This is a genomic window from Salinispora vitiensis (assembly GCF_000378825.1).
GTDB lineage: Bacteria > Actinomycetota > Actinomycetes > Mycobacteriales > Micromonosporaceae > Micromonospora > Micromonospora vitiensis.
Genome location: NZ_KB900388.1, coordinates 1893694 through 1951364, shown reverse-complemented (window position 1 = coordinate 1951364; position 57671 = coordinate 1893694). Strand labels below are relative to the sequence as shown.

Genomic DNA, 57671 nt, shown 5'->3' with positions numbered 1-57671 from the left:
CACTGCCGGGGATTCGTGTACGCGACCGCGATCATGGGGGTCACCGGGGCCCGTGCGCGGGCTTCGGCGGCGGCCCCGGTGCTGGTGTCCCGGGTTCGGGCGGTCACCGACCTGCCGGTCGGGGTCGGCCTCGGGATCGGCACCGGGGAGCAGGCCGGTATGGCGGCCGGGTTCGCCGACGGGGTCATCGTCGGCAGTGCCCTGATCCGCTGCCTGCTCGATGCCGCGAGCCTGCCGGCGGGGCTGACCGCCCTGCGTGAGCTGAGCACCGAACTCGCCGCGGGCGTCCGGACCCCGACCGCCTGACGCCCGTCCCGGGTCACCGGCCGGCCCTTCGGAGACGCCCGCCCCGGGAACGCCGGCCCGGCCCTTCGGAGATGAGCGCCACGGGTCGCGCGGGCCGGGGTGCCACGGCGGGGCCGAACGGCGGTAGCCTGTGCACTCGTGACCCTCGCCTCGCAGACCCCTTTGGCGGCCCTGCCCAGTCCGACCACCACGGTGTGGCAGCTGGGCCCGGTGCCGATCCGTGCGTACGCGCTTTGCATCCTCCTCGGCATCGTGGTGGCCTGTTGGCTCACCGAGCGGCGGCTGCGTCAGCGCGGGGTGGCGCCGGGGGCAGTGCTCGACATCGCCGTCTGGGCGGTGCCGGCCGGCATCATCGGCGCCCGGATCTACCACGTGATCTCCTCACCGGAGAAGTACTTCGGCACCGGTGGCGATCCGCTCAAGGTCTTCGCCATCTGGGAGGGAGGTCTCGGCATTTGGGGTGCCGTGGCCGGTGGCGCGCTCGGTGCGTGGTATGCCGCCCGTCAGCTCGGTATTCCGCTCGCGGTGGTGGCCGATGCCCTCGCCCCGGGGCTGCCGCTGGCCCAGGCGATCGGGCGGCTCGGCAACTGGTTCAACAACGAGCTCTACGGTGGGCCCACCACGCTGCCCTGGGGCCTGGAGATCCACCGGATGGACCCGGAGACGGGCCAGGCCCTGCGCGACGACGCCGGGACACCCATCCTCGAGGCGGGGCTCTACCATCCGACCTTCGCCTATGAGGCGCTGTGGAACCTGGGTGTGGTCGCCCTCGTCCTCTTCCTCGACCGGCGACTGAAGCTGGGCCGCGGCCGGGCCTTCGCGCTCTACGTGCTGGGCTACACGGCTGGCCGGTTCTGGATCGAGATGATCCGCACCGACGAGGCGAACACGATCCTCGGCGTACGGCTGAACGTCTGGACCGCGGCGGTGGTCTTCCTCGGTGCGTTGATCTATTTCCTGCGGGTGCGCGGACCGCGCGAGTACCTGATTCCGGTCCGCGAGGTGCCGGCGTCCGCCCCCGAGTCGGACGTGTCGCAGGTCGACCTCTCCGCTCGCGAGGCGAGTGCTCGGCCGGCGGCCCCGGAGGGTTACCAGGTGGTTGACGAGGAGCAGTTCCGGCACTGGCAGGAGACGGGGGAGACGCCGTCGGGGCCGGAGGCCGGGGGCTCCGGTGACGATCCGCCCACCGACCAGCCGGCGGATGCCGCCCGGCCCGCCGACCAGCGCGACAGCTGAGCGAGGAGGGCCGCATGCGTAGCGCGGTCGTGGTCGGCGCCGGTGTCGGTGGCCTTGCTGTCGCGGGCGCGTTGGCGCGCTCCGGCTGGCAGGTCACGCTGGTCGAGCGAGCCGACCGGATCCGTCCGGAACCCACCGCGGTGATGCTCTGGCCCAACGGGGTACGCGCACTGCGTGCCCTCGGTCTCGGGGCCGGGCTCGACGCGATCGCCACCCCGCTGTCGAGCGGTGGGGTGCGCCGACCGGACGGCCACCAGTTGGTGCGGCCCCGTCCGGTCCCGGCGGACCGAAGCCCGGTGGTGGTGCACCAGGAGGACCTGCACGACGCGCTCATCGCCGGTCTGGGTGACGGTGTGGAGCTGCGGACCGGCGTGACCCTCCGTTCGGTTCGCGCGGAGTCGGGCGCCCGTCCGTCGGTCGGTGACGGCCGGCACACCTACGAGGCGGACCTGGTGGTCGCCGCCGACGGCCTCGACAGCGTGGCACGGGCGCAGCTCGCACCGGAGGCGGCGGTGGTCAGTTGTGGCTCGGCCGCATGGCGAGCGGTGATCCCGTGGTACCGGGCGCCCCAACTCCCCGCCGACCTGCCGCCGACCGGGGAGATCCTCGGTGCGGGGTACCGCTTCATCTACGTGTCGCTGGGCGAACGGGGCGCGTCCGGGGCCTCCAGCCGCGGCGGGATCTACTGGGTGGCCACCGCCGCCGGTGCGCCCCGGCCGGAGTCGCCGGAGACCCAGCTCGCCCTGCTGCGTCGCTGGTACGCCGGCTGGCCCGCTCCCATCGCCGAGCTGCTCGATGCCACCGACCCGGCCGACCTGGTCCAGCGGGAGATCCGCGAGCTGCGCCCGCTGCCCCGCACGTACGGCTTCCCCACCGGTCCGGGTGGGGCGGTGCTGCTCGGTGACGCCGCGCACGGCATGCCCCCGCACCTGGGGCAGGGGGCCTGCCTCGCCTTCGAGGACGCCGCCACCCTGGCCGCGTTGCTCCGGGAGTCGCGGTTGCCGGACGCGGTCGTCGCCTACGACCGGACCCGCCGGCCCCGGGTGGCGGCGACGGTCCGGCAGACCCGACGGATGTCGGCGGTGCTCCAGGCCCGGGGCCGGCTTGCGCTTCGGGCCCGCGACGCGGTCCTCGGCGCCCTCACCCCCCGGCTGCTGGGCAGCGCCGGCACGACCGCCGACCAGTGGCAACCTCCGTCCTGACCAGCTCCGGAACGGCGGGAGGACGGCCGAGGGGTGGTGTAGTGATGGGAGTATTTTTCTCACACTCTGGAAGGTGTGATCAATCTGCACTGGCCTTGTGTGGCCCCCCCTAACGTAGACTCAAATGACCCTTGAGGGCCGACGTCGTCCCGACCAAGATTCAGCCTGAGTGACGACAGGAGGCCCGGGTGGCCGCTCCGTACCCGCACCGCATCCCGCAGCAGGTCCCGCACTCCGGCCCGAACGGGTCCACCGCCGGGCTCTACGACCCCGCGTACGAACGCGACGCGTGCGGAGTGGCGTTCGTGGCGGACCTGCGCGGCCGGCGGTCGCACGAGGTGGTCGCGAATGGGCTCGCCGCGCTGCGCCGGCTGGACCATCGGGGAGCCCGGGGTGCGGAGCCGAACACCGGCGACGGCGCGGGCATCCTGATCCAGGTGCCGGATGCGCTGCTGCGCGCGGTGGTGGGCTTCCCGCTGCCCCCGCTCGGTGAGTACGCGACCGGCCTGGTCTTCCTGCCCGACGACGACGAGGCCGAGCTGCGGGCCCGCCGGGTGGTGGAGAAGTACGCGTTGGTCGAGGGCGCCGACCTGCTTGGGTGGCGGGACGTGCCGGTGGATCCGGCGGGCCTGGGCGCGACGGCGCTCGCGGCGATGCCCCGGGTCCGGCAGCTCTTCGTCACCGCACACCGGCTCACCGACTCGGCGATGGGCCCGGCTGGGTCCCGGTTGACCGGCCTCGAGCTGGAGCGGGTGGCGTACTGCGTCCGCAGGCAGGCCGAGCGGGAGTCGGCGGAGCGCGGCGTACCGGCGTACTTTCCGTCGCTCTCCGGCCGCACGATGGTCTGGAAGGGCATGCTCACCCCGGACCAGCTGCCGGAGTTCTACCCGGAGCTGACCGATGAGCGGATGTGCAGCGCCATCGCGCTGGTGCACTCCCGCTTCTCCACCAATACCTTCCCGTCCTGGCCCCTGGCGCACCCGTTCCGGTTCATCGCCCACAACGGCGAGATCAACACCATCCGGGGCAACCGGAACTGGATGCAGGCGAGAGAGTCGATGCTCGCCGGCGGAGCCGGCGCGGCGCTACCCGGCAACATTCGTCGGATCTTCCCGGTCTGCACGTCGGGGGCGTCCGACTCGGCCAACTTTGACGAGGTCCTGGAGCTGCTGCACCTGGCGGGACGAAGCCTGCCGCACGCGGTGTTGATGATGATTCCGGAGGCCTGGGAGAACGACCCGGACATGCCCGCTGACCAGCGGGCCTTCTACCGGTTCCACGCCAGCCTGATGGAGCCCTGGGACGGGCCGGCGTCGGTGGCGTTCACCGACGGCGAGATCGTCGGGGCGGTGCTGGACCGCAACGGCCTCCGTCCCGGCCGGTGGTGGCAGACCTCCGACGGGCTGGTCGTGCTCGGCAGCGAGGCGGGCGTGCTGGACCTGGATCCGGCCACCGTGGTCGCCAAGGGCCGCCTGCAGCCCGGTCGGATGTTCCTGGTGGACACCGTGGGTGGCCGGATCGTGCACGACGACGAGATCAAGGCCGAGCTGGCGGCGGCCCAGCCGTACGAGGAGTGGCTCCACGCCGGTCTGATCGAGCTGACCGACCTGCCGGCCCGGGAACACATCGTCTACACCCACGACTCGGTCCGTCGCCGGCAACAGGCGTTCGGCTACACCGACGAGGAGCTGAAGATTCTCCTCGCGCCGATGGCGCGGGTCGGTGCCGAGCCGATCGGCTCGATGGGAACGGATACTCCGATCTCGCCGCTGTCCACCCGACCCCGGCTGCTCTACGACTACTTCCACCAGCTCTTCGCCCAGGTTACGAACCCGCCGCTGGACGCCATCCGGGAGGAGTTGGTGACCAGCCTTCAGTCCACGATCGGGCCGGAGGGTAACCTGCTCGATCCGGGGCCGGCGAGCTGCCGGCAGCTCGTGCTCCCCTATCCGGTGATCGACAACGACGAGCTGGCCAAGATTCTCTCCATCGACGAGGACGGGGACCTCCCCGGATTCAAGGCGGTCCGGGTCTCCGGCCTGTACCGGATCCGGGAGGGCGGCGCGGGCATCCGGGCGCGGCTGACCGAGATCTGTCGGCACGTCTCCGAGGCCATCGAGGACGGCGTGCGCATCCTCGTCCTCTCCGACCGGGACTCCAACGCCAACCTCGCCCCGATCCCGTCGTTGCTGCTCACCGCGGCGGTGCATCAGCATCTGGTTCGGGAGCAGACCCGGACCCAGGTGGAGCTGATCGTGGAGTCCGGCGACTGCCGGGAGGTGCACCACGCGGCCGTGCTGGTCGGGTACGGCGCGGCGGCGGTCAACCCGTACCTGGCGTTCGAGTCGGTGGAAGACATGATCTCGACCGGGGCGCTGGTCGGCGTCGAGCCGGGCACCGCGGTTCGCAACTACGTCAAGGCGCTCGGCAAGGGCGTTCTGAAGATCATGTCCAAGATGGGCATCTCGACCGTGTCGTCGTACTGCGGCGCCCAGGTCTTCGAGGCGGTTGGGCTGGACAGCCAGCTGATCGAGCGGTACTTCCGGGGCACTCCCAGCAAGATCGGCGGGGTTGACCTGGACGGGATCCACGTTGAGGTCGCCGCTCGACACGCCCATGCCTGGCCGGAGCCGGGGGCGGCGACGACCGACCGGCTGGATGTCGGCGGCGAGTACCAGTGGCGGCGTGCGGGCGAGCTGCACCTGTTCAACCCGGAGACCGTCTTCCTGCTCCAGCACGCCACCCGCAGCCGGCAGTACGACGTGTTCCGGGAATACACCTCGAAGGTTGACGCGCTGGCCGCGCAGGGAGGTGCGCTGCGGGGCCGGTTCACGCTCCGTACCGGAGTGCGCCCGCCGGTGCCGATCGAGGAGGTCGAGCCGGCCAGCGAGATTGTCCGGCGCTTCGCCACCGGCGCCATGTCCTACGGGTCGATCTCGGTGGAGGCGCACGAAACCCTCGCGATCGCGATGAACCGGCTCGGCGGCAAGTCCAACACCGGCGAGGGCGGTGAAGATGTCGAGCGACTACACGATCCGACCCGCCGCTCCGCGGTCAAGCAGATCGCCAGCGGTCGGTTCGGGGTCACCACCGAGTACCTGGTAAACGCCGATGACCTGCAGATCAAGATGGCGCAGGGCGCCAAGCCCGGCGAGGGTGGCCAACTTCCCGGCAACAAGGTCTGGCCGTGGATCGCCCGGACCCGCCACGCCACGCCGGGAGTCGGCCTGATCTCTCCGCCACCACACCACGACATCTACTCCATCGAGGACCTGGCCCAGCTCGTGCACGACCTCAAGTGCGTCAACCCGGCGGCGCGGGTGCACGTCAAGCTGGTCAGTGAGGTCGGGGTGGGTACGGTGGCGGCGGGTGTGGCGAAGCTGAAGGCCGATGTCATCCTCATCTCCGGGCACGACGGCGGCACCGGTGCGTCCCCGCTGAACTCGCTCAAGCACGCGGGTACGCCGTGGGAGCTGGGCCTGGCCGAGGCGCAGCAGACCCTGCTGCTCAACAAGCTCCGCGACCGGGTCACCGTGCAGGTCGACGGCCAGCTCAAGACCGGTCGGGACGTGCTGGTAGCCGCCCTGCTCGGGGCGGAGGAGTTCGGCTTCGCCACCGCCCCGCTGATCGTCGAGGGCTGCGTGATGATGCGCGTGTGTCATCTGGACACCTGCCCGGTCGGCATCGCTACCCAGAACCCGGTGCTGCGCGAGCGGTTCACCGGTCAGCCGGAGTTCGTGGAGAACTTCTTCCTCTTCCTCGCCGAGGAGGTCCGTGGGTACCTCGCCGAGCTGGGTCTGCGCTCGATCGACGAGGCGATCGGCCGGACCGAACTGCTCGATGTCGCCCCCGCAGTTGATCATTGGAAGGCGGCCGGTATCGACCTGAGCCCCGTCCTGCGCCTGCCGGAGCTACCCGAGGAGACCGCTCGACGGGGTGTCCGTGCCCAGGACCACGGTCTCGGGCTGGCGTTGGACAACGAGCTGATCGCGCTCGCCGAGCCGGCGCTGCATACCGGCACCCGGGTGCGGACGCGGGTGCCGGTACGTAACGAGCACCGCAGCGTCGGCGCGATGCTCGGTGGCGAGGTGGTCCGCCGCCACGGCGGGGCCGGCCTGCCCACCGACACGATCGAGTTCGACCTGCACGGCACCGTCGGGCAGTCGTTCGGTGCGTTCCTACCGTCCGGGGTCACCCTGCGCCTGCACGGCGATGCCAACGACTACGTCGGCAAGGGCCTCTCCGGTGGGCGGCTGGTACTCCGTCCGGACCGAGCCGCGCCCTTCGTCAGCGCGGAGGCCATTGCGGGCCGGCGGGCGGAGGATCAGATCATCGCCGGCAACACCATCCTCTACGGCGCCACCGCAGGTGAGGTCTTCCTCCGCGGTCGGGCGGGGGAGCGGTTCGCGGTACGCAACTCCGGGGCGGCTGCTGTCGTCGAGGGCGTCGGTGACCACGGCTGCGAGTACATGACCGGCGGCACCGTCGTGGTGTTGGGGCCGACGGGGCGGAACTTCGCGGCCGGGATGTCCGGTGGGACCGCGTTCGTTTGGCGGCTGGATCGTCGGCGGGTCAACACGGAGCTGGTGGACCTGACGCCGCTGAGCGAGCAGGAGCAGGCAACCCTCTACGACTTGGTCCAGCGGCATTACACCGAGACCGACTCCGCGGTCGCCGAGGACTTGCTCAAGCGCTGGTCGGAGGCGGTGGAGGAGTTCACCGCCGTGGTGCCCCGGGACTATCGCCGGGTGCGGGAGATCATGCGGGCCGCCGAAGCCGCCGGCTACGACGTGGACGACGCGGTGATGAGCGCCCTGGCGGCGCCGGCAGCGCAGCCCACGTCCTCCGCACCGTCCACGCCGGTGTCGCCCGTCGCGCGGGTGGCCGTCCAGGAGGTAGCTCGTGCCTGATTCGTCTGGTTTCCTGCGGTACGACCGGCAGCTTCCCGCCCGACGGCCCGTTCCGGTGCGGATCACCGACTGGCGGGAGGTTTACCCACCGGCAGGTGAAGAGCTGATCCGGGAGCAGGCCACCCGCTGCATGGACTGCGGCATTCCGTTCTGCCACGACGGCTGTCCGCTGGGCAATCGCATCCCGGACTGGAATGACCTGGTCCGCACCGGTGGCTGGGATGCCGCGGTGGAGACGCTGCACGCCACCAACAACTTTCCGGAGTTCACCGGCCGGCTCTGCCCGGCCCCCTGCGAGGCGGCCTGCGTACTCGGCCTCGGCGGCCAGCAGCCGGTCACGATCAAACAGGTCGAGGTGGAGATCGCCGACGCCGCCGTGGCCCGCGGCGGGCTACGGCCCTGGTCGGTGCCGCCGGCCAGTGGCCGTTCGGTGGCGGTGGTCGGCTCCGGGCCCGCCGGGCTCGCCGCCGCGCAGCAGCTGGCCCGGGCCGGGCACGCGGTCACCGTGTACGAGCGGGACGACGCCCTCGGCGGCCTGCTGCGGTACGGCATCCCGGACTTCAAGCTGGAGAAGCGCCACATCGACCGGCGACTGGCGCAGCTCGCCGCCGAGGGGGTGCGCTTCCGGACCGGGGTGGAGGTCGGTGTCGACGTGACCGCCGAGCAGCTGCGGGCCGAGCACGACGCGGTGCTGCTGGCGTGCGGTGCCCTGGCCAGCCGGGATACCCCGGCGACCCCGGGGCGTTCGCTGCGCGGGGTGCACCAGGCGATGGGGCACCTCGTCGCGGCCAACCGGGTGGTGGCCGCCGCGGGGGCCAACCCGCCGGCTACCGCGGTGCTACCGGATGGCACGCCGATCGATGCGGCTGGCCGGAACGTCGTCATCATCGGTGGTGGAGACACCGGCGCGGACTGTCTCGGCGTCGCCCACCGTCAGGGCGCCGCCGCGGTGTACCAGCTCGACCTCTACCCGCAGCCGTCCCGGGAGCGGGACGAGGCACGGGATCCGTGGCCGACCTGGCCGTGGATCCTGCGCGAGTACCCGGCGCACGAGGAGGGCGGGGAGCGGGTCTTCGCCGTCGCCGTGCAGGAGTTCGTGGACGACGGCAGTGGAGCGGTGCGGGCGGTCCGGATCGCCGAGGTGACGGTGGAGAAGAGTGCTGGCCGGCGGACCGTCACCCCGGTGCCGGGCACCGAGCGGGAGCTGCCGGCCGACCTGGTACTGCTGGCGATCGGTTTCGATGGCACCGAGCCGCAGCCGCTGCTTGAGCAGCTCGGGGTGTCCCGCAACGAACGGGGCGCGGTAGCGGCCGGTTCGGACTGGCAGACCGACGTGGACGGCGTCTTCGTCGCCGGGGACATGCACCGGGGCGCGTCGCTGATCGTGTGGGCGATCGCCGAGGGCCGGGCCGCCGCTGCCGCCATCCATTCGTACCTGGACGGGCGGGGTTCGCTGCCGGCGCCGGTGGGATCGGACGCTCGGCCGCTGGCCGGCTGAGGGGCGGGCGGCCGGGGTTGCGGTTGGCCAGGGGTCGCAACATATTCACTTTGGTGAATCGTTTCGGTAGCATTACCAGCTAGTAACAAGCTCTACCCTGGCCACGCGCGCGGTCTTTGGGCTCCCCACCCCCGGCCCTGTGGAGGTCCACATGCCACCCCGTGCACCCGCCCGCGCCCTGGCGGCGCTGGTCGCCCTCTGCGTCGCCGTCGTCGGCGCAGTGCTGGTTCCCAGCCCCGCGCAGGCCGCGACCATCAACTACGTCGCGCTCGGCGACTCGTACTCCTCCGGCGTCGGCGCCGGCCCGTACGACGGGACCACCTGCCTGCGCAGTCAGAAGTCCTACGCCCCGCGCTGGGCCGCGGCGAACGCGGTGACCAGCTTCCAGTTCCCGGCCTGTGGTGGCGCGGTCACCGCCGACGTCATCAACAGCCAGGTCGACTCGCTCAGTGCCAGCACCACGATGGTGACGGTCACCATCGGTGGTAATGACGCCGGCTTCGCCAGCGTGATGCTCACCTGCCGGTTCGGCAGCACCTCGGCCTGCACGGAGGCCATCGGCGAGGCCCGGGACTTCGCCCAGACCACCCTGCCCGGCCGGCTGGACGCCACCTACGCGGCGATCCGGGACCGGGCGCCGGGCGCCCAGCTGATCGTGCTCGGCTACCCGCGCCTCTTCGAGACCGGCTGGTGTGGCCTGTTCGGGATGAGCACCACCAAGCGGCAGCAGCTCAACGACGCCGCTGACCTCCTCAACAGCATCACCGCCGGCCGCGCCGCCGCGGCCGGTGCCACCTTCGCCGACCCCCGTTCCTACTTCGCCGGCCATGGTGTCTGCGGCGACGAGCCCTGGATCAACGACGTCACCGGGATCATCGAGGCGTACCACCCCAACGACGAGGGCTACCGCGACGGCTACCTGCCGGCGCTGAACGCCGTCACCGGCTGAACCGGCTCGCCGGTCGGCAGTTGCTGGTGCACTGCCGGCCGGCAGTGCCGGCAGGTACGGACGCCGGCGGCGCTGGCGGCTGCCCCTGGTTCACGCTGAACGGCGGTTTTCGACAGCGGCACCGCCGATGCGGGGAAACGGTTCGATCGAGAAGACCACCTCGACCGGCACCTCGAAGTAGGCGGCGATCCGCAGCGCCAGGTGCAGGCTGGGTCGAAACTCCCCCCGCTCCAGGTAGCCGATGGTCTGGTAGTGCACTCCGAGCGCGTCGGCGAGCTGCCGCCGGGAGATGCCCCGTTCGGCGCGCAGCACCGCGATTCGGTTGTGCACGGTCTCGCTCATCAATGCCCTCTCATCCGACCCGCTGCATGGCCTGCTCCCGTCGGGCCGCGACCCGCGAGCCGGACTCCCGGCGGGCCATCCGTCGCAGCAGCACCGGCGCCAGCACGAATCCGAGCACCGCCCACGCCCCGAGGACGGCGACCATCTCCAGATGGCGCCAGGACGCGCCGATCTCGACCGCCGCCAGGTCGGCCGGAAGCAGCGCGGAACGCATGCCCAAGCCTAGCCAGTAGAGCGGGAAGACCTGGGCGGTGCCCTGGAGCCAGCCGGGCAGGCCGTCGATCGGGTAGAAGATGCCGGAGACGCCGATGAGACCCATCATCGGTAGCACCACCAGCCCCGTGTTGCGCGGGTTCTCGATCAGGGAGCCGATCATCGCGCCCAGCGGGAGCGTCGCCGCCAGCCCGAGCGGCACCAGCCAGGCCAGGGTGAGCCAGGCACTGGCGTCGCCCAGCCGGAGTCCGTCCAGGAAGAACACCCCGGGGGCCAGTTGGATGATCAGACCGATCATCGCGACCGACGAGACCAGCACCAGCTTGCCGACCAGGTAGCCGAGCATCCCGTTCGGAATGGCCTTGGCCCGCAGCAGGGTGCCGTCCTCCCGGTCCACGACGAGATGCTGGGCCAGCCCGAGCAGCCCGAGGAAGAGCAGGCCCATGCCGAGCGCGCTGGGCAGCGTGCGCGCGCCGAGGGAGAAGTCGGTGCCGGGCACGGTCGCCCCGCGCATGAAGAAGACGGCGACCAGCAGCACCAGCGTGGGGAAGAAGTAGCTCCACAGATCCTGGGCGTTGGTGAAGGTGCTGCGCAACTCGATGGCCCCGCGCCGCAGGCCGACCCGGAGTGCGGTGGTCTTCGGGTTCATCGGGTCTCCTCCTGCTGCTGCCACACCCGTTCGGCCCAGCCGGTACGGATCCCGGTCTCCTCCTCGTGCACCAGGGCCAGGTACGCGTCCTCCAGGTTGGCTCGGCGTACCTCCAGTTCCTGTACCCGGTCGCCGTGCTCGCGGAGCAGGTCCCGCAGGAAGCCGGTGGCGTCCATGGTGGCGTGTACGTGGCGTTGACCGTCGCAGGTCCAGCGGATCTCCGCATCGGTGGTCAGTCGGCGGGAGAGCTGGTCCGGCGAGCCTTGGGCGATGATCCGCCCGTTGGCCAGGATGACGATCAGGTCGGCGAGCTTCTCCGCCTCGGCCAGGTCGTGGGTGGTCAGCAGGATGGTGGTGTGGTCCAGGTCGGCGAGGCGGTGCACGAGCTCGTGGAACTCGCGTCGCGCCGCTGGGTCGAGGCCGACCGTCGGCTCGTCCAGGAAGAGCAGCTCTGGCCGGCCCACGATGCCGACCGCCACGTCGAGCCGCCGCCGTTGCCCGCCGGAGAGCCGGGACACCCGAGCGTTGGCGTGTGCGGTCAGCCCGACGGCCGCCAGCAGGTCGTCCACCGGCCACGGGCGTTGGATCTGGTCGGTCGCGTACGGCGTGTAGTAGTCGCCGAGGTGGGAGAGGAGGTCCCGGACCCGCCACCGGCCGTGGTCCCGCCAGGACTGGAGCACCACGCCGATCTGGGCGCGCCACCGCTCGTCGCCGTGGGCGGGGTCAACGCCGAGCACCCGGACCGAGCCGGCTGAGGGGAGCCGGAACCCCTCCAGGATCTCGATGGTGGTGGTCTTGCCGGCGCCGTTCGGCCCGAGCAGCGCGATTACCTCCCCTCGCTGGGCGGTGAGGTCGATCCCGTTCAGTACGTCCACGGTGCCGTAGCGCATGCGCAGGTCTCGAACGTCGAGGACCAGCTGGTCGTCGGGGTTTCGGGGGGCCGCGACAGCCTCCGGCCGTTCGACTGTAGTCATGCTCTTGAAGATAGCACCTGTACTACAGGTCTAGGTATAAAAACTCTCCCCTGGAAGGGCTGTGTCCTCGCCGTGGCGCGGGTGGCTCCGTGGGTTGTCTCCCTTATGGGGCCTATGCCTAAGTGGCCGGAGTGTGCCGTTGATGGAACAACAGGTTACCGGGAGGTAGCTAGCCATTGACGAATGAGAATTTCTGCCCGCATCATCGTTCGCACCGGTCGATCGGACTCGTACCGCACCCACCACCCTCATGGAGGTGCAGCCATGTTGCTTCGAAAGACCGCTGTCGTGCTCGCGTTCGCGCTCGGTGCCACGCTCACCGTCCCTGGTGTCGCCGCCAGCGCGGCACCCGCCGTCCCGAACGGCGCCGCCAGTGCGGCACCCGCCGGTGCTGCGGCGGAGCAAACGTCCACCCACACCGCACCGGAGAGCAGTTCCGGTGCCGCCGCAGCTGACCCGACCACGGCGACCGGCAACCCGGTGATCATCGTCGGTGGGTTGAGCGGTTTCGCCTTCGCGTACGAGCCGCTCGCCGCGCGTCTGGGCGCCGACGGGTTCCGACCGTTTATCTATGAACTGCCGGGGCTGGGCTTCGGCGACATCCCGACCTCGGCCCGTGCCTTTGCCGACTACGTCGATCAGGTTCGCGCCACCACCGGTGCCAGCCGGGTGGATCTGGTGGGGCACTCCGAGGGGGGCATTGTGGCCCGCTACTACCTGAAGCGGCTCGGTGGCACCGGAGCCGTCGACCGGTACGTCAGTCTCGGCAGCCCCCACTACGGGACGTACCTGGCCAACATCGCCGCCTTCCTCGGGCTTGGCGACTGCGCCGGAGTGGTGGCCTGTCAGCAGATGACGATCGGTTCGGACTTCCTCGCCGACCTCAACGCCGGCGACGACACCCCCGGCTCGGTCAGCTACACCACGATCCGTACGTGGCAGGACGAGTTGGTGCGGCCGGTGGGCAACGCCGCGCTGGCTGACGGGGCGAACAACGTACTGATCCAGTCCTGGTGTCCGCTGCGGCTGGTCGGGCACCTCGGGCTGGCGCTGGACGGGACCACCTACACGGTGATTCGGCAGGCGCTGCGCGACCAGTCGACTCGCCCCAACTGCTGGGCTGTCTAGGAACAACTCCCGGTGGGGCGGTCGGTTCGCCGACCGCCCCGCCGGGCTGTGCCGGCTGGCCCGGTTGTCTCCCCGGCGCGTGTTGCCTCCCGGCCCCGCACCAAGCTGCTTCGGCCCTCCCGAGGCGTGCGTTTCCCCGGTCGCAGTGGGGTGGAGAACGGAAAAACCAGCGATCGAGGTCGAATGTCTCCGCGCTGTTCACCCATGCCTTTCGGTCGGGCTTACCGCGGGCGGTACGATCTCGGGGCGCGCGGTCGCCGACGCCCGCCCCCCCACGACGTTCCCGGCGGTTATCCACTGCCGGCCGTGCAGCCGCGCAACGTCGGAGAACGTGTTCGCATTGCGAAAGGGGTCGGCCCGCGGACCGGCCCGGAGGAGAGATTAGCCTGATGGGCGTGACACGCCGCGCAAAGATTGTTTGCACACTTGGCCCTGCCGTCTCCTCGCCGGAGCGCATTCGTGGCCTGGTTGAGGCCGGAATGGATGTGGCGAGGCTCAACTTTAGCCACGGCAGCCATGCCGATCACGAGGCGGTTTGCCGGCTGGTTCGGGAGGCGGCCGAGGCAGCGGGGAGGCCGGTCGCGGTTCTCGCCGATCTCCAGGGTCCCAAGATCCGGCTCGGCCGGTTCGCCGACGGACCGCACGAGTGGCGCACCGGTGACTCGGTGGTCATCACCAGCGATGACATCCTCGGCACCCGGGACCGGGTCGCCTGCACCTACCGGAAACTGCCCGAGGAGGTGAAGCCCGGCGACCGGCTGCTGATCGACGACGGCCGGGTCGCGGTCGAGGTCACCGACGTCTCCGGCAGCGACATCCGTTGCCTGGTCACCGAGGGCGGGCCGGTCTCCAACAACAAGGGCGTGTCGCTGCCGAACGTGGCGGTCAGCGTCCCGGCGCTCTCGGAGAAAGACACCGCGGACCTGCGGTTCGCCCTCGGCCTCGGTGTCGACCTGGTGGCGCTCTCCTTCGTCCGCTCCGCCGACGACATCAAGCTGGTCCACGCCATCATGGCCGAGGAGGGCGTGCACCGGCCGGTGCTGGCCAAGGTGGAGAAGCCGGAGGCTGTGGAGCAGCTCGGGGCGATCGTCCTGGCCTTCGACGGGATCATGGTGGCCCGGGGTGACCTCGGCGTGGAGATGCCGCTGGACCAGGTGCCCCTGGTCCAGAAGCGCGCGGTGCAGCTCTGCCGGGAGAACGCCAAGCCGGTGATCGTCGCCACCCAGATGCTTGACTCCATGATTGAGAACTCCCGGCCCACCCGTGCCGAGGCCTCCGATGTGGCCAATGCCGTGCTGGATGGTGCGGACGCGGTGATGCTCTCCGGTGAGACCAGCGTAGGAAAGTACCCGGTGCTCACCGTGAGCACCATGGCAAAGATCGTGGCGACGACGGAAGCGGGCTCGATCTCGGTGCCCCGGCTCCAGCACGACCCGCGTACCCATGGGGGCGCGCTCACCGTCGCCGCGTCGTCGATCGCCCGGGCGATCGACGCCAAGGCCCTGGTGGCGTTCTCGCAGACCGGCGACACCGTCCGGCGGCTCTCCCGGCTGCACTGCGACCTGCCGTTGCTCGCCTTCACCCCGGTGTCAGAGGTACGCAACCAGCTCGCTCTCTCCTGGGGTGTACAGACGTTCCTGATGCCCTTCGTTGAGCACACCGACGCCATGTTCCGGCAGGTTGACGAGGCGCTGCTCGGCCTCGGCCTAGCCAACCCCGGCGAATACGTCGTGATCGTCGCCGGTAGCCCGCCCGGAACCCCCGGCTCGACCAACACCCTGCGTGTGCACCAGCTCGGGTCGCTGGTTGATCTCGCTGCGGCCCGGGCGCTCCAGTGAGCCTCCGGAGCGAGCCGGGCTCGCGATCCCCGCGGTCGCGACGGGAGGTCCGGTGAGCGAGTCCGGTGCGGTGGTCGGTCAGGCCGCGGTCGATCAGCTGCTGGAGGTGCTGGACCTCAGCCCGACCGGCGAGCGAAGCTTCCGGGGGATGAGCCCGCAGGTCGGCCCGCAGCGGGTGTACGGGGGGCAGGTCGCCGGTCAGGCGTTGGTCGCCGCCGGGCGGACGGTCGATTCGGAGCGCTCCGTGCACTCCCTGCACGGCTACTTCGTGCGACCCGGGGATCCGAGTGAGCCCATCGACTATCAGGTCGAGTGCGTCCGTGACGGTCGTTCCTTCTCCGTCCGCCGGTCAGTGGCGCTGCAGCACGACAAACCGATCTTCTTCATGTCGGCGTCCTTCCAGCGTCAGGAGGAGGGGCTGGACCACCACGCGCCCGCCCCGCCGGACGTGCCCGGCCCGGACGAGGTACCGACGATGAGCGACCGGCTCGCCCGCTACCCGGAACGGCTGGGCATCTGGGCGCTGATCCCCCGGCCGATCGATGTCCGCTATGTCGGCGAGCCCGGCTGGGTGCGCCCTGGTGACCGTCCGGCCGAGCCGAACCAGCGGGTGTGGATGCGGATCGACGGCAAACTCCCGGATGATCCGCTGCTGCACGCCTGTGCGCTGACGTATGCCTCTGACCTCACCCTGCTGGACTCGGTGCTTTCGGTGCACGGAGAGGTGTGGGGGCCCGGCGGGGTGGTGGGCGCAAGTCTCGATCACGCCCTCTGGTTCCATCGGTCGTTCCGCGCCGACGAGTGGTTCCTCTACGACTGCTGGAGCCCGTCGGCGTCCGGAGCGCGCGGGTTGGCGACCGGTCGGATGTTCACCCGGGACGGCCGGCAGATCGCCAGCTCGGTGCAGGAGGGCCTGCTGCGTAAGGTCGGGGCCTGACGCGTTTGCTTCCCGGGGGAGGGCCGGCCCTTTCCACCGATCGATCGGTGGAAAGGGCCGGCCCGACCGTTCACCACGATGACGCCGACTCGGTGGGTTTATGCCGGTTTGGGGTGTGGTCGGGAGCGCGATGGTGGCGGAATCTCGGCGGGCGTGGGGGCGTTACATCTTGCGTACGGCCGTGGAGGTGGCCCGCTCGGGCGGGTGACACCGGGTGCGGGTCGCCGGGAATGTTGGTGGCCGGGCGGTCGTTACATCTGGACCCGGCGCCGTGTGTGCCCCCTGTGAGGCCCTGCGGTCGCCGACCCCCTCTTCTTTCTTTTCTTTGAGCGCCGGACGGTGCTTGCACCCCTCTTTTGCCGCCTGATCCCCCCTTTTTCGGGCGTGTGGGGTGTCGACCCCCGAATGGAGCAACCCCCATGAACACGATTCTGCGTCGTAGTGTCCTTGGTATCGCTGGTCTGGCCCTGTCCACCGGTGTCGTCGCCGGCCCCCTGGCCACCCTGACCGACACCACCCCCGCAGCGGCTGCCGCTGCGGTGCGGGCCGACAAGCCCGACATGGACACGCTGATCCCGCACGGCACCCAGGGTGAGCAGTCGCGCATCGACCTGGGCGACGAGCAGACCGGCAACGTGAAGGCCATCATCGAGGCCACGAAGAAGGCCGGCATGGACGAGCGNGCCGCCGTCGTGGCCATCGGTACCAGCTTGCAGGAGTCGAAGCTGGAGAACCTGGGACACCTGGGTGACCGTAACGACCACGACTCGCAGGGCCTGTTCCAGCAGCGCCCCTCCTCCGGTTGGGGCAGCGTGGAGCAGATCACCGACCCCGAGTACTCCACCACCGCCTTCCTCAAGGGTTTGAAGCAGGTCGAGGGCTGGCAGGAACTGCCCCTGACCGAAGCCGCCCAGAAGGTCCAGGTGTCGGCGTACCCGTTCCACTACGCCCAGTGGGAAACCCAGGCCGCCGACCTCGTCGCCGAGCACTGGACCAGCTGACCCCACCGCACACCACAAACCCCCACCCGCAGACCTGACCCACACAAGGGGGAAAGAAACTGTTCGCCGGCACCCGAAACCGGGTGCCGGCCAACAGCCATGTCCGGGCCTCACGGCGCCGGCTTTCGGCTCGGTGGGGCCCGAGGATGGTCGGTTGTTCGTGGCAGAGCCGGCTAGCCTGTCAGCCATGCGTCTCTCCGCCCGGGTCGACTACGCCCTTCGCGCGGTCGCCGAGCTCGCCTCCGCGACCGGCGGTGCCTCGACCGACCGAGGGCGGTTCGTGACCGCCGAACAGATCGCCCGAGCCCAGGAGATCCCGCCGAAGTTCCTGGAGAGCATCCTGTTGCAGCTGCGTCGGGGCGGTGTGGTGCAGGCCCAGCGGGGCCCGGAGGGAGGCTACTGGCTGGCGCGGCCGGCGGGCGAGATCTCCCTCGCCGAGGTGATTCGGGTGATCGATGGTCCGCTGGCCCACGTCCGTGGGCAGCGCCCGGAGCAACTCGGTTACCACGGTGCCGCGCGCGCCTTGCAGGATGTCTGGATCGCCCTGCGGGCAAGCGAACGCCAGATCCTTGAGCTGGTCACCGTAGCCGACGTGGCCGACGGTGCCCTTCCCGAGCGGGTTACCGACCTGGTCGCCGATCCGCGCGCCTGGACCTGACCCCGTGCCGGACCTGACCCGCACCTGAACCTGACCCGCGCCTGGAGCTGAGTCCTGATTCGCCGTTGAACAATGTTGACCCAGGCCCCACTCATCCCGCATTGTCGACCAAGTCGATAGGAGATATCAGAAAACTAGGGAGGCGTGGTGCGTAAGCTGCTGGTCCTCGCGTTCGTAGGGTTGGCCGCGCAGCTCGTGGACGGTGCCCTTGGCATGGCATATGGGCTGACCTCCTCGACGCTGCTGTTACTCGCCGGAATCGCACCGGCGGCCGCCTCCGCATCGGTGCACCTCGCCGAGGTGGGTACCACGTTCGCGGCGGGCGTGGCGCACTGGCGGTTCGGCAACGTCGACTGGCGCGTCGTTGGGCGTATCGCCGTGCCCGGTGCCCTCGGCGCGTTTGCCGGGGCTACTTTTCTGTCTGCTCTCTCCACCGCTGCCGCCGCGCCCTGGATGGCGGCAATCTTGTTCACCCTCGGCGCATACCTGCTGGTGCGGTTCGCCCGACCGCTGCGCACCGAGCGACGGGCGGGCCGGCTGCGCAGCCGCTTCCTCAGCCCCCTAGGGCTGGTCGCCGGCTTCGTTGATGCCACCGGCGGCGGGGGATGGGGTCCGGTGGCAACCCCCGCGCTGCTGGTCAGCGGGCGACTGGAACCTCGCAGGGTGATCGGATCGGTGGACACCGCCGAGTTTCTCGTCGCCGGTGCGGCCAGCGTCGGCTTCCTGATCGGGCTCGGTTCGGAGGGCTTTCTGCTACCGATGGTGCTCGCCCTACTGGCCGGTGGTCTGATCGCAGCACCGGTGGCCGCCTGGCTGGTGCGCCTCGTCCCGGCCCAACTGCTCGGTGCGGCGGTCGGAGGTGTGATTGTGCTAACCAACGCTCGTACCCTGATGCGCGCCCTCGATCTCAGTGCGGGGGTGCGACCTGTGGGGTACGCCCTGCTGGCGCTCGCCTGGGGGGTCGCGTTCGCGTTCGCGCTCCGGGCCTTGCTACGCGCCCGTCGGGCCCGGACCGTCGTCGCTGTTGCCCGCAGCGCCACGCCGTCCGGGGGTGCGGACACCGCTGAGCCGCCCGGCGGTGACGTCGCCACCGAAGCGTCCCGCGAGGGGACGGTGGCCGGCTCTGAGCCGGTCCGGTAGCGCTCGTGGGGCGTGGGAGGGAGTGAGGCACCGGACCAGCTTCGCGGAATCCGTCGACGCCGGCCCGGTGCACCACAACTTGGCAGCTCCCGACCCGTCCCGACCGGGAGTGCCAACCACCACCGGAACTAAAACTAGGCGGGGTCCGCGTCCCCGGCGTGACAGGGAGGTGAAGATCCTGTTTCGGCGTGTAGCCAGGGCTGTGATCCGTCTTACCCCAGGCCCCGCGCCTGTTCGAAGATCAGGCTGGTCTGGGTGTGCTGCACCGCCGGATCGACTGCCAGGTGGTCGAGCACGAAGTCCCGCAGCGCTTCCGCCGATGCCGCCCGGACATGCAGCACGTAGTCGTCCGCGCCCGCCACGTGGAACACCGCCACCATCCCCGGTAGGCGTACTGATCGGGCTCGGAAGGCGTCTACCACGGCCCGGTCGTGGGCGGCGAGCCGTACCGAGATCAGCGCCTGTACCGGCAGGCCAATCGCCGCCGGATCCACCTCGGCGTGGAAGCCGCGGATCGCCCCGCATCCGTGTAGCGCCCGGGTCCGCGCGAGGCAGGTCGACGGCGCCACCCCTACCCGCTCGGCGAGGGCGTTGTTGGGGAGGCGGCCGTCCGCGGCCAACTCCGCCAGGATCGCGCGGTCGGTGTCATCAAGGCTCGCGTAGGGCGGTGTCGGATTCGGGGAAGAGGACATAGCGCCATCCTTCCGGGAATCTATGCGAGTTTCAACGTACCGTTGCCGAATTTTGTTCGAGCGTAATACTTCTGCATGGCCAAATATTCGAGGGTCGCGGTGCTGGGTGAGCGAGCGCACCCGGCGGTGGACTGGTGCGGCTGTCGGTTGTCCGGGATGCGGTGGCTGTGCCGACGACGGCTCTGGCCCGCAGGTGGCCTTCGCGCTGAGCCGGAGCGGGCGTGCCGCCTGGCTGCATCGCCCTGCCGCGGCTGCGGGTACCACTGCCGGGGTTACGGGCCACAGCTTGACACCGCTCGCGATTCGCCAACCGTCACCCACGCGACGGTTGGTGGTGTCCCCGGTGGGATTCGAACCCACACTGTCGGAGGTTTGAGCTCCGTTTCTCTACCGGTTGGAATACGGGGACAGCGGCGCCGACAGCCTCGGTGTCGGGTCATAGAGTACCCACTACGCTAAGGGGCGCGGCACCCGGTCGGGTGTCGGTACGGACTGGTGGGAGTTGCTCGTGGCCGAGACGCAGACGGACGCCGAGCGTCGGCGGGTACTGATCGCCGAGGACGAGGCGCTCATCCGGCTGGATCTCGCCGAGATGCTCGTCGAGGAAGGCTACGAGGTCGTCGGCGAGGCCGGTGACGGTGAGACGGCCGTCCGGCTCGCCCAGGAGCTCAAGCCGGACCTGGTCATCCTCGACATCAAGATGCCCATTATGGATGGGCTCGCCGCTGCCGAGCGGATCGCCGGCGAGCGGATTGCTCCGGTCATCATCCTGACCGCCTTCAGCCAGCGGGATCTGGTGGAGCGGGCACGGGCGGCCGGTGCGATGGCGTACCTGGTCAAGCCCTTCCAAAAGAGTGACCTGGTCCCGGCGGTGGAGATCGCGTTGTCGCGCTACTCGGAGGTCGCCGCCCTGGAGGCGGAGGTTGCTGGCCTCACCGACCGGCTGGAGGTACGTAAGGTCATCGAGCGCGCCAAGGGTGCGTTGATGACCACGTACGGGATGACCGAGCCGCAGGCCTTCAAGTGGATCCAGCGCACCGCGATGGACCACCGGATGACCATGAAAGAGGTCGCCGAGCGGATTCTCCAGGAGACCGCCGGCGGCGAGGTGCCCCGTCCGGCGCAGTAGGTCCGGTCCTTCTCCTTCTCCTCCCTCCCTCCCCGGCGGTCGCTGCGGCCAGGGCTGGCGCCGCCGTGGCGTTCCGTCCGCTCGGGGTATGCACCCCGGCGCGGATCGGCGCCGCGGTTGATCTTTTCCTCCCATCGGGTCGATTGATGCCGGTGTTGCTGGTCGTGGCCGGCTGCGCTGGTCATCGCGGGTGTGCGCGCGGCCTCGGGTCAGCTGTGAAGGATGTTGCGGGTTGGGGTCGTATTGGCGTTTGTATTCGTAACGGTTTGACAAGCGTGGCTTCGAGGGCTTCCGGGACCGTTTCTCGACCCAGTACGCTCCGCCATCACGAGCCGTAGCAGGTGTGCGGGCTCACATCGAGGTGGGGAGGCTGCCGTACCGATGCGGTCGCCTGCCTCGGGCGTGCTCGAGCTCCTGCAACTGGAGGAGGTCTATAGCCGTGAGGCGTAAGTACGTACGGGCGCTCGGCGCCATTGGGTTGTCCGCAGCCCTCATCGGCGCTGCGGGCTGTCAGGCGGAGGAGGAAAACTCCGCCGGCGGCAATGACTGCGGTGGCAAGATCGCCATCTTCGGTGCCTTCAGTGGCCCGAACTCGGGTCTGGTGATCCCGTCGCGTGACGGCGCACTGCTTGCGGTGAAGAAGCACAACGAGGCGAACCCGGACTGCGAGGTGGAGCTGCAGGAGTTCGACACCCAGGGCGACCCGACGCAGGCCACGCCGGTCGCGAACCAGGTCACCGGCGACGAGTCCTTCCTGGGCGTCATCGGTGGCGCGTTCTCCGGTGAGAGCAAGGCGACGATGGCGGTCTACGAGGCGGCCGGGATGGTGATGGTCAGCCCGTCGGCGACCGCGATCGAGTTGACCGCGGGCGGTAACGAGGTGTTCCACCGGGTGGTCGGTAACGACGCCGTCCAGGGTGCCGCCGCCGCCGTCTACCTTCGAGATGTCGTGCAGGCCAAGAAGGTCTTCGTGATCAATGACGGCACCACCTACGGCGCCGGCATCGCCGACGAGCTGACCAAGTCGCTCGGTGAGTTGGCGGGCGGCACCGACCAGGTGCAGGAGAAGCAGGTCAACTTCGCCGCCACCATCTCGAAGATCAAGGCTGCCGCCCCGGACGCGATCGCCTACGGCGGCTACACGAACGAGGCGGCTCCGCTGGTGAAGCAGCTGCGGGAGGCCGGCATCGCGACGCCCTTCCTCGGCTTCGACGGTCTCTACGACCCGTCCTTCCCGAAGGGTGCCGGAGCCAGCGCCGAGGGTGTGATCGTGACCTGCCCGTGCCTGCCGCCGGACCAGGCCGGTGGCACCTTCGCGGCTGACTTCGAGGCGGAGTACGGCGGACCTCCGGGTTCCTACGGTGCCGAGGGTTTCGACGCCGCGAACGTGTTGATCGAGGGCCTGGCCGAGGGCAACACCACGCGTGCGGATCTGCTGGCGTGGGTCGACTCGTACGACAAGGAGGGGGTCTCGAAGTCCCTCAAGTTCGCCGACAGCGGCGACGTGGACGAGTCCCGGGTGGTGATCTGGGCCTACGAGATCAAGGGCGGTGAGATCACGGCCCAGCAGGAGATCAAGCTCAGCTGAGCCAGGATTGACCGTTGCGCGGCCGGGGCTTTCCCCGGCCGCGCAACGGTGCCAAAGGGGAGAAACCCGTGAATTTCGATGCCTTATTCGGCGACCTAGCCCAGCACACTGTTGATGGCTTGTCCAAGGGGGCGATCTATGCCCTCGTCGCCTTGGGGTACACGCTCGTCTATGGTGTGCTCCGTTTGATCAACTTCGCGCACTCTGAGATCTTCATGGTGGGCACCTTCGCGATCCTCGGTACCTGGTCGTTGCTCGGGGTGGCCGACAACCCGCCGATCGGGATGGCGATCGTCTACCTGCTCATCGGCCTGGTGGTCGGTGCGCTGGCCTCGGGTGCCACCGCGCTCACCGTCGAACGCGTCGCCTACCGGCGACTACGCCGGATGAACGCGCCGCCGCTGATCTTCCTGATCACCGCCATCGGGCTCTCGCTCGTCCTGGTGGAGCTCTTCGCGCTGTGGATGGCCGGGTTCTTCTCGGGGCGCGGATTCACCGAGAACCGACTCGTGATCGGGATTCCGCCGCTGCTGAAGCAGGAGACAGTGCTCTCGGTGGCGGGTGCCGACATCACCAACGTGCAGATCATCATGGTGGTCGCCGCCCTCGTGATGCTCTACGGGTTGGACCAGTTCATCAATCGGACGCGGTACGGCCGTGGCGTACGGGCCGTGGCACAGAGCCCAGACACCGCCGCGCTGATGGGGGTGCACCAGGACCGAGTGATCATGCTGGTCTTCGTCCTGGGTGGTTTGATGGCGGGCGCTGCGGCCCTGTTGTGGAACATGCGGTACGGGATCACCAAGTTCGACATCGGCTTCGTGGTCGGGCTGAAGGCGTTCACCGCGGCGGTGCTCGGTGGTATCGGTAACCTCCGCGGCGCGCTGCTCGGTGGCCTACTACTCGGGGTCATCGAGGTGTACGCGGCGACGTTGACCCGATCCACCTGGGAGGACGTGGCCGCCTTTGTGGTGCTCGTGGTGGTGCTGATCTTCCGCCCGACCGGCCTGCTCGGTGAGTCTCTCGGAAAGGCGAGGGCATGACAGAGGCACTACGACAAATCAACGAGCGGCGCCGACACGTCCTGGGGGGTATGGGGGACCGGTGGCGGGCGCTGCCTCGTTGGCAGCGTTGGCTGACCCTGCTCGCGGGCGTTGCCTTCCTCTACTACCTGCCGTTCCTCGGCGACATCCCGGGAACGAACCTGATCATCCCGGGGCTGGACTGGTTCCGGACCGACTCCATCGACGGCGGCGCCAACTGGGCTGGGGTGCTCTTCGTCTGCGCCCTGTACGTCCTGGTGGCTGTCGGGCTTAACGTCGTGATCGGGCTGGCTGGTCTGCTCGACCTCGGCTACGTCGGCTTCTACGCGGTGGGCGCCTACAGCGTGGCGCTGTTCGGGTCGGCCGAGTCGCCGGTGGTCGGGGCGTTGCAGGAGCAGTTCGGCCTCTCCTCGGACTGGGCGATCGCGTGGGCGATCTGCATCCCGATCGCGTTGGCCTTCTCGTTGGTCGCGGGAGTTCTGCTCGGCTGGCCGACGCTGCGGCTTCGGGGCGACTACCTGGCCATCGTGACGTTGGGCTTCGGCGAGATCATTCGGATCGTCGCGAAGAACTCGGGGTGGGCCGGCGAGGCGCAGGGCGTGCCCGGCATTCCCGGCCCGGAGGGCCCACCGTCGCCCGACAACAAGGTCTTCGGACTGCTCGACATCAAGCCCTGGTACTGGCTGGCGTTGAGCGTGGTGCTGGTGATGGTCCTGCTGGTGCGGCGGCTGGAGCACAGCCGGGTGGGGCGGTCGTGGCTGGCCATCCGGGAGGACGAGGACGCCGCCGCGGTGATGGGCGTCTACCCGTTCAAGTTCAAGCTGTGGGCGTTCGCCATCGGTGCCGCCCTGGGTGGGTTCTCCGGCCTGCTCTTCGCCAGCCGGTCGGCCTTCATTCAACCCGAGACCTTCAACGTCCAGCTCTCCATCCTGTTCGTCGCGATGGTGGTGGTCGGTGGCTCCGGCAACATGGCGGGTGTCGCGGTCGGTGCCTTCCTGCTCGCGTACCTGCCGGAGCGGTTCCGCGACTTCTCGGAGTACCGGGTCCTCGCCTTCGGCCTAGCATTGGTACTCATCATGCTGCTGCGCCCGCAGGGTCTGTTGCCGAGTCGGCGACGAACACGCGAGTTGCAGGACAGGGCGAAGGAGCCGGCAAATGTTGCCTAAGCAGAAGACATCGCCCGAGGACGCCGCCAAGCCCGAGGTGCTGCTCGAGGTGGACGGGGTGACCCTCCGCTTCGGCGGTGTGGTGGCGCTCGACGATCTGAGTTTCAACCTGTACAAGGGTGAGATCCTCGGGCTCATCGGTCCGAACGGGGCCGGCAAGACCACCTGCTTCAACGCGATGACCGGCGTCTACCGGCCGACCTCTGGTGCGGTCCGGTTCGACGGACAGCAGGTCAGCGGACGGAAGCCGCACCGGATCAACCAGATGGGAATCGCCCGGACGTTCCAGAACATCCGGCTCTTCCCGGAGATGACCGCGCTGGAGAACGTGCTCGTCGGTGCGGACTCCCAGCACCGCACCAGTGTGGTCGGTGCGTTGTTCCGGCTGTACCGGGTCAAGCCGAAGCCGGAGGAGCTGCCCACGGTCGATTCGGCCAACGGCCTGGTGCGGCTGTGGCAGCAGGTTCGCCGCTCCTCGGCCCAGGTGTTCGGCATCTCGCGGCACACGCTCGAGGAACGGGCCGGCGAGCGTAAGGCGTACGAGCTGCTGAGCTTCGTCGGCATTGACGACCGCGCCAATGACCTGGCCCGCAACCTCCCGTACGGCTACCAACGCCGGTTGGAGATCGCGCGGGCGCTGGCCACCGAGCCGAAGTTGCTCTGCCTGGACGAGCCGGCCGCCGGATTCAACCCGGCGGAGAAGGAGGAACTCCTCGAACTGATCCGCAAGATCCGGGATCGCGGTTTCACGGTGCTGCTCATTGAGCACGACATGCGCCTCGTCATGGGGGTCACCGACCGGATCGTGGTGCTGGAGTTCGGTAAGAAGATCGCCGAGGGGGCGCCCGCCGAGGTGCGGGACAACCCGAAGGTGATCGCGGCGTACCTGGGGGAGCCCGCAGATGCTGCTTGAGATTGACGATCTGACCCTCCGGTACGGCCGGATCGAGGCGCTGCACGGGATCAGCCTGCATGTGAACGAGGGTGAGGTGGTAGCCCTCATCGGCGCGAACGGCGCGGGTAAGACCACCACCATGCGGGCGATCTCCGGACTCCGGCCGGTGAGCCGGGGAGCGATCCGCTTCAACGGGGAGGACATCACCAACCTCCGAGCCGACCTGCGGGTACGGCGGGGGGTCTGCCAGGCGCCCGAGGGGCGGGGCATCTTCCCGGGTATGACGGTCCTGGACAACCTCGACATGGGGGCGTACACCCGTCGGGACAGTGCGGGGATCGCCGCCGACCTGGAGCGGGTGTTCGAGCTGTTTCCGCGGTTGGCGGAGCGGCGTCGTCAGCTGGGGGGAACGCTCTCCGGTGGCGAACAGCAGATGCTCGCGGTCGGTCGGGCCTTGATGGCTCGGCCGAAGTTGCTGCTGTTGGATGAGCCGTCGATGGGGCTCGCCCCGATGATCATTCAACAGATCTTCGACATCATCGTGGAGATCAACCAGCAGGGCACCACGGTCCTGCTGGTGGAGCAGAACGCCCAGCAGGCGCTTTCCCGGGCACACCGGGGGTACGTGTTGGAGACCGGCCGGATCGTCAAGGAGGGGTCCGGCCAGGACCTGCTGCACGACCCATCGGTCAAGGAGGCGTATCTGGGCGTCGCCTGATCGGCGGCGCTGCCCACGCGGCCGGTCGTCCCGCACCGGGACGGCCGGCCGCCCGCCGCGTGCGGGTCCGGCTCAGCTCCACGCAGCGGGTGGCCGGGCCCGGCGTGACTTTCCGCGCCGGCGCCCCGGTGCCGCCGCCCGGCCCTGTCGGCGGCACGGACTAGAGTCGCCACCGTGACAGCCACGAAGCCGCGCCTGCTCCTCGTCGACGGACACTCCCTGGCCTACCGGGCGTTCTTCGCCCTGCCGGTCGAGAACTTCTCCACCACGACGGGGCAACCGACCAACGCGGTCTACGGCTTCACCTCCATGTTGATCAACGTTCTCCGGGATGAGCAGCCGACGCACATCGCCGTGGCCTTCGACGTCTCCCGGCACTCCTTCCGCACCGAGAAGTACGCGGCGTACAAAGCTGGCCGCAGCGAGACCCCGACCGACTTCAAGGGCCAGGTCAGCCTGGTCAAGGAGATCCTGGCGGCGTTGCGCGTCCCGGCGGTGGAGATGGCGGGCTACGAGGCGGACGACGTGATCGCCACGCTCACCCGGCAGGCCCGCGAGCAGGGGATGTCGGTCCTGATCACGACCGGAGACCGGGACGCATTCCAACTCGTTGACGACGACGTCACGGTGCTCTACCCCCGCAAGGGCGTCTCTGACCTGGCCCGGATGGACCCGGCTGCGGTGACGGCGAAATACGGGGTGCCGCCGCAGCACTATCGGGACCTCGCCGCGTTGGTGGGCGAGACCAGCGACAACCTGCCCGGCGTCCCGGGCGTCGGTCCGAAGACCGCCGCCAAATGGATCACCGCCTACGGCGGGGTCGAGGGTGTCGTCGCCCGGGCCGACGAGATCAAGGGCAAGGCCGGGGCGAATCTGCGCGAGCGACTCGCCGACGTGATTCGCAATCACGAGCTCAACTGCCTGGTCACCGACCTGGATCTGCCCCTGCCGCTGGCGGAGACCCGCTGGGCGGGCTGGGACCGGGAGGCGGTGCACCAGGTCTTCGACACGCTGGAGTTCCGCATCCTTCGGGATCGGCTCTACCAGTACCTGGACGCGGTTGAGCCGGAAGCCGAGGCGGGTTTTGACCTGGCGGGTGAGCTCCTCGTCGAGCCGGGGGCGCTCGCCACGTGGCTGGGGGAACACGCGGCACCGAACACGCCGGTCGGCCTCGCCGTCACGCTCGACACCGGGCCCAACCGGCGGCACCTCGCCGACGTGACCGGCATGGCGCTGGCGACCGCCGCCGGGGCCGGGGCCTGGTTCGACCCCGGTCGACTCGACGCCGCCGACGAGGCCGCCCTAGCGGGGTGGCTGGCGGATGTGAGCCGTCCGAAGGTGCTGCACGACAGCAAGCCGGCGGTGCTCGCGTTCGCCGCCCGCGGGTGGCCGATCCGGGGCATCACCAGAGACACGCAGATCGCCGCCTACCTGGCCCGGCCCGACCAGCGTTCCTACGACCTGACTGACCTGGCCCTGCGGTATCTGCACCGGGAGCTGCGGGTTGACCTGCCGGAGACCGGCCAGCTCACCCTCGACGGCCTGGGTGATGACGGCGCGGCCGAGCAGAACCTGATGCTGCGGGCTCGGGCCACCCTCGACCTTGCCGACGCCATCGACGCGGAGCTGTCGCGGGACGGGGAGCAGTCGGCCCGGCTGATGGCTGAGGTGGAGCTGCCGCTGATGCGGGTGCTCGCCGGTATGGAGCGCACCGGCATCGCCGCCGACACGCAGTACCTGTCCGAGCTGGAGGCGCACTTCGCCGCAGAGGTGAAGGCCGCCGCGCAGGGCGCGTACGAGGCGGTCGGGCGGGAGTTCAACCTGGGTTCCCCGAAGCAGCTGCAGGAGATCCTCTTCGGCGAGCTGGGGCTACCCAAGACCAAGCGGATCAAGACCGGTTACACCACCGATGCGGACGCCCTGCAGTGGCTACACGGGCAGAACCCGCACCCGGTGCTCGGGCACCTGCTACGGCACCGGGACGTGGCGAAGCTGAAGACCACGGTTGACGGGCTGCTCAAGTCGGTCTCCGACGACGGTCGAATCCACACCACCTTCAACCAGACCGTGGCGGCCACCGGTCGGCTCTCCTCCACCGAGCCGAACCTGCAGAACATTCCGATCCGTACCGAGGAGGGGCGGCGGATCCGTCGGGCCTTCGTGGTCGGCGCCGGGTATGAGAGCCTGCTCACCGCCGACTACAGCCAGATCGAGATGCGGATCATGGCCCACCTCTCGGCGGACGAGGCCCTGATCGACGCCTTCAACTCGGGCCGGGACTTCCATGCCGCCACCGCCTCGTCGGTCTTCCAGGTGCCGGTGGAGGCGGTCACCCCCGACCAGCGGCGCAAGATCAAGGCGATGAACTACGGCCTGGCCTACGGGCTGAGCGCGTTCGGCCTCTCCCAGCAGCTCGGGGTCTCCGCTGAGGAGGCGCGCGGGCTGATGGAGACCTACTTCGCCGGTTTCGGTGGGGTGCGCGACTACCTGCAGGAGGTGGTGGCCCGGGCCCGGCGCGACGGCTACACCGAGAGCGTCCTCGGCCGTCGCCGCTACCTGCCCGACCTGGTCAGCGACAACCGGCAGCGGCGGGAGATGGCCGAGCGGATGGCGCTGAACGCTCCGATCCAGGGCTCTGCCGCCGACATCATCAAGGTGGCGATGATGAACGTGGACGCGGCAGTCCGGGACGCCGGGCTGCGTTCCCGGATGCTGCTCCAGGTGCACGACGAACTGGTCTTCGAGGTGGCCCCCGGGGAGCGGGAGGTGCTGGAGACGCTGGTCCGGCGGGAGATGGGCGGGGCGTACCCGCTGTCCGTGCCGCTGGAGGTGTCGGTCGGCGACGGGCGGGACTGGAACAGCGCCGACCACTGACCGGCCCGCTACCGGCCGGGCCCCCGGCGTTCCTTGGGCGGGGTGCCGTGCCGTCGGAGCGCCTTCCGGGACGGGCCCCCCGGTGGCGGCAGCGGGCCCTTGGCCGGGTCGTGCCCCCAGTTCATCAGGGAGTATCGCCATCGGGTGTCCCGAACGTCGCCACTGGGCCGTTGTGCCATATGTCGGCGGACATAGCCGACAACTTTCCGCATGTGCCGGTAGTCGTCCTCGGAGAGATCGCCCCGTCGACGCCGGAGCAGGTCGAGGATCCGTCGGCCGGAGCGGTGGCCAACCGTCTCGCCGCCCTGGTCGCCCCGTCTTCGCCAGCCCACCTGCTTGGACTTCTCGGTCTCCAGCCATTTCGACAGTTCACCGGGGCGCATGTTCACCGCCGCGGTGAACTCTTGGTAGGTCTGCTGCGGGTCGTTGCGACGGCTCACGGCGTAGCACCTCCCATCCGGTCCGACTTGGAGTACCCGGGCCGGAACTGCGGAAACGGGCCCGACGACGGTGCCCCCGGTTCGCCTCGTTCCGGCCCGGTGAACCAGCGCGGGTACGGTGACCGCCCTTATCCTCCTCAGGTGGCCCTACGACTCCAGACCCGCGCATCCGACTCGTCCTGGATCAACGCCGTCTGGACCGGCACGAGTACGGGGGTCGCGGAGATGACTTCGGTAGCGACGGTCTGTTGGGGCCTGGTGTTCTGGGAGCGGCTGGGTACCGCGTACGCGGCCATCACCGGACCCGAGACGAGGACCAGCGCCGCACCGGTGCCGGAGGGCGCGAGCTTCGTCGGGATCGACTTCGCCGTCGGTACGTCGCTGCGGGCCGTCTCGATGCCGGCTCTGGTGGACGGCGGCGCCGAGCTTCCCGACACCACCCGGCGGACCTTCCGGCTGGCGGGCGCCTGCTGGGAGACCCCCGGCCCGGACGACGCCGAGGCCCTGGTGGACCGCCTGGTCCAAAGCGGAGCCGTAGTCCGTGACCCGATCGTCACCGCGGTCCGCCGAGGCTACCGGCCGTCCGTCTCGCAGCGGACCGTCGAGCGTCGATTCCGAGCGGCAACCGGGCTCACCCAAGGCGCGGTGCGGCAGGTCGAACGGGTACGCGAAGCGGCGGCGCTCTTGGCCGCCGCCACCCCCGTCGCCGATGTCGTCTCCCGGCTCGAGTACGTTGACGAGCCGCACCTGGCCCGAGCGCTGCGCCGGTACGTGGGCCGTACGGCGCGGCAACTCCGTGCGGGCGCGGGCGGCCCGATCGCCCTGGACTAGCGGACGACGTCGTAGAGCAGTTTGACGACACCGTTCGGGTAGGCCTCGCTGTCCCGGAGGTGCAGTACCTGCTTGGCCCGGTCCGCCGTGCTGAACAGACTCTTCCCGGCACCGAGTAGGAGCGGGAAGCTGAGCAGGTGGTACCGGTCGATCAACCCGGCGTCGGAGAGCCGTCGGGCGAGCTCCGCGCTGCCGTGGATGAATATCGCGCCGCCCTCGCTCTGCTTGAGCTTGGCAACCTCGTCGGTCGATCGCAGGATCGTCGTCGATCCCCACCCCGGGACGAGGGCGTCGTCGGGCAGCGTGGTCGAGACGACGTACTTGGGTAGTTCCCGGTAGTCGGCGTGGTCGTCCGAGTCGCGCCAGGTCGGGGCGAACGCCTCGTAGCTTCGGCGGCCGAACATCAGCGCCGAGGTCTCCTGGAGCTCCTCGCCCTTGAGTGAGAAGACCTCGGGTAGGAATTCGATGTCCTTGAAGACCCAACCCCCGCTGCGGTGCTCCTCACCCGGCCCGCCGCCGGGGGAGTCCAAGACGCCGTCGAGCGAGATGAACCCGGTGTAGACCAGCTCACGCATGTCTCGTGCTCCCAGGAGTAGGCGACCAGCGTCACCATGTCGATCGAGCGGCCGTCGCCCTGCTCGCGTGGGATGAACCCATCGAGGAGCCGTGGCGCCCGGCCGGCGCACCGTGGTGGAGCGCGTCGCCGATTGTAGGCAACCGCCACCGGTGGAGTCTTGGACGAAAACGACGGCCGCTGCGTACCCGGGTTTCCGTGATCCGTACCGTTGACAGCATGCAGCAGTCCGAGCCGGCGGTCACCCGTCGGGTGGTGTCAGCGGCTGAGGGGCGGGCGGCGAGCCGACGGTGGTGGGACCAGGACGCCGACAGCTATCAGGCGGAGCACGGTGCGTTCCTCGGGGATGTTGATCTCGTGTGGGGTCCCGAGGGGCTGCGGGAGGCGGAGGCGCGGCTACTCGGTGCCGTCGCCGGGACTCGGGTCCTGGAGTTGGGGTGTGGCGCGGCCGCGGGTTCCCGCTGGCTGGACGGGCAGGGGGCAGAGGTGACGGCCCTCGACCTGTCCGCCGGAATGTTGCGGCAGGCCCGGCTGGCCGCCGAGCGCTCAGGCGTGCGGGTGCCGCTCGTGCAGGCCGACGCCCTGGCGTTGCCGTTCGGGGCGGGCGTCTTCGACACCGTACATTCCGCGTTTGGTGCGGTTCCGTTTGTCGCGGACTCGGCGGCGCTGATGCGTGCGGTGTTTCGGGTGCTGCGACCCGGCGGAGCCTGGGTTTTCGCGGTTACCCATCCACTGCGCTGGGTCTTTCTGGATGACGCTGGCGAGGGCGGCCTGGTCGCGGTGCACTCCTACTTCGACCGCCGCCCTTACGTGGAAGAGGACTCGTCGGGGGCGCCCACCTACATCGAGGCGCACCGTACCATCGGTGATCGGATCCGGGACCTGACCGCCGCCGGCTTTGTTCTTCGCGACCTGGTGGAACCGGAATGGCCGCCGGGGCACGAAGAAACCTGGGGTCAGTGGAGCCCGTTGCGGGGCCGGCTGATCCCGGGCACCGCCATCTTCGTCGCCGAGCGGCCCGCCACCTGATGGCTGGCGTGGTGCCGGTGGGGGCGGTGTGATTCGGGTGACAGGCCGGGCGTGTTATTCGACGAAAATCCGCTTTCGCAGGTGGCGCGATGGTGAGTGGGTGGGAGGCCTTGCACGCTGTGGTAATGCAGAGGGTAGGCTAGACGACGCGCTCGCGGATTGTGTGCCTCGGTAGGGAGCAGGTGCGCGGTCGACGGAGCCACATCATGATCCCGCGCAGTGATCGTTCGGTGTGTCCGGCGGCGGGTCCGTTTGCGCGAACAGGTCACCGCGGCTCACATCCGTGATGACAACCATCCGACCGGAGCAACCGCCCACATGACGAGCAGCATCGAGGCCCCCTCGAGCGCCACCAAGGTCACCGTCGACGATCTCGGAAGCGAAGAGGCTTTCCTCGCCGCGATCGACGAGACCATCAAGTACTTCAATGACGGCGACATTGTCGAAGGCACCGTCGTCAAGGTCGATCGGGACGAGGTCCTGCTCGACATCGGCTACAAGACCGAGGGCGTCATCCCCTCTCGGGAGCTGTCGATCAAGCACGACGTGGACCCCGCCGAGGTCGTCTCGGTCGGTGACCACATTGAGGCCCTTGTTCTCCAGAAGGAGGACAAGGAGGGGCGGCTGATCCTCTCGAAGAAGCGGGCGCAGTACGAGCGCGCCTGGGGCACGATCGAGAAGATCAAGGACGAGGACGGCGTGGTCCGTGGCTCGGTCATCGAGGTGGTCAAGGGCGGCCTGATCCTCGACATCGGGCTGCGCGGCTTCCTGCCGGCCTCCCTGGTCGAGATGCGTCGGGTGCGGGACCTCCAGCCGTACGTCGGCCGCGAGCTCGAGGCCAAGATCATTGAGCTGGACAAGAACCGCAACAACGTGGTCCTGTCCCGCCGGGCCTGGCTCGAGCAGACGCAGTCCGAGGTGCGCACCGAGTTCCTCAACAAGCTGCAGAAGGGGCAGGTCCGGAAGGGCGTTGTCTCCTCGATCGTCAACTTCGGCGCCTTCGTCGACCTGGGCGGCGTGGACGGCCTGGTGCACGTCTCCGAGCTCTCCTGGAAGCACATCGATCACCCGTCCGAGGTGGTCGAGGTGGGCCAGGAGGTCGAGGTCGAGGTCCTCGACGTCGACCTGGACCGCGAGCGGGTCTCGCTGTCGCTGAAGGCGACCCAGGAGGACCCGTGGCGTCAGTTCGCCCGCACCCACGCGATCCAGCAGATCGTGCCCGGTAAGGTCACCAAGTTGGTGCCGTTCGGCGCGTTCGTCCGGGTGGACGACGGTATCGAGGGTCTGGTCCACATCTCCGAGCTGGCCGAGCGCCACGTGGAGATCCCGGAGCAGGTCGTCCAGGTCGGCTCCGAGGTCATGGTCAAGGTCATCGACATCGACCTGGAGCGTCGCCGGATCTCGCTGTCGCTCAAGCAGGCCAACGAGGGCTTCGTCGAGGGCGAGGAGCACTTCGACCCGACCCTCTACGGCATGGCGGCGACCTACGACGCCGAGGGCAACTACATCTACCCCGAGGGCTTCGACCCGGAGACGGGCGAGTGGCTCGAGGGCTACGAGAAGCAGCGCGAGACCTGGGAGCAGCAGTACGCCGAGGCGCGTCAGCGTTGGGAGGCCCACCAGAAGCAGGTGCAGGCATCCCGCGCCGCCGACGCCGAGGCTGCGGCCAACCCGCCGGCCGCCAGCCCGACCACCACGACGACCGCGGCTCCGAGCCGGCAGGCGGAGGAGCCGGCCGGCACCCTCGCCACCGACGAGGCGCTCGCCGCCCTGCGGGAGAAGCTCGCCGGCGGCAAGTGATCCGAGGGCTCTGGGCGCCCTGCGGCGCACCGGAGCCGGTACTGACGACGGGCCCCGTCTCGGTGATCGAAAGATCGCCGGGGCGGGGCTCCGCCGTTTCTGCCGACCGGGGTGAGCCGGGGCGCCGGTGTGGCGTGCTGCCGGCTGATCCGGTTGACTGGTCCGGTGTTGATGGTGGGACTGACCGGTGGGATCGGCTCGGGCAAGAGCGCCGTCGCGGCCCGACTGGCGGGGCTGGGCGCGGTGGTTGTGGACGCCGACCAACTCTCCCGCGAGGTGGTGGCGCCGGGCACCGAAGGGCTCGCGGAGGTCGTCGCCACCTTTGGTGATCGGGTGCTCGGCCCGGACGGGGCGCTCGACCGGGCGGCGCTCGGCGCCTTGGTCTTCACCGACGAAGCGGGTCGCCGCGCCCTGGAGGCGATCATCCATCCGCGGGTCCGGACTCGCACGGCCGAACTGGTGGCCGCGGCGCAACCCGGCGCGGTCGTCGTCAATGACGTACCGCTGTTGGTCGAGTCGGGGCTCGGCCCCACGTACCACCTGGTGGTTGTGGTGCAGACGGCCCTGTCGATCCGATTGGAGCGGTTGACCCGCGACCGGGGAATGGCGCCGGCCGAGGCGCGGCGGCGGATCGCCGCACAGGCCGACGACGCTCGCCGTCGAGCAGCAGCGGACGTGGTGCTGACCAACGACGGGACCCGAGACGAGTTGCACCGCGCGGTTGACGCGCTCTGGGCCGACCGGCTGCTGCCCTACGCGGTCAACCTCCGCGACCGGCGGGCGGCCGACCCGCCCCGCCCCGGAGGCATCGAGGCTGACCCGCCCCGGCCCGAGCGGGTCGAGGCCGGCCTGCCCCGGCCCGAGCGCGTGGAGGCCGGCCCGGCCCAGCCCGAGCAGTACGCTCGGCTGGTCGCCCGGATCCACCGCGCTGTCGCCCCCGCGGACCTGCCGATCGACTACATCGGCTCGATGGCGATTCCAGAATTGGACTCGGTGGATGTGATCGTCATCCAGCTCACCGTGCTCTGCCTGGACGACGCGGACGGAGCGCTGGCCGAGCAACTCGCGGACGCCGGGTTTCCCCGGCTGCCCGACTCGGGACGGAATGCGGCACGCTGGCCGGAACGGGTGCACGGCAGTGCTGACCCGGCGCGGCCGGTGCGCCTCTACGTCCGGGAGGCGGGCTGGCCCGGCGGGCGGCTGTGACGGGCCGGCGGCCCGGACCCGCGTAACGTCCCGCCCGGCCGGCGCGTGTCGAGAGGGTCAGCCCGTGGCACCGTCCTCGAACGTGAGGTCCACCTGTGCCCAGGTACCGGCCGCCGTCGGGAACTGGAGCCGGTGAGGGAGGCCGGACTGGTCGAGCCAGTAGCGAACCGGTTCGCCCACGGCCGCCACCACCTCGACCACATCGAGCTCGGCTCCGGTCAGCCGGTCGCCCCGGATCCGGTGCGCCGTGCCCGCCTCGGTGGGGATCGCGGCGCGTAGCGCGGCGTCGAGCAGGGCCGCGAGCCCAGCGTCGGGAGCGGGCTCCCAGCCGTTGGTGGGGACGGGCAGCGGTGGCGGCACCGGGTCCACCCCGGCGTTGACGGTTACTGGCAGCTCGGTCTGGGTGGTGCGGCCCTGTTCGTGCCGAAGCAGGGTACGCCGACGTGGGGCGTCAGGGTCATCCACCGCGAGGTACGCGCTGCGTTGGCTCCAGTTGATCCATCCCGTCCCCCGAAGGTTGGCTGCTGAGCCGAGCAGTGCCGTGAGCGTGGCGCGCGCCTCGCCCGCGGCGCGGAGTTGGGTGGGGAGGGACGTCAGGCGGCGGCGTTCGGCAGCGTTGAGCGGCCGGGGGGTACCGGCCTGCCCACCGAGGGCCGCCACCGGACGTAGCGATGGTCGGTCGGCGCGGTTCAGTCGTACGGTGACCGGGCCGAGGTCGGGGAGCTGGGCCTCCAGCCGGTGTAGCCGCGCCTCCCGATCCACCCACCAGTGAACCCCGGTGGCGGGCGGGGGTGTTGGTGCGCCGGGTTGGGCCGGCGGCAGCTGGGCGGTGAGGACGTCGGTCCCGTCGGCGCCGGCGATCCACCGTGCCGTCTCCCCGACCGGTGGGTCGGCCCGGTCGGTGGAGAGGGCGAAGAGCAGCTCGAGCAGCGGCCGGAGGCGGTCGGCGGTCGGCGGGGCGGCTAGCCGCCAACCATCAGCCGGGGGTACCAGGGGCGGGGGCGCCGGTGACGGGGATGTCGGGGTGGTGGAGTCCGGGCGGAGTAGCAGCACTGCGGGCGTCGCCTGGAGCAGACCCCGTTGGGCGCCGAGGCCGGGGCCACCGAGATCGAGGTAGAGCAGCGGTCGGGACCAGTCGACCCAGCCGACCAGGTCGATTCGGCCGGCTCCGGTCCCGGCCGTCAGGTGTACACCGGCCCGCAGATCGCGGTAGTTGGTGACCCGTACCGCGGCGAGTCGGGTTCGCTCGTCGGCGGTTGGCCGGCGGGATGGCTCGGCTGGGTCGGGTATCCAGCTCAGGCCGAGAACCAGCGCGGTGGCGGCGAGCAGGGCCACCGCGGCGAGCGTACGGAGGATGGTCCGACGGCGGCCGGTGATCCGGGGAAGCTGGCCGGTCTGGGCATCGTCGGAGGCGGTCGAGGTGGGTTGGGTATCGGGCGTGGGCCGATGCCGGGGGGTACGGCGGGGACGGGGGGTACGGCGGGTGCGGGCGGAGGACTCCACGGGATGTTGAACGGCGTCGACCGGTCCCCGGTGACGCGGATGTGCGCTCGCGGCGGCCGGTCAGCGCGGTCAGCGCGACCACGTCGGGTGCGCACGCCGGAATGCGGGTGCTGCGACCCTGTGCCGGGGGTGGGGGGCCGTCTTAGGCCCGTTGCCGGCCCGGTCGGCCGCCGCGAGCGGCCTCCCGAGAAGCCTAGCTCGCCGGGTGGGGGCCGACAACGGAAATATCGAGGGTGATCACCGGAGGTGGTAGTCGTCCCGAAGTGTCAGCCATCGAGCGTACGGTGGGGCCATGGCGCTCGACATTCCCCGGCTGGATGGCCGTTTCCAGGTCGTCAGTGATTTCCAGCCGGCCGGTGATCAGCCGGCCGCGATCGACGACCTGGAGCAGCGGGTCCGGCGTGGCGACCGGCACACGGTGCTGCTCGGCGCGACCGGCACCGGCAAGAGCGCCACCACCGCGTGGTTGATTGAGCGGTTGCAGCGCCCGACGCTCGTGTTGGCGCCGAACAAGACCCTCTGCGCCCAGCTGGCCAAGGAGTTCAGCGAGCTGCTGCCCAACAACGCGGTGGAGTATTTCGTCTCGTACTACGACTACTACCAGCCCGAGGCGTATATCCCGCAGACTGATACCTACATCGAGAAGGACTCCTCGGTCAACGAGGAGGTGGAGCGGCTGCGCCACTCGGCGACGATGTCGCTGCTCACCCGCCGGGATGTGGTGGTGGTCGCCACCGTCTCGGCGATCTACGGCCTGGGTACCCCGGAGGAGTACCTGGACCGGGCCGTCCGGGTGGTGACCGGTCAGGAGCTGGATCGCGACCAGCTCCTGCGCCGGCTGGTCGACATTCAGTACGCCCGCAACGACATGGCCTTCCAACGGGGCACCTTCCGGGTGCGGGGCGACACCTTGGAGATCATTCCCGCCTACGAGGAGCTGGCGATCCGGATCGAGCTGTTCGGGGACGAGGTGGAACGGCTCTACTACCTCAACCCGCTCACCGGTGATGTGGTCCGAGAGGTCGACCATCTACTGATCTTCCCCGCCACGCACTACGCGGCCGGGCCGGCGCGGATGGAGCGGGCGATCCGCGACATCGAGGCCGAGCTGGGCGAGCGGCTGGCCGAGCTGGAGCAGCGGGGCAGCCTGCTGGAGGCGCAGCGGCTGCGGATGCGGACGACGTACGACATCGAGATGATGCGGCAGGTCGGCTTCTGCTCGGGCATCGAGAACTACTCGATGCACATCGACGGCCGACTGCCCGGCAGCCCGCCGCACTGCCTGCTCGACTACTTCCCGGACGACTTCCTCACCGTGGTTGACGAGTCGCACGTGACCATCCCGCAGATCGGCGGGATGTACGAGGGCGACGCGTCCCGTAAGCGGATGCTGATCGACCACGGCTTCCGACTGCCCAGCGCCGCCGACAACCGGCCGCTGCGGTTTGACGAGTTCCTGGAGCGGGTCGGCCAGCTGGTCTTCCTCTCGGCCACCCCCGGCTCCTGGGAGTTGGAGCACGCGCAGGGCGAGTATGTGGAGCAGGTCATCCGACCGACCGGCCTGGTTGACCCGGAGGTGGTGATCAAGCCGACCAAGGGCCAGATCGATGACCTCATGCACGAGATCAAGTTGCGTACCGAGCGCGACGAGCGGGTGCTGGTCACGACGTTGACGAAGAAGATGGCCGAGGACCTGTCCGACTACCTCCTGGAGAACGGCATTCGGGTGCGTTATCTGCACTCCGAGGTGGACACGCTGCGCCGCGTGGAGCTGCTGCGGGAACTCCGTAAGGGTGACTACGACGTGCTGGTCGGTATCAACCTGCTGCGGGAGGGGCTCGATCTGCCGGAGGTGTCGCTGGTCGCCATCCTCGACGCGGACAAGGAGGGCTTCCTGCGCAGCGGCCGGTCATTGATCCAGACGATCGGGCGGGCGGCGCGGAACGTCTCCGGCCAGGTGCACATGTACGCCGACAAGATCACGCCATCGATGGCGGAGGCGGTCGGGGAGACCAACCGGCGCCGGGCCAAGCAGATCGCCCACAACGAGGCGCACGGCATCAGTCCGGAGCCGCTCCGCAAGAAGATTCACGACATTCTCGACGACATTTACCGGGAGGCAGAGGAGACCGACAACCGGGTTGGTGGAGCGGCCCGGCAGCTCTCCCGCGGCAAGGCGCCGGTGAAGGAGACTCGTAGTCGCAGCCGAGCCGCCGCTGGACCGGCCCGGGAGGGAATGGCGCGTGCGGAGCTGGCGGAGCTCATTCAGGAGCTGAATGGCCAGATGCTGGCCGCTGCCCGGGAGCTGCAGTTCGAGTTGGCGGCCCGAATTCGTGACGAGATCTCGGAGTTGAAGAAGGAGCTGCGCGGGATGGATGCGGCGGGAGTGTCGTGACCCAGGTCTGAGGTGGCGGGCGCATGCCGCCGGCTACCAGGCCAGCGGCGTGCACCGGGTGGCGCGGCACGACCAACCGGACCCGGTGCCCCCGAGCGCATCGGGGCCAGCGGTCGGCGCGCGTGGGGATACCGTAAGCGCTGGGTGTGACAGCCCTGGCCCACATCGGGTCACTGTTTGGTCACCTGTCGACCTGTCGATCTGTCCGGCCGCCTGACGTAGCGGTCGTCGGAGCACTCATCGCCCGCCCGGCACATCGGTGAAGTGTTCGACCCGCGGCGGGTTGGCGAAGTGCGGGCCGATCAGCTCCCGCCACCGGACAAACCGGTCGGAGGCGCGAAAGTTCTGGTTGTGCGCCTCGACCGAGTCCCACTCGACCAGCAGTACGAACCGGGACGGGGACTCGACTCCGCGGGTCATTCGTACCGAGCGGCAGCCGGGTGTGTCAGCGAGCACCGCGTGTCCTTTGGCGTAGGCGGCTGCGAAGGCCTCCTCGTGTCCGGGCAGTACGTCGATCAACGCGACTTCGAGCACCATGTGTGCAGCATCGCACGATGGTTGAGCCAGTTCACCGTCCGGGGTGACCGAGCTCGGCCGAGGGCGAACCGGGCCGCCGGCCAGCAGCCCGGCTCCTCGGTCTTCTCGCTGGGGCAGCTCGACAGGCTCCGGCGCGGTACCCGCCGCCCCGCGCCCTGCCGCGCCCCGCGCCCCGCCCCGCCCCGCGCCCCGCCCCGCCCCGCGCCCTGCCGCGCCCCGCTGTGCCCCCGCCGCGCCAGCTGAGTTCGCCGTGACCAGGGATTTGGTGAGCGTGCGGGGGACACTGGCCGCCCACTGTTCGGTGGCTCCGCGAGGTGGGCGACAATGAACGGCGGAGGGGAGTATTCCCCCGCGATGGAGTCGTCAGCACGGTCGAGTGCGAACCTGGTGACTTGACCCGGCCCCATCGGTCGTCGCTCCAGCAGGGGTGGCGGCGGAAGAGACCTCCGACAGTCACCATAGTCGGTGTTATCGGCACACCCCGCCCTCCCTGGGCGTACGGTGCGCCGATTGTTGCGTGTCTGCCGGAGGATTGAGCCTTGGACGTGTCCGGACTGGTGTGGGCGGGGACGCTCGTCGCACTGACCGCGATTCTCATCATCGACTTGTTGATCATCGGTCGTCGCCCGCACGAACCCAGCATGCGGGAGTCGAGTCTCTGGGTCGGCTTCTACGTCGCCCTCGCGCTGATCTTCGGTGCGGGAATCTGGCTCGTCTCCGGGTCGCGCGCGGCGGGGGAGTTCTACACCGGTTGGCTCACCGAGTACAGCCTCTCGGTGGACAACCTCTTCGTCTTCGTGATCATCATGGCCCGTTTCGGTGTGCCCCGGATCTACCAGCAGAAGGTCCTGCTCATCGGCATCGTGCTCGCGTTGTTGATGCGCGGTGGCTTCATCGCCGCCGGCGCCGCGTTGATCTCCCAGTTCTCGTGGGTCTTCTACATCTTCGGCGCGTTCCTCATCTACACGGCGATCAACCTCGCTCGGCAGGGCGATCCGGATGAGGACGACTTCAGCGAGAACCTGCTGATCCGGTGGAGCCGTCGGGCGCTGCCGATCTCGCGGGACTACGACGGCGCGAAGCTCACCACGTACGAGCACGGGCGAAGGATGTTCACCCCGATGCTGGTCGTGATGATCGCGATCGGCACCACAGATCTAATCTTCGCGCTCGACTCTATTCCGGCGATCTTCGGTATCACCCAGGAGGCGTACCTGGTGTTCACCGCGAACGTCTTCGCCCTGATGGGCCTGCGGCAGCTCTACTTCCTGCTCGGCGGCCTGCTGGACCGGCTGATCTACCTGAGCTACGGCCTCGCGGTGGTACTCGGCTTCATCGGCGTCAAGTTGGTGCTGGAAGCCCTGGCCGACAACAGCCTGCCGTTCGTCAACGGAGGCGAGCACGTCGGCTGGGCCCCGCACATCCCGATCTGGCTCTCGTTGACGGTCATCCTGGGTACCTTGACGCTGGCGACGGTGGCGAGCCTGGTGAAGTCGTCCCGGGACCGACGTCGGAACCTGGTTCAGGTCCGCGACTGAGAGCCACGCCGGAACACCGCCGTGATCGTCATCGGGCACCCTGGAGGGGACCGGCGGGTGATTGGGGACTGCGTGGACAAGTGGACCATTGCGGCGCGTGTGGTGCGGGCGAGTGGTGTCCGCCAACGGAGTGGAGCACCGGCGTGACCGGCCGGGAGCTGGCCTTGGTGGGGGCGCCGAACGCGCGTGACCTCGGCGGGCTGGTCGGTGCGGGGGGCCGTCGGGTCCGCGGCGGGGTGTTGCTGCGTACCCCGGCGTTGGGGCGGCTGGCTGACGAGGACCTACCGGTGCTGGCGAAGCTGTCGCCGGCCTGTGTGGTGGACCTGCGGGACGCCACGGAGGCGGCGGTGGCCCCACCGGACCGGCTGCCGGGGGACCCCCGGGTGATCCACCTGCCGGTGTACGACGTAACGCATCCGGTCTTCACCTATGTGTCAGCGGTGCTGCTCGGTCACGACCTCAGCGCGTACGCGGAACTGGCGCAGGAGGGCACGCCGGCGGCGATGCGATCCATCTACCGCTGGTTCGTGACCGGGAAGTCGGCGCGGGCCGGCTACGGTGCGGCGGTGCGGTTGGCGGCGGAGGCGGTGAACCTGCCCCTGCTCTACCACTGCTCGGCGGGTAAGGACCGGACCGGCTGGTTGACGGCGGTATTGCTGCACGCCCTCGGGGTGGACGAGGCGACGATCCGGGCGGACTACCTCGCCAACAACGTCCTCACCGAGAGCCTGCGGGAGGTGCTCCTCGCCGGGATGCGTCGGCGGAGCCCGGAGCTGGACGTCACCGTGGTGCGGCCCGTGCTGGAGGTACGCGACGAGTACCTGGACGCCGGGTACGACGAGGCGCGGCGGGTGTACGGGTCGTTCGGGTCGTACCTGCGCGACGGGCTCGGGGTGGACGACGAACTGGTGGCGACCTTGCGGGCGCGGCTGCTGGAGTGACCTCCACCGTGGCGGGGTGAGCTCGGCGGGCCGAAGAGGTGGCGGCTCGGCTGAGCCGAGCCGGTGGCGGCCCGGCTCAGGCGAGCCGGTGGCGGTGGGCGAAGGCGCGGGCGGAGATGTCGGCGAGGAGTTGGCAGGCAACCTCGTCCGGGCTGCGGTCGTCGGTGCTGCAGACGGCGAGGACGTACGGGGGCGCGTCGTCGGGGTAGACGACCCCAACGCTGTGCCGCACCCCACGTACCCAGCCGTTCTTGTGGGCGATCCGGGTGCCGGCGGGCAGGCCGGCGGCGAGATCCTCGCGGTGTTCTTGCGCGACGAGGAGGTCGAGCATGGCGGCGCAGCTTTCGGGTGTCGCCAGCGGGCCGGGCCGGGTGGCGCCGAGCGCCAGGCCGCGCAGGAGGGTGGCGAGGTCGGCGGCGGTGACCAGGTTGGTGATGCCGGCCGCGCGAGCGGCGAAATCCTCGATGCCGCGGCCGGTGACGCTGTGCCGGGCTCCGGCCCGGGCCCAGACGTCGGCGACGGCCGGCAGGCCGACCTGGTTCAGGAGCAGGTTGGTGGCGAGGTTGCTGGATCGGACAATCATGCGTTCGGCCAGCCAACGTAGCGGGGCGGTACCGCCGAGCCGGTCCCAGACGTCGTCGTCGTTTCGGGCGGGGCGGGTGCAGGCGAACCGAGCGGCTCCGGGCCGGGCCGAGTCGAATTCGTTGCGGACCGGTACGGCGGTGTCCGGGGTGAGACGCCCGGCCGCTAGGTCGCGGTAGAGCGCCACCAGCACGGCCACCTTCATCGTGCTGGCCGCGTAGTGGGTGGTGTCCGGGTGCCGGGTCCAGGTGGGGGCCGCGTCGAGGCGAGCCAGGTAGGCCGAGACGGTGCCCGGCATCCGGTCGAGGTGCGCGTCGACACCATCGAAGATCACCTACCGAGGGTATGCCGGGGCGCCTCCGCGCGTCTCGCGGTGTCGGCGCCCCGGCGTGGCCTCAGCTGGCGTGCTTACGGCGGGCCGCCGCCCGGGCCCGCTGCGTCTGGTCGAGCAGTACCTTGCGGATCCGCACCGCGGCCGGGGTCACCTCGACGCACTCGTCCTCGCGGCAGAACTCCAGGGCCTGCTCCAGGGAGAGCTTGCGGGGCGGGATCAGCTTCTCCGTCTCGTCGGCCGTTGACGAGCGCATGTTGGTGAGCTTCTTCTCCTTGGTGATGTTGACATCCATGTCGTCGGAGCGGGAGTTCTCCCCGACGATCATGCCCTCGTACACCTCGGTGCTCGGCTCGACGAAGAGGGTGCCGCGTTCCTGCAGGTTCATCATCGCGAACGAGGTGGCGGTGCCGGTCCGGTCGGCGACCAACGAGCCGTTGTTGCGGGTCCGGAGCTCGCCGAACCAGGGCTCGTACGACTCGAAGACGTGGTGCAGGATGCCGGTGCCCCGGGTCTCGGTGAGGAACTGGGTGCGGAACCCGATCAGACCCCGGGCCGGGACCAGCCACTCCATCCGGATCCAGCCGGTGCCGTGGTTGACCAACTGCTCCATCCGACCCTTCCGGGTGGCCAGCAGCTGGGTGATCGCGCCCAGGTACTCCTCGGGCGCGTCGATGGTCAGCCGCTCCACCGGCTCGCAGGTCTTCCCGTCGATCTCCTTGGTGACGACCTGCGGCTTGCCGACGGTCAACTCGTAGGACTCGCGGCGCATCTGCTCGACCAGGATGGCCAGAGCCAGCTCGCCGCGGCCCTGTACCTCCCAGGCGTCGGGCCGTTCGGTCGGCAGGACCCGCAGCGAGACGTTGCCGATCAGCTCCCGGTCCAGCCGGTCCTTGACCATCCGCGCGGTGACCTTGGCGCCCTTGGCCCGGCCCACCAGCGGGGAGGTGTTGGTGCCGATGGTCATGGAGATGGCCGGCTCGTCAACGGTGATCAGCGGCAGTGGCCGCGGGTCCTCCGCGTCGGCGAGCGTCTCCCCGATCATGATCTCCGGGATGCCGGCGACGGCGATGATGTCACCCGGCCCGGCGGATTCGGCCGGCTTGCTCTCCAGGCCCTCGGTCATCAGCATCTCGGAGATGCGCACCCGCTGGCTGCTGCCGTCGGTGCGGCACCAGGCGACGGTCTGGCCCTTGGTGATCGTGCCCTGCCGGACCCGGCAGAGGGCGAGCCGGCCGAGGAACGGGGAGGCGTCCAGGTTGGTGACGTGTGCCTGGAGCGGGGCCTGCTCGTCGTAGGTGGGCGGCGGGATGGTGTCGAGCAGGGTGCGGAACAACGGTTCGAGGTTGTGGCTGTCCTGTGGGACCGCGCCGTCGGCGGGCTGGGTGAGGGAGGCGATTCCGTCCCGGGCGCAGGCGTAGACGATCGGGAAGTCGATCTGTGCGTCGTCGGCGTCCAGATCGAGGAAGAGCTCGTAGGTGTCGTCCACGACCTCCTTGATCCGAGCGTCGGGACGGTCCACCTTGTTGATGACCAGGATGATCGGCATCCGCGCCCGGAGGGCCTTGCGGAGCACGAACCGGGTCTGCGGTAGCGGGCCCTCACTGGCGTCCACCAGCAGTACGACGCCGTCGACCATGGTGAGACCGCGCTCCACCTCGCCGCCGAAGTCGGCGTGCCCCGGAGTGTCGATGATGTTGATGGTCACCGGGTCGGAGCCGTCGGCCGGCAGGTACCGCACGCCGGTGTTCTTCGCGAGAATGGTGATGCCCTTCTCGCGTTCGAGGTCCATCGAGTCCATCACCCGTTCGGTCACCTCACCCCGGGCGCCGTAGGCGCCAGCCTGCCGCAACATGGCGTCAACCAGGGTGGTCTTGCCGTGGTCGACGTGGGCGATGATGGCGACGTTGCGGAGGTCGGTGCGAAGCTGCATGCCTCCATCCTTCCGCCTGCGCGGATCCGGCGCGGCGTCGGGGTCATCCGGGGTCTTCCCCGGGGTATCCCGGATCTCTACCGAAACGCCTGTAACTCGCGCTCGACCGCTGGCAAGCTGACCCTCGTGACCAGGGGGCCGGGTGAATGAGTTACTGAGCCGGCTGCAGGAGCTGCCACCTGGGCTGATCCTGCTGGTAGCGGCGTTGATCGTGGCCGCCGAGACGGCGCTCATCTTCGGGTTGTTGATGCCCGGGGAGGCCACTCTGCTGCTGGTCGGATTCCTCACCTACACCGGAACCCTGCCGCTGGGGCCGGCGCTGCTGGTGATGATCGCCGCGGGTGTGCTGGGAGACGCGGTGGCGTTCCGGGCCGGTCGCCGGTACGGGCCCCGGCTGCGCGCCAGCCGGTTCGGTGCCCGCATCGGGCCGCACCGGTGGCGCCGCGCGGACGCGATGCTCGGAAGACTGGGGGGCCGGGGGGTCTTCACCGGCCGCTGGGTGGCCTTCGCCCGGACCCTGGTGCCGCGGCTGGCCGGGGCCGGGCAGATGCCGTACCGACGGTTCGCGCCCTGGAATCTGGGTGGGGTGGTGACCTGGGTGGGGGGCTCGGTGCTCGCCGGGAACCTGGCCGGCGAGTCGTACGAGACGGTCTCGCACCTGCTCGGCCGTGCCACGGGCGCGGTCCTGGTGCTGCTCGGGGCGGTGCTGGCGGTGCTGCTGGCCGGGCGCTGGCTGGGTCGAAACCCGGACCCGGTACGGGCGCTGCTGGCCCGCGCTGGCGGTCTACCCCCGGTACGCGGGCTGACCCGTCGCTACGGGGCACTCTTCGGTCTGCTCGCCCGCTCCCTCGGCCCGGGGCGGACGTTGCTGCTGAACCTGGTTGCCGGCCTGCTGCTGCTGTTCCTGGCCGGGCTCGCCGTCGCCTGGGTGCTCGGCGCGGTGATCCGGCGGAGCGGGCTGACGGTGGTGGACGGCGCCGTCGCCGACTGGTTCGCCGCCCGTCGTACGCCGGAGGCGGTGGAGGTGGCGCTGGCCGCGGTTTCGGCGCTGCGTGGCCCGGTGGTGATCCTGTTCGTGTCGGTGGTGGCGGCGGGGGTCGCCTGGCGGCAGCGACCCTGGCGGGCGGACCTGCTCAGCGTGGTGGGCACTGTCGGCGCGTGCATGCCGTTGGTGGTGCTGGCGGTCGCCGCCGACGTGGTCCAACCCGACCGGTCCGGCCCGCCGGTGTTGTTTCCGACCCAGACCGCCGTGGTCGCCGCGAGCCTGTGCACCCTCGCCTGGCTGCTGTCCCGGGGTGCCCGTTGGCCGGTCGCGGTCGCCGCCTGGACCGGCGCTGCCGCCGGGGTGGTGGGGGTCGGTGGCGCCCGGCTGTACCTCGGCCTGAGCACCGCCAGCAGCGCGCTTTCCGGGGTGCTGCTGGGGGTGGCGTGGACGGCCGTGTTCATGGTGGCGTGGGCGACCCGGGACCGGGCGGTCCGGGTGGCCTCGGACGTCGGCGACGAGCCGGGCCCGGCGGCAGCCGAGTCGCGCCCACCGCAGGGGGTCTCCGGCGGGTGACGGGACGGCGGTAGGCATCGACAACTGCTACCTTGCGTCGGTCGGAGGGGGAGACATGAAGGTGCTCCGGATCGGCGTGGGTTGGCTCGCTGTTGTGCTGCTCACGGTGGGGTGCGCGGGGGAGCGGGGGCAGGCGACGGCCGAACCGACAGTGGAGGTCAGCACCACGGAGCCCGCGCCGACAGCCACCTCGTTCGCGCGGACGGAGTTGGGTGACGCACCGAGCCCCAGCGCCACACCCAGCAGTTCACCCAGCGGTGGGCCCGCAGCGAAGCCCACCGCCACCGCGTCGTCTCGGGCGCCGGCGAAACCCGCCCCGGAGACGCCGGCCCCACCTCCGCCGTCGGAGTCGGAGCCGACCGGCTGCCCACCCAGCCACGAGGGCACGCCGGCTTCCCGCACGCAGGTGCGGTCGGCGCTTACCAACGCCGCGGCGAAGACCTACTGGCCGACCTCCGCACCGGACATCCGGATTCCGGCGGCCCTGGTGAAGGCGACCGCGTGGCAGGAGAGTGGCTGGCAGTCCACGATCGTCGCCTGTGACGGTGGCATCGGGTTGATGCAGGTGATGCCCGCGACCGCCGACTGGATGAACCAACGGTTCGGGCAGAGCTACGACGTCTGGGACTACCGCGACAACGCCTATCTTGGCGTGAACTACCTGGCCTGGCTGACCAAGTACATCGGCGACCTGTACTTCGACGGCGACTACCGGCTGGACGCGTCGCTGTGCTCGGCCGAGCTGAACTCGTGCCTGCTGAACGCGGTGATCGCCAGTTACAACTACGGCCACGCCGCGGTGGCGAGCGGGGAGGGTCCGATCACCATCCCGAATCCGCGGTATGTGGGCAACGTCCGCGCGCTGATGACCGAGTGCGTCTGCCTCGCCTACTGACGGTTCGGGCGCCACGCCCCGCCGTGGCGCCCGAACGAGGGCCGTCAGTCGTGGGCGGGGACCGGCGCCGGGGCGGCCGGGGTCTGCCCGTGGGCCACGGCCGGCGGGCGGCCGGGCCACCAGAACCGGTCGCCGAACAGGAACACCAGGGCGGGGACCAGCACCGTCCGGACGAGCAGGGTGTCGAGCAGGACACCGATGCAGACGATGACTCCGATCTGGGTGAGCAGGATCAGCGGGAGTACGCCGAGGACGGCGAAGACCGCGGCGAGCAGCACCCCGGCGCTGGTGATGACGCCACCGGTGACCCGGAGAGCCGAGAGCATCCCGTCCCGGGTCCCGGTGCGGCGAGCGTCTTCCCGGGCCCGGGTGACCAGGAAGATGTTGTAGTCCACCCCGAGGGCGACGAGGAACACGAACGCGAGCAGGAGCACGCCGCTGTCCAGCGCGGGGAAGCCCAGGACGTGGTCGAAGAGCAGCCACGCCGCCCCGAGACTGGCGAAGAACGACACGATCACGGTGAGCACCAGTAGCACCGGGGCCAGCAAGCCGCGCAGCAGCAGCACCAGGACGGCGGCGACCAGCAGCAGGATGATCGGCAGGATCAGCCGCAGGTCCAGCGTGTTGGCCTCGGCGGTGTCGTAGCCGGCGGCGACGGCGCCGCCGACCAGGGCTCCGTCGAAGGGGCCGGTGCCGGCAACCGCGGGTGGGGCGGAGTCGGGTACTGCGGCGACCGCCGTGCGCAGCCCCCGTACCGTCTCGTCGGAGGCGGCGGTGCCGGGCTCGGCGGTCAGCACCACGTCGACCTGGGCGACGGTGGTGCCGGTGTTACCCGGTTGGGCTGAGGCGACGCCGGGCACTGTGGCGGCGGCCGCGGTGACCGCAGCGACGGCGGTCGGGTTGGTGAGCACCGCGACCGGCTGGGTGGTCCCGGCGGGGAACGCGGTGGCCAGGGTCTGCGCTCCGGCGACCGCCTCCGGTTCGACCCGGAACTGCTCGGTCTCCGACAGCCCGGTGCGGATGCCCAGGCCGCCGAGGGCGAGACCGGCCAGCAGCAGCGTCGCCAGGACCGCGACGGAGGCCGGGCGGCGCAGAACCACGGCGCCGAGCCGGCCCCACAGGCGTCCCTCGGTGACCGCGCTGCCGAGGCGCGGGACGAACGGCCAGAACAGGCCACGGCCGAAGATCACCAGGGCGGCCGGGAGTACGAAGAGCGCGGAGAACATGGCGAACACGACGCCGAGGGCGCAGGCCACGGCGAGCGCCCGGTTGTTCTCCTGCTCGGACAGCAGCAGGGTGAGAACGCCGAGTACGACGGTGGAGCCGCTGGCCAGGATGGGTTCCGCGGTGCGACGCAGGGCGGTTCGCATGGCCGTGAAGCGGTCCGCCTCGCGGCGCAACTCCTCCCGGTAGCGGGCGATCAGCAGCAGCGCGTAGTTGGTGGCGGCGCCGAAGACGAGGACGCTGGCGATGCCGGTGACGGCCCCCGTCTGCAGGTTGATCCCGACCGCCGGGACGATCGTCTCGATCGCGCGCAGGGTGAGCTGCTCGGTGGCGGCGACGACCGCCAGCGGCACCATCCAGAGGACCGGGCTGCGGTAGGTGACCAGCAGCAGCAGCGCCACCACGGCGGCGGTCACCGCCAGCAGGGTGGTGTCAGCGCCGTCGAAGACCCGGGTCAGGTCGGTGGCGAAGGCCGGCGTCCCGGTGACGTCGATGGTGAGGTCGCCCGGAGTGTCGGCCAGTACGGCCCGCAGCTCGTCGATGGTCTCGACGGTTCGCTCCTGCCCCTCGGTGGTGGACAGCGGCACGGCGATCAGGGCGACTGAGCCGTCCGGGGCGACCTGCGGTGGCGGCACCTGCCCATTGACCGCGAACCGGCGAAGTTCGTTGCTCTGCCCGGTGAGGGTCTCCTGGTCGGCGGCGGTTAGCGCGCCGCCGTCGGTGCGGCTGACGACGATGAGAGCCGGCTGGACCTCGCTGGCGGGCAGCTGTTCCTGGAGCCGTTCGACCTGGGTGGACTGCCACTGGTCGGAGAGGCCGGTGGCGGAGACGGGGGCAGGGTTGTCGGGCTTCGGCAGCCCGAAGACGGCGGCGCCGAGGACGATCGCGGCGAGCACGGTGAGCCACGCGGCCCACCTGCCCCGCGCGACGTGGGTGAAGACGGACATCGTTTCCTCGTGGGCTTGACGGAATGACGGCTCGGGTACTACTCACATCGGGGGAATACGCGATTGCCAAGTATCTCGACGGACGAGATTATCGGTCTCTCCGCTATGCTGCAACCACACCACCTTGGCGAGGAGAAAATCGGGACGTGGCAGGTCAGAGCAGCTACCGGCGACGCGACACCCGACGCGGGCAACTCATCGCGGAGATCACCAACGAGCTCCGGCGGTACGCGGTGGACGCCCAACACGTCGGCCACGCCTTCGCCAACCTGCACGGCTTGGGCGCCACCGACCTGCAGGCCCTGATCGCCGTCATGGACGCCGAACTGCACGGTGACCCGATCACCCCGGGTCGCCTCGGCGAACAACTCGACCTCTCCTCCGGGTCGGTCACCGCCCTACTCGACCGGCTGGAACGCGCCGGCCACGTCCGCCGCGACCGCACCTCCACCGACCGGCGCAAGGTCCTGGTGCACTACGCCGACCGCGGTGCCGAGGTGGCGAGGGAGTTCTTTCGACCGCTCGGCCGCCGGACCGACGCGGTGATGCTCGACTTCACCGACGACGAGTTGGAGACCGTCCACCGTTTCGTCACGGCCGTCCGGGCCACGCTCCGCGAACACCGTGACGCGGTCCGGGCCGCCCGGCCCGAGCCCCGCCGGGCGAACGGCTGAGGCCGTGTTCGCGGCGCTGGCAACCCGGGCCGCGACGGCCTTGTTGCGCCTGCCGCCGTCGCGGACCCGCCAGGTCAGGCTGACCCGGGACATCCCGGTCCGGGTTCGCGACGGCGTGTCGCTGCGCACCGACCACTACGCCCCGGACCGCCCGACCGCGCCCACGGTGCTGATCCGCACCCCGTACGGGCGGGGCGGACCGGTCCGGCTGCTCGGCCGGCTCATCGGCGAGCGGGGCTACCACGTGGTGATCCAGTCCTGCCGGGGCACCGGTGGCTCCGGAAGCCGGTTCGACCCGCTGGTCCACGAACGCGAGGACGGCCTCGACACCCTCGACTGGCTACGGCGGCAACCCTGGTGGAACGGCGAGTTCGGCATGTTCGGCGTCAGCTACCAGGGCTTCGTCCAGTGGGCCGTCGCCGCCGACGCCGGGGCGGACCTCCGGGCGATGGTCGCGGTGGTGGCCGCGTCCGGCACCCGCGACTCGACGTACCCGGGGGAGTCCTTCGCCCTGGACACCGTGCTCACCTGGGTCGAGCTGCTCGAGGCGCAGACCGTCGGGTGGCTCGCCCGGCAGTGGGAACTCCGGCGCGGCCAGCCCCGGCTCGCCGCCGGCCTGTCCCACCTGCCGTTGGTCGAGGCGGACCGGGTGGCCACCGGGGTGACCGTGCCCTTCTTCCAGGAGTGGCTGCGCCACCACAACCCCGACGCGGCCTACTGGCGGGCCCGGTTCTTCGGCGACCGGCTCGCCGAGGTGCGCGCCCCGGTGTCCATGATCGGTGGCTGGCACGACATCTTTCTCCCCGCCCAGCTGCGCGACTACGCGGCCCTGCGAGACGCCGGTGCCGAGCCCCGGCTCATCGTCGGGCCGTGGACGCACGGCAGCCCGGGGCTCTTCGTCGCCGCGCTCCGCGACGGACTGGACTGGCTCGACGAACACCTGGGTGGCTACCCGGGGCGCGCTCGGGCCCCGGTTCGCCTACACGTCGGCGGGTCCGGCGGCGGTTGGCGGGAGCTGCCGGCCTGGCCGCCCCCAGCCACGCCGACTCCCTGGTACCTGCAGCCGGAGGGCGCGTTGCGTGCCGCGCCGTCGCCGGCCTCGGCCCCGGACGGTTTCTGGTACGACCCGGCCGACCCCACCCCCTCGGTGGGGGGCCCGCTGCTGGTGGCGCAGCAGGCCGGCCCGGTCGACAACCGACGAGTCGAGGCTCGCCCGGATGTACTGACCTGGACCAGCGCGGCACTGCCGGTGGCGATGGAGATCATCGGACCGGTCCAGGCGGAGATCTTCGTCCGAAGTGAGCTTCCTCACCTCGACGTCTTCGTGCGACTCTGCGACGTGGACCGTCGGGGTCGCTCCTGGAACATCTGCGATGGGCTGGTCCGAGTCAGCCCAACCGCCTTCGCGGCCGACCCGACGGGCGCGGTCCGCGTCGCGGTGCCGTTGTGGCCGGTGGCCCACCGGTTCGCCGTCGGTCACCGACTGCGGGTGCAGATCTGTGGCGGGGCCCATCCCCGGTACGCCCGCAACCCCGGCACCGGCGAGCCGCTCGGTACCGCGACCACGCTGCAGGCCGGATGGCGGGAGATCCTGCACGATCCGCAGCACCCGTCAGCGGTGGTCCTACCCACCGTGGAGTATCGATACCCGTCAGCGCAGTAGCGGGGTGAGCCGCAATCGGAACCGCTGGTCATCGGCGGTTTACCCGCTCTGGCGCAGCGGCAAGCGTGGCGTGGGTAGCACGCTACGGTGACGGCGGCCGGTTGGTCCGACCGCCGTCACCGCGCCGGGTCACGCCGGGCGGACGTTATCCGCCTGCGGGCCCTTCTGGCCCTGGGTTACATCGAAGTCGACCTTCTGGCCCTCGCTCAGCTCCCGGTAACCGCTCATCGAGATCGACGAGTAGTGGACGAAGACGTCCGGCCCCCCGCCATCCTGCTCGATGAAGCCGAAGCCCTTTTCTGCGTTGAACCACTTGACGGTGCCGGTTGCCATGCATCTCTCCCTGTTCCAAGCGGGCGAACCCCGGCCGGCGGCCGATGATCGCCCGGTACCTTCCCGACAGTAGCGGGCCGCGCGCCAATCCGCTGGACGAAGTGCCGTAGGCAACGAAATGACCGGTCCGGGGCGGACCTGCCAAACATCGCACGGTGGCCTACCGGACTGGGGCATGCTGCCCCGGTGGGCGTAGCCGCGACCGCCTTGGTCGACCTGGAACGGGAGATCGCTGCGCCCGGCCACGGCCTGGACCGGCTGCGACTGTTACCCGTGCCGTTCGTGCCTGAACTGCGCCTGCATCTCGCGGAGGACCCGATCGTCTGGTGGGCGCGGATGGAAGCCCGAGCCGGGCACCCGCTGCCCCCGCCGTACTGGGCGTCGGTGTGGCCCGGCGGTCAGGCCCTCGCCCGGCACCTGCTCGACCACCCCGACCTGGTCACGGGTCGCCGAGTACTCGATCTGGCCGCCGGCTCGGGCGTGGTCGCGGTCGCCGCCGCGCTGGCCGGCGCCGCGCAGGTCGTGGCCGCCGACACCGACCCGTACTCGGTCGCCGCCGTCACCGTCAACGCGCGGGCCAACGGCGTGCGGATCGCGGCCACCGACCGGGACCTGCTGGACGACACCCCCGCCGAGCTGGATTTGTTGGTGGCCGGCGACGTCCTGTACGACGGTGCGACGGCGGCGCGGATGCTGCCCTTCCTCCGCCGCGCTGTGTTCGCCGAGGTCGACGTACTGGTGGGCGAGCCGGGCCGCGGGCATGTGCCGGCACACGGGATGGCGGTCGTCGCCGAGTATCTGGTGCCGACCACCGAGCCGACCGCCGACTCCCCGGTGCGGCGGGTGCAGGTGCTGCGGCCACGCTGACGCCGGCCCTGAGCGGGGCATCAGGGACAGCTGGGGGCCTCTCCGGATACCCCGGCGAGGCCACCTGGTCCTAACGTGTTGGGCATGGATTGGCTGGCCCAGATTGGAGAGCTCCCCACTCTCCCGCTATTGGGGGCACTCGGTGTGGTGATGGTCTTTGATGCCGTGCCGCTGCTCGGGGTGCTGGTGCCCGGAGACGTGGCGATCCTCGCGGCGGTGGGGGTGCCGGGCCGCACCGCCTGCCTCGCCGTGCTCGGCACCGTGGTCGCCGGCTGCCTGGCCGGCTGGTCACTGAGCTTCCTGGTCGGCCGTCACCTCGCTGATCGGCTGCGGCGCGGGTGGGTTGGTGACCGGATCGGCGAACAGCGGTGGGCGGCGGCGGAGCACTTGTTGCGCCGCAGCGGCGGCAAGATGGTGCTGGTGGCGCCCTTCCTGCCGGTCCTCAACGCGCTCCTGCCGCTGGTCGCCGGTGGCCTGCGGATGTCGTACCGGCGGTTTCTGGGCTGTGCGGCGCTCGGTGCGGCGGCGTGGGGCGGGCTCTATCTGGCGCTGGGTGCGGCGGCCCGGTCGATCACCGGGCTACTGCCCGGCGCACCCAGCCCGATGGTGGTGACGATGGTGGTCGGTCTGCTGCTCGCCACCGGGGTGTTGGCGGTGGCTCGGCGTCGGGTGTTGCCGGAACTGCCCGACGACGGGTACCCGGCCCCCGACGGGTCCGCCACCCGGCCACGGCGTCGGAGCAGGCGTCCGGCCTCGACCGTGGCTGACGTGTCACCGGCGCCGGGCGGCGGGATACCGGTCACGACACCAGTCGACTAGGTTCGGTGCATCGACATCGGTGACGGTGATGTGAAGGTGGGGAGACTGGATGCCCGGGAAGCGTCGTTCATGGTGGGGCTGGGGCTACGTCGAGGACGCGGTAACCGGTGCTGAAGCCGGGCGGCTCGCCGACCGGGTGCGGGCCCTGCTACCCGACGTTGACCTGACCCCGCACGAACCGCCGCCGGTGGCCGAGTTGGACCTGCCGCCGGCGCGGGTCACTCCGCCAACGGCGCTGTCACACCTCTGCTCAGCTGAGCCGGCCGACCGGGCGGCGCACGCGCACGGAAAGGCGTTCCGGGACGTGGTCCGGAACCTGCACGGCGACGTACGGCACCCGCCGGACCTGGTCGCCCGCCCCACCTCCGAGCAGGACGTGGCCGACCTGCTGGACTGGTGCTCGCGCTCCGGCCTGGCGGTCGTCCCGTACGGTGGCGGCTCCTCTGTGGTCGGCGGGGTGGAGCCCCGGGTGGGCGACGGCTACCCGGGCGCGGTCAGCCTCGACCTCGGCCGGCTCGACCGGGTGCTGGAGGTCGACCGGACCAGCCGGGCGGCGCGGGTCCAGGCCGGCGTGTTCGGGCCGGCGCTGGAGGAGCACCTTCGCCCGCAGCACCTCACCCTGCGGCACTTCCCGCAGTCGTTCGAGTTCTCCACGCTCGGGGGCTGGCTCGCGACCCGGGCGGGCGGGCACTACGCGACGGTCCTGACCCACATCGACGACCTGGTGGAGGCGCTGCGGGTGGTCACCCCCGCCGGCACCAGCCAGTCCCGACGGTTGCCGGCCTCCGGCGCGGGGCCGTCACCCGACCGGCTGTTCCTCGGTTCGGAGGGCACGCTCGGCGTCATCACCGAGGCGTGGCTCCGGGTGCAGGACCGGCCGCGGTGGCGGGCGGACGCGGCAGTGCACTTCGACGACCACGACGCCGCCGTCGCGGCGACCCGGGCGATCGCCCAGTCCGGGTTGCACCCGAGCAACTGCCGGCTGCTCGACCCGGCGGAGGCGCTGCTGAACGCTGGCGTGGCGACCGGCGGCGGGGTGCTCGTGCTGGGCTTCGAGTCCGCGGACCACCCGGTCGGGCCCGTGCTGGACCGGGCCATCGAATTGTGCCGGGACCACGGCGGGACACTGCCCGAGCCACCCCGGGAGCGTGACGCGCCAGCGCCCCGGGGGAGTGGCGCCACCGACACCTGGCGGTCGTCGTTCCTGCGGATGCCGTACCAGCGGGACGCCCTCGCGGCCCGGTCGATGATCGTGGAGACCTTCGAGACCGCCTGCACCTGGGACCGCTATCCGGCGCTGCGCGCCGCGGTGCTCGACACAGTCGGCGCGGCGCTGCGGGAGGTCGGCGCGACCGGGGTGGTCACCTGTCGGTTCACCCACATCTACCCGGACGGGCCGGCCCCCTACTTCGGCGTCTACGCCGCCGGCCGGTGGGGCAGCACCGTCGCCCAGTGGGATCAGATCAAGTCCGCCGTCTCCGCGGCGCTGCTCGCCGCCGGGGGCACCATCACCCACCACCACGCCGTCGGTCGCGACCACCGACCCTGGTACGACCAGCAGCGCCCCGAGCCGGTGGCGCTGGCGCTGCGCGCCGCGAAAGCCACCCTCGATCCATCCTGGGTGCTCAACCCCGGCGTCCTCCTGGACGCTCCGGGCGTCGGCGGTGCGGCGGCGAGCCGGTCGAGCGGTAGGGCGGAGCGGGTCGCGTAGCAGACCGCTGTCACCACGTGTTCTGGCCGTGTACGAGGTGGCCGATGGTCAGGAGGCGACCGGCGTGTTGACGGTGGCGCCGTCCCTCGGGCGGGGCGTGGCTGGGCTACCCAAATTCGCGATCCCCGGAATGGGCAGGACAATGACGACGGAGAGCACGAGAACGCCGGCGGCGATGGTGGCGAGTGTGGTGGGACCCGCGATGGTGAAGAGCCATCCGGCGAGGGCGAGGCCGATGGGCGTGAATGCGGTGTTGGCCAGGGAGTCGACCGACATAACCCGGCCGAGTTTTTCCTTCGGCGTCGAGGCTTGCAGCGCGCTGAGCCACAGCACCGCGAACCCGCCGAGACCAGCGCCGGCGACAAAGGAGAGCGGCGCCAGGAGGAGGCCGGTGGCGCCCAACGCCAAACTCGCGAGTTGGGGCAGCTGAGCCAGCAGGCAGAACATCGCCGCGTAGCCGGGACGGCGTGGGTGCCGGGTACCGGCGAAAGCGGCTCCGGCCAGCGAACCAGTGGCTTCGGCCGCCACCACCAGACCGTATATCCGTTCACTTTCGGTGCCGAGTACCAGCGGTAGCAGCACGTACAGTGGTCCATTGACCAGCGCTAACTGCACTGTGCCCTGAACCATGATGGACGACATCCATGGTCTGGCCCGCACATGGTGCAGTCCTTCGCGGAAGTCTTGCCAGACGCTCGTCTGCGGCTGACCCAGCTGAGGCGCGACATCGCGAATCACCAGCAACGTGCTGATGCTGATTAAGAACGTTGCCATGTCAATGAGGAGCGTGGTCTGCGCTGAGGTTGCAGCCACCATGACCCCTGCGGCGGCGGCACCGGCTACTGCAGCGATGCGATTCGACATCGCCCGCAACGCGTTGCCCGGTGCGATGAGCGCGGGCGGGAGTAGTGACGGGAGCAGCGCCCCATAAGCGGGCCGATACAGCCCGAGACCAAGACCCATGACGAGCGCCGCGGTGAGTAAGGTGGGCAGCGGAGCCGCTGGGCCGGCAAGCAGGATCGCCGCGAGGGCCACAAGCCGGATCAGATCAGAGATTATGATCATGACGGTACGGCGGCGGCGGTCCGCGAGGACGCCGCCGACGAGAACAGACACCACGCCGCCCAGGGCGACCATCGCCAGCACCAAACTGATGGCGCGGGCGGCATCGGGTCGCGGTAGCAGGAACAGCGCGATAGCGACCCCGAAGACCGCGTCGCCGAAAATGTTGATCGTCTGTCCCAGCCACGCCGCCCGAAATTCCTTGTGCCGCAACGGCTCGAGAAGCTGCATTGTTTGTTTGCCCCACCCGCGTCGCCGCGGTGCTGGCCGGCCGTCAGGGCCGACCGGATCGCGCGGCCGGGGAAGCCCCGGCCGCGCGATCAGTCATCCTGGCTCAGCTCAGCTCAGCTGAGCTTGATCTCCTGTTGGGCCGTGAGCTCACCGCCCTTGATCTCGTAGGCCCACGTCACCACCCGGGACTCGTCCACGTCACCGTTCTCATCGAACTTGAGGGACTTCGAGACCCCCTCCTTGTCGTACGAGTCGACCCACGCCAGCAGATCGGCACGCGTGGTGTTGCCCTCGGCCAGGCCCTCGATCAACACGTTCGCGGCGTCGAAACCCTCGGCACCGAAGGGCCCCGGAGGAGCGCCGTACTCCGCTTCGAAGTCAGCCGCGAAGGTGCCGCCTGCCTTTTCCGACGGCAGACACAGGCAGGTGATGATCGCACCTTCGGCGCTGGCTCCGGCACCCTTCGGGAAGGACGGGTCGTAGATCCCGTCGAGGCCGAGGAAGGGGGTCGTGATGCCGGCCTCCCGCAGCTGCTTCACCAGCGGAGCGGCCTCGTTCGTGTAGCCGCCGTAGGCGATCGCGTCCGGGGCGGCAGCCTTGATCTTCGAGATGGTGGCGGCGAAGTTGACCTGCTTCTCCTGCACCTGGTCGGTGCCGCCCGCCAACTCACCGAGGGCCTCGGTGAGTTGGTCGGTGATGCCGGCGCCGTAGGTGGTGCCGTCATTGATCACGAAGACCTTCTTGGCCTGCACGACGTCTCGAAGGTAGACGGCGGCGGCGGCACCCTGGACGGCGTCGTTACCGACCACCCGGTGGAACACCTCGTTACCGCCCGCGGTCAGCTCGATCGCGGTCGCCGACGGGCTGACCATCACCATCTCGGCCGCCTCGTAGACCGCCATCGTCGCCTTGCTCTCACCGGAGAACCCACCGCCGATGACGCCCAGGAAGGACGCGTCGC

At 70.3% G+C, this 57671-nt stretch carries 46 protein-coding genes, 1 tRNA gene and 1 pseudogene (2 of these 48 only partly in view); 33 read left to right on the top strand and 15 right to left on the bottom strand.

What is annotated here, in order from left to right:
• The 6 genes from trpA to SALPAC2_RS0108955 all read left to right on the top strand — a co-directional run.
• A protein-coding gene (trpA, locus tag SALPAC2_RS0108980) for a tryptophan synthase subunit alpha (protein WP_018216324.1) crosses the window boundary here: on the top strand, positions 1 to 306 show its 3' portion. The gene continues 498 nt to the left of window position 1, outside the view; only the last 306 of its 804 coding nucleotides appear in the window; its start codon lies off the left edge, out of view; it ends in the stop codon at positions 304 to 306.
• Positions 307 to 444: 138 nt separating this feature from the next.
• Positions 445 to 1542 (top strand): prolipoprotein diacylglyceryl transferase, encoded by a 1098-nt coding sequence (lgt, locus tag SALPAC2_RS0108975; RefSeq protein WP_018216323.1) that lies wholly within the window; start codon positions 445 to 447, stop codon positions 1540 to 1542.
• A gap of 14 nt (positions 1543 to 1556) precedes the next feature.
• The gene (locus tag SALPAC2_RS0108970; RefSeq protein WP_018216322.1) at positions 1557 to 2744 is read left to right on the top strand and encodes an FAD-dependent oxidoreductase; all 1188 of its coding nucleotides are present in this window, start codon (positions 1557 to 1559) and stop codon (positions 2742 to 2744) included.
• A gap of 188 nt (positions 2745 to 2932) precedes the next feature.
• Positions 2933 to 7654 (top strand): glutamate synthase large subunit, encoded by a 4722-nt coding sequence (gene gltB / locus SALPAC2_RS0108965; RefSeq protein WP_018216321.1) that lies wholly within the window; start codon positions 2933 to 2935, stop codon positions 7652 to 7654.
• Positions 7647 to 9152, top strand: a complete 1506-nt coding sequence (locus tag SALPAC2_RS0108960) for a glutamate synthase subunit beta (protein ID WP_018216320.1) — start codon at positions 7647 to 7649, stop codon at positions 9150 to 9152. Before gltB ends, SALPAC2_RS0108960 begins: the two co-directional genes overlap by 8 nt.
• 151 nt (positions 9153 to 9303) lie before the next feature.
• The gene (locus SALPAC2_RS0108955) at positions 9304 to 10101 is read left to right on the top strand and encodes an SGNH/GDSL hydrolase family protein (protein ID WP_018216319.1); all 798 of its coding nucleotides are present in this window, start codon (positions 9304 to 9306) and stop codon (positions 10099 to 10101) included.
• Positions 10102 to 10191: 90 nt separating this feature from the next.
• Here the strand turns inward: SALPAC2_RS0108955 and SALPAC2_RS0108950 are convergent, their stop codons facing one another.
• The 3 genes from SALPAC2_RS0108950 to SALPAC2_RS0108940 are packed head-to-tail and all read right to left on the bottom strand — an operon-like array spanning position 10192 to position 12279.
• Positions 10192 to 10443 carry a helix-turn-helix transcriptional regulator gene (locus SALPAC2_RS0108950; RefSeq protein WP_018216318.1) on the bottom strand — a complete coding sequence of 84 codons (252 nt, stop codon included), beginning with the start codon at positions 10441 to 10443 and terminating at the stop codon, positions 10192 to 10194.
• 10 nt (positions 10444 to 10453) lie between these two features.
• Positions 10454 to 11305 carry an ABC transporter permease gene (locus SALPAC2_RS0108945; RefSeq protein ID WP_018216317.1) on the bottom strand — a complete coding sequence of 284 codons (852 nt, stop codon included), beginning with the start codon at positions 11303 to 11305 and terminating at the stop codon, positions 10454 to 10456.
• Positions 11302 to 12279 carry an ABC transporter ATP-binding protein gene (locus tag SALPAC2_RS0108940; RefSeq protein WP_018216316.1) on the bottom strand — a complete coding sequence of 326 codons (978 nt, stop codon included), beginning with the start codon at positions 12277 to 12279 and terminating at the stop codon, positions 11302 to 11304. The genes SALPAC2_RS0108945 and SALPAC2_RS0108940 overlap by 4 nt, the downstream gene beginning before the upstream one ends.
• Before the next feature lie 264 nt (positions 12280 to 12543).
• Between SALPAC2_RS0108940 and SALPAC2_RS0108935 the strand changes: the two genes are divergently transcribed.
• The 6 genes from SALPAC2_RS0108935 to SALPAC2_RS0108910 all read left to right on the top strand — a co-directional run bounded on the left by SALPAC2_RS0108935 (position 12544) and on the right by SALPAC2_RS0108910 (position 18981).
• Positions 12544 to 13407, top strand: a complete 864-nt coding sequence (locus SALPAC2_RS0108935) for an esterase/lipase family protein (protein WP_018216315.1) — start codon at positions 12544 to 12546, stop codon at positions 13405 to 13407.
• 389 nt (positions 13408 to 13796) lie between these two features.
• Positions 13797 to 15245: a pyruvate kinase gene (gene pyk, locus SALPAC2_RS0108930; RefSeq protein ID WP_026184558.1), complete on the top strand. Its 1449-nt coding sequence runs from the start codon at positions 13797 to 13799 to the stop codon at positions 15243 to 15245.
• Positions 15246 to 15297: 52 nt separating this feature from the next.
• Positions 15298 to 16182 (top strand): acyl-CoA thioesterase, encoded by an 885-nt coding sequence (locus SALPAC2_RS0108925; RefSeq protein ID WP_018216313.1) that lies wholly within the window; start codon positions 15298 to 15300, stop codon positions 16180 to 16182.
• A gap of 419 nt (positions 16183 to 16601) precedes the next feature.
• Positions 16602 to 17183 (top strand): hypothetical protein, encoded by a 582-nt coding sequence (locus SALPAC2_RS0108920; protein ID WP_018216157.1) that lies wholly within the window; start codon positions 16602 to 16604, stop codon positions 17181 to 17183.
• Between the two features lie 187 nt (positions 17184 to 17370).
• The gene (locus tag SALPAC2_RS0108915; RefSeq protein WP_018216312.1) at positions 17371 to 17841 is read left to right on the top strand and encodes an RrF2 family transcriptional regulator; all 471 of its coding nucleotides are present in this window, start codon (positions 17371 to 17373) and stop codon (positions 17839 to 17841) included.
• A gap of 147 nt (positions 17842 to 17988) precedes the next feature.
• Positions 17989 to 18981, top strand: coding sequence for a sulfite exporter TauE/SafE family protein (locus SALPAC2_RS0108910; protein WP_026184557.1), 993 nt, complete (start codon positions 17989 to 17991; stop codon positions 18979 to 18981).
• A 212-nt stretch (positions 18982 to 19193) separates the two neighbouring features.
• Here the strand turns inward: SALPAC2_RS0108910 and SALPAC2_RS0108905 are convergent, their stop codons facing one another.
• Together SALPAC2_RS0108905 and SALPAC2_RS0108900 are read right to left on the bottom strand one after the other, a co-directional pair.
• Positions 19194 to 19673 carry an Lrp/AsnC family transcriptional regulator gene (locus SALPAC2_RS0108905; RefSeq protein ID WP_018216310.1) on the bottom strand — a complete coding sequence of 160 codons (480 nt, stop codon included), beginning with the start codon at positions 19671 to 19673 and terminating at the stop codon, positions 19194 to 19196.
• A gap of 332 nt (positions 19674 to 20005) precedes the next feature.
• A tRNA-Leu gene (locus SALPAC2_RS0108900) sits at positions 20006 to 20082 on the bottom strand.
• Positions 20083 to 20181: 99 nt separating this feature from the next.
• On the opposite strand from SALPAC2_RS0108900, the gene SALPAC2_RS0108895 reads away from it, so the two are divergent.
• The 7 genes from SALPAC2_RS0108895 (at position 20182) to polA (ending at position 29086) form a co-directional block, all read left to right on the top strand.
• Complete coding sequence (locus SALPAC2_RS0108895) at positions 20182 to 20802, top strand: ANTAR domain-containing response regulator (protein WP_018216309.1); 621 nt, start codon at positions 20182 to 20184, stop codon at positions 20800 to 20802.
• 439 nt (positions 20803 to 21241) lie between these two features.
• Positions 21242 to 22390: a branched-chain amino acid ABC transporter substrate-binding protein gene (locus SALPAC2_RS0108890; protein WP_018216308.1), complete on the top strand. Its 1149-nt coding sequence runs from the start codon at positions 21242 to 21244 to the stop codon at positions 22388 to 22390.
• 68 nt (positions 22391 to 22458) lie between these two features.
• Complete coding sequence (locus SALPAC2_RS0108885; protein ID WP_018216307.1) at positions 22459 to 23433, top strand: branched-chain amino acid ABC transporter permease; 975 nt, start codon at positions 22459 to 22461, stop codon at positions 23431 to 23433.
• Positions 23430 to 24599 (top strand): branched-chain amino acid ABC transporter permease, encoded by a 1170-nt coding sequence (locus SALPAC2_RS0108880; protein ID WP_033662018.1) that lies wholly within the window; start codon positions 23430 to 23432, stop codon positions 24597 to 24599. Before SALPAC2_RS0108885 ends, SALPAC2_RS0108880 begins: the two co-directional genes overlap by 4 nt.
• Positions 24589 to 25512, top strand: a complete 924-nt coding sequence (locus tag SALPAC2_RS0108875; RefSeq protein ID WP_018216305.1) for an ABC transporter ATP-binding protein — start codon at positions 24589 to 24591, stop codon at positions 25510 to 25512. The genes SALPAC2_RS0108880 and SALPAC2_RS0108875 overlap by 11 nt, the downstream gene beginning before the upstream one ends.
• Entirely contained in the window at positions 25502 to 26212 is a 711-nt protein-coding gene (locus tag SALPAC2_RS0108870) for an ABC transporter ATP-binding protein (protein ID WP_018216304.1), read from the top strand. The genes SALPAC2_RS0108875 and SALPAC2_RS0108870 overlap by 11 nt, the downstream gene beginning before the upstream one ends.
• Before the next feature lie 174 nt (positions 26213 to 26386).
• Positions 26387 to 29086, top strand: a complete 2700-nt coding sequence (polA, locus tag SALPAC2_RS0108865) for a DNA polymerase I (protein ID WP_018216303.1) — start codon at positions 26387 to 26389, stop codon at positions 29084 to 29086.
• 8 nt (positions 29087 to 29094) lie between these two features.
• On the opposite strand, the gene SALPAC2_RS0108860 is transcribed toward polA, so the two are convergent.
• Positions 29095 to 29526 (bottom strand): DUF3140 domain-containing protein, encoded by a 432-nt coding sequence (locus SALPAC2_RS0108860; RefSeq protein ID WP_018216302.1) that lies wholly within the window; start codon positions 29524 to 29526, stop codon positions 29095 to 29097.
• Positions 29527 to 29667: 141 nt separating this feature from the next.
• On the opposite strand from SALPAC2_RS0108860, the gene SALPAC2_RS0108855 reads away from it, so the two are divergent.
• On the top strand, positions 29668 to 30357 hold the full coding sequence (locus tag SALPAC2_RS0108855) for a helix-turn-helix domain-containing protein (protein WP_018216301.1): 690 nt from the start codon (positions 29668 to 29670) through the stop codon (positions 30355 to 30357).
• On the opposite strand, the gene SALPAC2_RS0108850 is transcribed toward SALPAC2_RS0108855, so the two are convergent.
• The gene (locus SALPAC2_RS0108850; protein WP_018216300.1) at positions 30354 to 30932 is read right to left on the bottom strand and encodes a dihydrofolate reductase family protein; all 579 of its coding nucleotides are present in this window, start codon (positions 30930 to 30932) and stop codon (positions 30354 to 30356) included. The two genes, SALPAC2_RS0108855 and SALPAC2_RS0108850, sit on opposite strands and share 4 nt — an antisense overlap.
• A gap of 218 nt (positions 30933 to 31150) precedes the next feature.
• Here SALPAC2_RS0108850 and SALPAC2_RS0108845 point away from each other — a divergent pair, with 218 nt between their 5' ends.
• From SALPAC2_RS0108845 to coaE, 3 genes are all read left to right on the top strand, one after another.
• Positions 31151 to 31960, top strand: coding sequence for a class I SAM-dependent methyltransferase (locus tag SALPAC2_RS0108845; protein WP_026184556.1), 810 nt, complete (start codon positions 31151 to 31153; stop codon positions 31958 to 31960).
• Between the two features lie 219 nt (positions 31961 to 32179).
• Positions 32180 to 33760, top strand: coding sequence for a 30S ribosomal protein S1 (rpsA, locus tag SALPAC2_RS0108840; RefSeq protein ID WP_018216298.1), 1581 nt, complete (start codon positions 32180 to 32182; stop codon positions 33758 to 33760).
• Positions 33761 to 33925: 165 nt separating this feature from the next.
• A complete protein-coding gene (gene coaE / locus SALPAC2_RS0108835) occupies positions 33926 to 34966 on the top strand; it encodes a dephospho-CoA kinase (protein ID WP_188115906.1) in 1041 nt (346 codons plus the stop codon).
• Between the two features lie 57 nt (positions 34967 to 35023).
• Here coaE and SALPAC2_RS0108830 read toward each other — a convergent pair whose 3' ends face one another.
• Entirely contained in the window at positions 35024 to 36469 is a 1446-nt protein-coding gene (locus SALPAC2_RS0108830) for a hypothetical protein (RefSeq protein ID WP_018216296.1), read from the bottom strand.
• A gap of 292 nt (positions 36470 to 36761) precedes the next feature.
• Between SALPAC2_RS0108830 and uvrB the strand changes: the two genes are divergently transcribed.
• Entirely contained in the window at positions 36762 to 38864 is a 2103-nt protein-coding gene (uvrB, locus tag SALPAC2_RS0108825; protein ID WP_018216295.1) for an excinuclease ABC subunit UvrB, read from the top strand.
• 237 nt (positions 38865 to 39101) lie between these two features.
• On the opposite strand, the gene SALPAC2_RS0108820 is transcribed toward uvrB, so the two are convergent.
• A complete protein-coding gene (locus SALPAC2_RS0108820; protein ID WP_018216294.1) occupies positions 39102 to 39401 on the bottom strand; it encodes an antibiotic biosynthesis monooxygenase family protein in 300 nt (99 codons plus the stop codon).
• Positions 39402 to 39940: 539 nt separating this feature from the next.
• On the opposite strand from SALPAC2_RS0108820, the gene SALPAC2_RS0108815 reads away from it, so the two are divergent.
• Together SALPAC2_RS0108815 and SALPAC2_RS0108810 are read left to right on the top strand one after the other, a co-directional pair.
• Positions 39941 to 40939: a TerC family protein gene (locus SALPAC2_RS0108815; protein ID WP_026184554.1), complete on the top strand. Its 999-nt coding sequence runs from the start codon at positions 39941 to 39943 to the stop codon at positions 40937 to 40939.
• A 143-nt stretch (positions 40940 to 41082) separates the two neighbouring features.
• Positions 41083 to 41880 carry a tyrosine-protein phosphatase gene (locus tag SALPAC2_RS0108810; protein ID WP_018216292.1) on the top strand — a complete coding sequence of 266 codons (798 nt, stop codon included), beginning with the start codon at positions 41083 to 41085 and terminating at the stop codon, positions 41878 to 41880.
• A 76-nt stretch (positions 41881 to 41956) separates the two neighbouring features.
• Here SALPAC2_RS0108810 and SALPAC2_RS0108805 read toward each other — a convergent pair whose 3' ends face one another.
• Positions 41957 to 42796, bottom strand: a complete 840-nt coding sequence (locus SALPAC2_RS0108805; protein ID WP_018216291.1) for a serine hydrolase — start codon at positions 42794 to 42796, stop codon at positions 41957 to 41959.
• A gap of 61 nt (positions 42797 to 42857) precedes the next feature.
• Positions 42858 to 44726 carry a translational GTPase TypA gene (gene typA, locus SALPAC2_RS0108800; RefSeq protein ID WP_018216290.1) on the bottom strand — a complete coding sequence of 623 codons (1869 nt, stop codon included), beginning with the start codon at positions 44724 to 44726 and terminating at the stop codon, positions 42858 to 42860.
• Positions 44727 to 44868: 142 nt separating this feature from the next.
• Between typA and SALPAC2_RS0108795 the strand changes: the two genes are divergently transcribed.
• On the top strand, positions 44869 to 46284 hold the full coding sequence (locus tag SALPAC2_RS0108795) for a DedA family protein (RefSeq protein ID WP_018216289.1): 1416 nt from the start codon (positions 44869 to 44871) through the stop codon (positions 46282 to 46284).
• 55 nt (positions 46285 to 46339) lie between these two features.
• Positions 46340 to 47179, top strand: coding sequence for a lytic transglycosylase domain-containing protein (locus tag SALPAC2_RS26015; protein ID WP_018216288.1), 840 nt, complete (start codon positions 46340 to 46342; stop codon positions 47177 to 47179).
• A gap of 44 nt (positions 47180 to 47223) precedes the next feature.
• Here the strand turns inward: SALPAC2_RS26015 and SALPAC2_RS0108780 are convergent, their stop codons facing one another.
• A complete protein-coding gene (locus tag SALPAC2_RS0108780) occupies positions 47224 to 49350 on the bottom strand; it encodes an MMPL family transporter (RefSeq protein WP_018216287.1) in 2127 nt (708 codons plus the stop codon).
• A 146-nt stretch (positions 49351 to 49496) separates the two neighbouring features.
• On the opposite strand from SALPAC2_RS0108780, the gene SALPAC2_RS0108775 reads away from it, so the two are divergent.
• Positions 49497 to 50024 (top strand): MarR family winged helix-turn-helix transcriptional regulator, encoded by a 528-nt coding sequence (locus SALPAC2_RS0108775; protein ID WP_018216286.1) that lies wholly within the window; start codon positions 49497 to 49499, stop codon positions 50022 to 50024.
• 4 nt (positions 50025 to 50028) lie between these two features.
• Entirely contained in the window at positions 50029 to 51687 is a 1659-nt protein-coding gene (locus tag SALPAC2_RS0108770; RefSeq protein WP_026184551.1) for a CocE/NonD family hydrolase, read from the top strand.
• Between the two features lie 129 nt (positions 51688 to 51816).
• Here the strand turns inward: SALPAC2_RS0108770 and SALPAC2_RS0108765 are convergent, their stop codons facing one another.
• A complete protein-coding gene (locus SALPAC2_RS0108765; protein WP_018216284.1) occupies positions 51817 to 52020 on the bottom strand; it encodes a cold-shock protein in 204 nt (67 codons plus the stop codon).
• A 186-nt stretch (positions 52021 to 52206) separates the two neighbouring features.
• Between SALPAC2_RS0108765 and SALPAC2_RS0108760 the strand changes: the two genes are divergently transcribed.
• The 3 genes and pseudogenes from SALPAC2_RS0108760 to SALPAC2_RS0108750 all read left to right on the top strand — a co-directional run bounded on the left by SALPAC2_RS0108760 (position 52207) and on the right by SALPAC2_RS0108750 (position 55417).
• Positions 52207 to 52887, top strand: a complete 681-nt coding sequence (locus SALPAC2_RS0108760) for a class I SAM-dependent methyltransferase (RefSeq protein ID WP_018216283.1) — start codon at positions 52207 to 52209, stop codon at positions 52885 to 52887.
• An 84-nt stretch (positions 52888 to 52971) separates the two neighbouring features.
• Positions 52972 to 53654: pseudogene (locus SALPAC2_RS0108755) on the top strand (DedA family protein).
• Between the two features lie 101 nt (positions 53655 to 53755).
• Positions 53756 to 55417, top strand: coding sequence for an FAD-binding oxidoreductase (locus tag SALPAC2_RS0108750; protein WP_018216281.1), 1662 nt, complete (start codon positions 53756 to 53758; stop codon positions 55415 to 55417).
• Positions 55418 to 55465: 48 nt separating this feature from the next.
• Here SALPAC2_RS0108750 and SALPAC2_RS0108745 read toward each other — a convergent pair whose 3' ends face one another.
• Positions 55466 to 56710, bottom strand: coding sequence for an MFS transporter (locus SALPAC2_RS0108745; protein ID WP_018216280.1), 1245 nt, complete (start codon positions 56708 to 56710; stop codon positions 55466 to 55468).
• Positions 56711 to 56823: 113 nt separating this feature from the next.
• Positions 56824 to 57671: the 3' portion of a branched-chain amino acid ABC transporter substrate-binding protein gene (locus SALPAC2_RS0108740; RefSeq protein WP_026184549.1), read on the bottom strand. The gene runs 301 nt beyond the window's last position; only the last 848 of its 1149 coding nucleotides appear in the window; the start codon falls outside the window, past its right edge — the gene reads right to left on this strand; it ends in the stop codon at positions 56824 to 56826.

Bases quoted from the DNA above. Each gene is read 5' to 3' on its own strand.
- typA (WP_018216290.1), bottom strand. From the start codon at position 44,726: ATGCAGCTTCGCACCGACCTCCGCAACGTCGCCATCATCGCCCACGTC.
- SALPAC2_RS0108880 (WP_033662018.1), top strand. From the start codon at position 23,430: ATGACAGAGGCACTACGACAAATCAACGAGCGGCGCCGACACGTCCTG.
- SALPAC2_RS0108745 (WP_018216280.1), bottom strand. From the start codon at position 56,710: ATGCAGCTTCTCGAGCCGTTGCGGCACAAGGAATTTCGGGCGGCGTGG.
- SALPAC2_RS0108850 (WP_018216300.1), bottom strand. From the start codon at position 30,932: ATGCGTGAGCTGGTCTACACCGGGTTCATCTCGCTCGACGGCGTCTTG.
- SALPAC2_RS0108940 (WP_018216316.1), bottom strand. From the start codon at position 12,279: ATGACTACAGTCGAACGGCCGGAGGCTGTCGCGGCCCCCCGAAACCCC.
- SALPAC2_RS0108915 (WP_018216312.1), top strand. From the start codon at position 17,371: ATGCGTCTCTCCGCCCGGGTCGACTACGCCCTTCGCGCGGTCGCCGAG.
- uvrB (WP_018216295.1), top strand. From the start codon at position 36,762: ATGGCGCTCGACATTCCCCGGCTGGATGGCCGTTTCCAGGTCGTCAGT.
- SALPAC2_RS0108780 (WP_018216287.1), bottom strand. From the start codon at position 49,350: ATGTCCGTCTTCACCCACGTCGCGCGGGGCAGGTGGGCCGCGTGGCTC.
- pyk (WP_026184558.1), top strand. From the start codon at position 13,797: ATGGGCGTGACACGCCGCGCAAAGATTGTTTGCACACTTGGCCCTGCC.
- SALPAC2_RS0108820 (WP_018216294.1), bottom strand. From the start codon at position 39,401: ATGGTGCTCGAAGTCGCGTTGATCGACGTACTGCCCGGACACGAGGAG.
- SALPAC2_RS26015 (WP_018216288.1), top strand. From the start codon at position 46,340: ATGAAGGTGCTCCGGATCGGCGTGGGTTGGCTCGCTGTTGTGCTGCTC.
- SALPAC2_RS0108870 (WP_018216304.1), top strand. From the start codon at position 25,502: ATGCTGCTTGAGATTGACGATCTGACCCTCCGGTACGGCCGGATCGAG.
- SALPAC2_RS0108750 (WP_018216281.1), top strand. From the start codon at position 53,756: ATGCCCGGGAAGCGTCGTTCATGGTGGGGCTGGGGCTACGTCGAGGAC.
- SALPAC2_RS0108875 (WP_018216305.1), top strand. From the start codon at position 24,589: ATGTTGCCTAAGCAGAAGACATCGCCCGAGGACGCCGCCAAGCCCGAG.
- SALPAC2_RS0108845 (WP_026184556.1), top strand. From the start codon at position 31,151: ATGCAGCAGTCCGAGCCGGCGGTCACCCGTCGGGTGGTGTCAGCGGCT.
- SALPAC2_RS0108955 (WP_018216319.1), top strand. From the start codon at position 9,304: ATGCCACCCCGTGCACCCGCCCGCGCCCTGGCGGCGCTGGTCGCCCTC.
- SALPAC2_RS0108935 (WP_018216315.1), top strand. From the start codon at position 12,544: ATGTTGCTTCGAAAGACCGCTGTCGTGCTCGCGTTCGCGCTCGGTGCC.
- SALPAC2_RS0108945 (WP_018216317.1), bottom strand. From the start codon at position 11,305: ATGAACCCGAAGACCACCGCACTCCGGGTCGGCCTGCGGCGCGGGGCC.
- SALPAC2_RS0108905 (WP_018216310.1), bottom strand. From the start codon at position 19,673: ATGTCCTCTTCCCCGAATCCGACACCGCCCTACGCGAGCCTTGATGAC.
- SALPAC2_RS0108950 (WP_018216318.1), bottom strand. From the start codon at position 10,443: ATGAGCGAGACCGTGCACAACCGAATCGCGGTGCTGCGCGCCGAACGG.
- SALPAC2_RS0108765 (WP_018216284.1), bottom strand. From the start codon at position 52,020: ATGGCAACCGGCACCGTCAAGTGGTTCAACGCAGAAAAGGGCTTCGGC.
- SALPAC2_RS0108970 (WP_018216322.1), top strand. From the start codon at position 1,557: ATGCGTAGCGCGGTCGTGGTCGGCGCCGGTGTCGGTGGCCTTGCTGTC.